Here is a 57,671-nt window from a genome sequence, read left to right as displayed (position 1 = left end):
TTTTTGAAAAAGGCGTTATTAACATTCGAAAATTCACCTCTTACGAAGTAACCGTAGGCTAAGTGCCAGTTGGTTGAGTGCTCGCAGATAAGTCGTTTAACCGATAAAAATCAAACCATTGCCGCTGCGTTAACGGGCGGCAATAGTAATATCCCTGTATAACATTACATCCTAAGTTAATAAGGTAGTTTTTTTGAGCTGGCTGCTCAACTCCCTCTGCCACTACCATTAAGTTTAAATTGCTTGCCAGTGCAATAAGCGCTGCAACTATTTGGCTATTGCCGTATTCATCAGGGATTTTAGCAATAAAGCTCGCGTCTATTTTTAATGTATCAAAAGGCAGTTTAGTTAAATAACTCAATGCCGAGTACCCGGTACCAAAGTCGTCTAATGCTATATGCACGCCCAGCTTTTTTAGTTGCTGCAACTGCGTTTTAGCCTGTGTAAATGAGCTAATAAAGCTGCTTTCTGTCAGTTCTATTTCAAGTAAACTACCGGGTAAATTATAATGTTTAAGCATAGTGCTAATATTGTTTGCCAGCTTGCCTTGGCTTAAATGACATGCCGATATATTAATTGCTAAGCGCCCAGCCACCAGTCCTTCTTTTTGCCATAGCGTTAGTACTTTACCCGCCTGATTAAGAACCCATAAATCTAACCGCACTATCAACCCTAGCTCTTCAGCAAGCGGAATAAATTGCGCGGGCGATATCATTCCCAAATCGGGGTCGTGCCAACGCAATAATGCCTCAACGCCCATAATCTGTTCATTTTTAAGGCATTGCTTTGGCTGAAAATACAATTCAAATTCGTTATTATCTAACGCATGCTGAAAACGGCTCATCATGGCTAGGCGCTCTAGCGAGCGAGCATTCATAGAAGGTTTAAATAATTGAAACGAATTACGCCCCACATCTTTTGAGCGATACATAGCAATATCGGCATGCTTTAGCAGTGTTTCGCTGTCTAGGCCATCATCAGGGTAAACAGCCGCACCAATCGAAGCTGTTACACCTACTTCAACATGGTCTAATTGAAACGGAGTGTTTAAATTATTTAGTATTTTTTCAGCTAAATTAGCTACTGCATCAATCTTATTTATTTCGCACAGCACTACAAATTCATCTCCCCCTAAACGCGCTAAGGTATCGCCTTCGTTTAAAGTAGCCTCGATACGCGCAGCAACCAGGGTTAATAAACAATCCCCTGCGCTATGGCCTAAACTATCGTTTACTTCTTTAAAGCGATCTAGATCGATAAACATCACCGCCAATAAATGCTGGTCGCGGTGAGCTGCAGCCAAAGCCATTTTGAGCCTGTCGTTAAACAAACGTCTATTTGGTAGGCCCGTTAATTCATCAAAATAAGCCAACTGCACAATTTTATCTTCAGCATTTTTTCGCTCGGTAATATCACTAAAAATTGCCGCATAAATAGCATCTGAATTATTAGGCTCTTTAATTTCAATTATAGTTAACCACTCTATATAAATATCGCCATTTTTTTTACGATTACAAATTTCTCCCTGCCATACACCCGTTTTGTTAATTGCATCCCACATTTTTATATAAAAGCTTTTATCATGCCGCCCCGAGCTCAATATACTTGGGCACTTACCTATAACTTCATGTTCTTTATAGCCGGTCAATTGGGTAAATGCTGGGTTTACTTGCATAATAGTGCTGTTGCTATGGGTGATCATTATGCCGTCGAGTGATGAATCTATTATTTTATTGGCTAAATATAGGTTTCGCTGCGAGTGCTGTAGGGCTAAATCTCGTTGCACTAATACTTTTTCTAGCTCAGAACAATACGCACTTTCAATTTCATGTATTAAATGTTCGAGTGACAACACGCCTTTAATTTCATCATTGTCGCTCACCACTAAATGCCGTACTTGGCTATCTAACATTAATTTGTAAGCATCGAACAGGCTATCTTGTGGGGTTATTTTATAAAGCGGTCGACTTGCTAAATCCCAGCACACACTCTGCTCGCTCTGGCGTGTGAGCAGGTGTAATAAATCGCGCTGCGTAATAATGCCATGTTCTTTTTGCTGTTGATTAAAAACTAAAATAACTTTTTCGCCGCGTTCACGCATTAGTTTTACCGCTTCATTTACCGCTAATGAGCTAGGTACAATTGTTATGTTTTTAGTGTACTGGTCGTTAATAGTGCGAAACTGTAAGTAATGATCAAGCCCTTGATTGCGCACAATATCTGTAATGCTAATTACCCCACACGGTACGTTATTGTTATCGGTAACAAGTAAATGCCTTACACCATGCTGATGAAAAGTTAGTGCGGTATCACTTAATAACTGCTGGCTAGGGACACTTAAAACCGGGCTCGTCATCACATCTTTAATGCTAGTGCTTGTAACTGCAGGATTGGTAAAGTCGAGTTTTAAACAGTCAGTTTCTGTCCAAACACCTAATATGCGTTGTTGCTGCGCAATAAATATTGCACTGATATTATGTGCCCGCATTAGTTTAACCGCATCAATTAATGGCGTATGCTTGCTACAGGTTATTACCTTATTAGTAAAAATATCACCTACTTTTTGAAAACGGCTACTGTGTGGCATTATTCTACTCCCTAAATTTGCACTAATAGGCGAGTATAAATCGAGCAAATATTCCCCCTTTGATGTAGGACAATAAATAAGCATGTCGTATCCAAAAATTATTATTTATAACAATGAAATTGAGTTAGCTGAGCAGCCTGATGAAGTAGATGATTTTGTATATGCGATGGATGAGCTGCAAAAAAGCAGAATTATTATTTTAGATAGTAAGTATAGTTATACAACATTAAGTGGCGAGCCAAAAACAGCCATTAGTGCCATTGAATTAGCAGATTTAGTGAAAGATTATTTGCTAAAAGAAGGTCAGTGTTGCCTAAGTAAAATTAAGCAGCTAACACCTGAGCAAGCATTTGCGTTACTCATAATCGACTAACGCTTTAACATGTGCAATTGCACTGCGACCCAATGCAGAAAGCGCATACCCCCCTTCTAAATACGACACTATACCGCGGCAATTATGCTGCTCACTAAAGCGGGCTAATTGCTCGGTTAGCCAGCGGTAATCTTCCTCTACAAACTTTAAACTAGCCATATCATCTTCGAGGTGAGCATCAAATCCTGCGCTAATAAATAACATGTCAGGCTTAAAAGCATTTAGTTTAGGCAGCCATTGCTGCTCAAATACCGCTTTTAAATCGTTACCGTCGCTGGCAATTGGCAAAGGTGAATTAACTAACGTGGTGTTATTTTCAACCACTGTATTGGGATAAAATGGATGCTGAAATAAAGAGCAAAACAGGACGTTTTTATCATCTATAAATATATCTTGAGTGCCATTACCATGATGTACATCAAAATCAACAATAGCAATGCGCTTAACCCCTTTGCTTTGTGCATATTTAACCGCAATAGCAAGGTTGTTAAATACACAAAAACCGGATGAGGTAGTGCGATTTGCATGATGCCCCGGCGGGCGCACCGAGCAAAATGCAGCATCAAGGTTGCCCTCTAGTATTTCATCTACCGCTAAAATACCGGCTCCTACTGCACGCTCAATTGCTTTTAATGAGTCGGGACATAACCAAGTATCACCGTCTAAATCGACAAGCCCTTGGGTAGGTATTTTACTTTCAACAAAGCTAACTAATGATTCGTCATGCGCAAGTAAGTAATGCTCTCGTTGCGCTTTAGGCGCTTGCTTTTGCTCAATAGCAATATCTAACCCGCTTGCTAGTAAGCGATCGTTAATAGCATCTAACCGCTCTGGGCACTCTGGGTGATCATCAATCATTTTATGTTTACGACAATGAGGGTGAGAAATAATTGCGGTACGCATAAAAGCTCCTAACTGTATCATTAAACATAATATAACAAAGCCACCCGTGGGTGGCTTTGCGACTTTGGTGTATACCCTTTACGCTAGATATAGTAAATTAGGGATAGCAAAAACAGTTATTTTGCTGTTAATTTTAAATTTCTAAAGTCAAAACTAAAGTCGGTTACTTGCGTTGATACTGCACGCATTTTAGCGCTACTCACTCTATTTTCTGTATTCATATTAAAATTAATAAACGCATCAGCCTCAAGTAGCTTTTCATCCCACTTAACAATAAAAGTATTGCCAGTGTAATGCTCAAGTGAGCCTTTTAAGCCCTTGGTATGGGTAAAATCAATATGTAATTTGCCATCAAGCTGCTCAATAATTACATCGCCATACCAATTATCGTGCAATGTACCAGTGTAATTAATATTAGGTAGTTGCGGTTGATAATCAGCAGGTGCTGCAGGCTTTGCGTTAGCGTATGCTTTCTCTTTGCTTTCAAAATGCTTTTTAGCTAAGTCTTCAACCCAATCTTTATCTTCAAGCTCAAGCGCATCTTCAAGCACTTCGTGAGTTACTGCCGCTAGCGCACCAAATGCTTGCTGATTACTTAAAATAACAATACCGAGTTTTTTTTCAGGTAGTAATGTAACCTGCGACACCATGCCTAAAATACCGCCACCGTGACCAAGCTTTTTAAAGCCGTGGTAGTCTTCAATACTCCAGCCTAGCCCGTAACCTCTAAACTGCTGATGATACGCCTCAAACGCGCTTTTAGACGCCATAGCCGTTATATGTGGATGCCACATTTGCGCTTGTTGTTTTTCGCTAAATAACTGCTCGCCATTTGGCATTGTGCCACCAGCAAGTTGCGTACGTAGCCATTGGCTCATATCGCTGGCACTTGAGGCTATTGCCCCAGCGCCTCTAAAATCTTCTAGGTAGTTAACAAAAAATGGATGGAGTTGGTTATCCATCGGAATATGCCCCGTTGCCCAGTTTTTATTGCTACTTGGAATGCGCGAAAACCCCGCTCGCGAGTGAGTCATATTTAGTGGCTGTAACATGTTTTTTTCGATGTAATCGTTCCAACTCATCCCAGATACGCGTGCTACCACTTCCCCTGCGGTAACAAACATTAAGTTGTTATACGCATATTGGCTGCGAAAGCTGCTGGCCGGTTTTAAGTATTTTAAGCCTGCTAAAATATCATCAACCGACTTGTCGGTACTTGGCCAAATCATTAAGTCGCCTTGCCCAAGCCCCAACCCACTGCGATGACTCAGCAGATCGCGAATACGCATTTCGCGGGTTACGTATGCGTCATATAGTTGAAATTCTGGCAGGTGATCAATCACTTTATCGTCCCAGCTCAACTTGCCTTCATCAACCAACTTAGCCAGCGCCGCACTGGTAAATGCTTTGGTGTTAGATGCAATGCCAAACAAGGTGTCTTTATTAACCTTATTACCGGTGTTTATATGGGTTACACCAAAACCTTTAGCAAATATCACTTTGTCGTTTTCAACAATAGCAACTGCCATTCCTGGCACATCAAAACGTGCCATGGAGGTTTTAATTACCTGCTCTATTTTATTGGTATCTACCTGTGCCCAGGTACTAAACGTAGCCCCTGCTAATAAAGCAATTGTGGCAAACTTAATTAACTTCATTGTTATCCTTTTTTATTATGATTATTTTTGATGTACTGCAAATTCAATTTCAGCACGCTCTAGGTTACTGTCGCTTTTTTGCGCGCGGTTTAATATTGCATCACTGTATGCTTTTGGAACGCCAGCTTCAAGCGCGCCGCGATGAACGTGTTTAATATACCAGTCGTAGGGTAGCGCTTCACTGTCATGGGTATTGGCAATATAGCAATGAGCGTTAACGTCTTCGCCGCTTAAAAGCTTTACGGTTATATTTACGCAGTCGTAACCTGCACCTTCTATACCATCTAAAATGACTTTTTCGGCATCACTTATTTGATAAACAACCCCATAAACTAACGCATCCTCTGCATCACTTGGGCTAATACTGCACTTACCTGAGCCATCTTTAAAATACATATCAAAGGTTAGCTCATAACCTTGTAATACGGCTGTACCAATGCGCTTAGCATTAGGCAAGCGCGCCAGTAAACGGTGAGACGACATGTTAGAGCCAAACGAAAAATTATAAAGCGACATACCTACTCCTAAAATTAAATAATGTAACTTGGTTTTAAATTACAACACGAATAGCCAAAGCTATTAAAATAAAAAACAAGGTGGCTTTAGGGTTTAATGCATTGGTTAAAAAGCCGCGCCGAAAGGCAAACCAAACGGGCTCTGCTGGCACCGTTTTGTTGGCAATATTATCATTTAGATTTGCCCCCGGTTTGGCTGCTCGCAGTGCTTGCACTCCCAAATAAGCTAAATAGGCACCGGCCAAGTATTTAAGCCCCTTGACATCCTCCCCCACCTCGCTTCGCGCCCGACAAGTCGGGAAAGGAGGGGGATTCCTGTTTCATAGCGTATCGCTTTAAATTCAAAAGAATCTAAAGTCTTACTTACGCTCCACAGGCTAACACTGTCTGCCCGACAGCTTTAATATTCAGTGCCGCATTTATGTCGCGGTCTAGCTCGCTAGAGCATTGAGGACACGACCATTTACGGATATGTAACGGCAAGGAATCGACAACGTAACCGCAGCAATTACAGCGTTTAGAGCTTGGATACCACTTATCAATCTTAACTACAGTTCGACCGTACCACTCAGCTTTGTAGGTAAGTTGGCGCACGAACTCGCCCCAGTTGGCATCGCTAATTGCTTTAGCAAGTTTTCGATTCTTGACCATGTTTTTTACGCTCAGACTTTCACAGCTAATCACTTGATTATCGTTTATCAATTGGGAAGTCAGTTTGTGGGTGAAGTCGTGACGACAATCAGCAATCTTTGCTTGAACGCGAGCGACTTTCTTTCTGGCTTTGTGGAAGTTAGAAGAACCTTTCTTCTTCTTCGATAGCACACGTTGAGTCTTAGCTAGTTTACTAGCGTAACGCTTGGTGTGACGGGGATTTCCAGACTTGAAACCGTTGGAGGCAATAACAAGGTCAGTCAAACCTAAATCAATACCGACTGTATTTTTACTAATCGATAGTGGTTTTGGCTCGAAGCGACACAGACAAGATACAAAGTAGCGACCCGCACTGTCTTTGCTAATTGTAATGGTGGTTGGTTCGCTAGGCAGCTCTCGCGACCAACGAACATTTATAGGTTGCTTAGATTTAGCCATGAACAACTGACCATCAGTATATCTGAATGCTGCTTTGGTTAGTTGTGCGCTTTGTTTCGAGCGCTTCTTTTTGAAAGTTGGGTATTTAGCTCGACCCTCAAAGAAGTTCTTAAAAGCAGTTTGTTGGTTTCTGATTGCTTGCTGCAAAGGAACGCTAGAAACATCATTAAGCCAAGGGAACTCAGGGTTTTTCTTGAGTTCAGTTAGATAGCTTGATGCTTTGCTGTAGTTAATCTTGATTTGCTCATTGTAGTAAGCATCAGTACGCCAACGAAGAATAGAGTTGTAAACAAAACGCGTACAGCCAAACGTCTGTTCAAGTAAGGTTACTTGCTCAGGTGTTGGGTAGAACCGTTGTTTAACCGCTATCTCTTTCATGCCTTACAAGATACACAGTGTTTTTGTAAGATTCAAGCTCTATTGTTAGCGCGTTGCGCTAAAACCTTACATCCCCGACCTAAAGGACGGAGTTTTTCGGCTCAAATGATAAAATAGCCGCACCAACACCTGCACTAGTCCAAAGAGCATTGCGCCTACCTTGCTGCACACTTTGCTTTAATACCACAGCAAAATCGGGCCCTGGGCTTGCTACTGCAAAAAAGTGCGCTACGGCAATCAGTAAAAATTCGTCTAAGTAATTCACACAATATCTCTGCTTAGTTTGGCATATACGCTAATAACAGCGGGTTAGCTGAGTTATTGACTAATGCTTTAATTTCTTTTTGCGCTTTTTTAAATTGGCCGCGCAAATGCGGTTTTAAATGCTGCTTAGAGCGTTTATCATTTTTAAAGTAACTCACTAACGCATGCATAAATACCGTATGGGTTTCGTTCAACGACGCTTCGCGATTTGCATAAGGGTTATAACACGAGCCACAGCCGCCCTTAAACTGATATACCGTATTGCTCATCATTACCCCAAAGCCTAAAAAGCAAGCCAGTGCATCAGCAGCTTGCGCTAAGTAGTCTTTTCCGCCCGGTGGTAATACGCCTACATGATGAATTAAAATAGTCGCTAACGTTCCAGCAAAACTGGCAACTAAGTCTTGTGGCTGGTTTACTTGATTTGGATTAAACGAAATATTAATAGCCTGGCTAGGCGGTACAATTAATTTAGCGCCTTCGCCACGTAGTTGTTGGCTAAATTTAAACTGTGGAAAAACCTGTGGAGTGAGCTGCTGCGGTGCAACTAGTTGAATAGGCCACGCTGTCATACCCGCATAACTACTTACGCGGTTAAATACCTTAGTGGCCATTTCTTCAATACTCGATACCGAGTCGGGAAAGAACTCAACCGTGGGCAAAGTGATTTGCGTATGCTGGGTAAAAAACTCAACATCAAAGTTTTCAACTGCCCATATAAAGGTATCAATTAACCATTGCTGCTCTTGCTCAGCCAGTAATGGTTTGGGCTTAAATAACGCTAACATAGCTTACTCTCGCTCTTGCCCAAGCGCCCATTGCCATGCTTGTGTATTGTATAATGGCACAGTAGATAACGCATGATGATGACTCCCCGTAGACTCTTTAGTCGAGTACGACAAATACAATAAGGTATGTGCTTTAGCATCGTAAATACGACGCACTTTTAATGATTTAAACAAAATACTTTTAGATGATTTAAATACCACTTCCCCAGATTTACTCCGATCAATCTGCTGCAATTGCTCTGCGGTAATAACCCCGGTTTGCCGACACGAAATTGACATATCAGAAGGGTCTGAAAAATCTAAATTAGCTTCTATATGGCTAATATGGCACGTTACCCCAGTGACTAAAGGGTCTTGTTGCGAATTTACAATTACATCCTTGGTGGTAAATAACCCAAGGCTTACAGAGGCAACATCATCTGAGCACGCTGTTAAGGTAAGCATACCTGCGAGTAAAAAGCTGACTTTTAAATACTTCATCGTGTTCTCCAACATACTTAAAGAGGGATACGGTTTATTTTTCTATACTAAACGTATTTACAGCTACAAAACACATGTTGTAAAAAATAAACATTGCGCTATATACATTCACCTTTGCCGCACCATACCACTTCTTAATGGCTAATTGTGCAAAACAAAAAGATGCTAATTCAGCATTGTAGGGGTTAGCGGGTAACCTGGTATTTGGTATAATAAGGTTCACACATGTAGTAACTCATAATAGGAACGCCTAAATGCCGCACATTATTATTGAACACTCAGAAGACCTCCCTGTATTACCACAAGTACTTGTAGAAAAAATTCACAACGCCGCTTTCCAAAGTAATTTATTTGATTTAGAAACCATAAAAACACGCGCTATTTCCTATCAGCAATATCTACTTGGCGCAGGCGGGTCGGGGTTTATACATATTGCGGTACACATTTTGGCGGGACGTTCTATTGAGCAAAAACAAATGTTAAGTGAGCAACTACTTGAGTGTTTAAAAACCTATTGCAGAGCATCAGACAGTTTAAGCGTTAATATTTACGATATTGAACATGAGATCTACCGTAAAAATTAATTTATTTTACCCGTCACATTAAATTAGTGAACAATTCTAGTACCAAAAAAACAGCTTAATCACTAATCAAAGTCATAATGTATAGTGACCTATAGGCTATTTCTAACGCGGTTAATTAGCTACTTAATAAGTCAGAATGATCATGTTATTAATAATATAGGTATTAACTTAAAAGCGTTAATAAGTACTCTGTAAAAAATCCCTAACTAGGGATTTTTTATTGCCGTAAAACAATTCTATTTATTATTTTATAATGAAACAGGCAAAAATATACTTAAAGTGTAATTAACACAACATAGAGCTATTTATTAGTTAATGATTGGAATGATTTTTAGTAGGTATATTTAAAAATGGTGGCCCCTCCCAGACTCGAACTGGGGACCTAACGATTATGAGTCGTGTGCTCTAACCAACTGAGCTAAGGGGCCAACTTTTTGTATAACTGTAAACAGTTAATTTTTTAAGAAGCGTTTAGTCACATAGCGACTAAAGCGGGGTGCAGTATAAAAAGTTTTTAGAGGCTTGTCACTAGCAAAAGTCTTTATTTTAACAATCAATGGTCTAACTGCTTAAATAGTAATCTTTTTATGGGTATAATATTAAAATTTGCAGAATTTAGGGTTAATACTGGCAGCTAAGTAAAAGTGAAATGGAAGGCTGTATATCGCGTAATTTAAAAATTGGGCTTTAAATAAGCAACTTACAGCTTATATTACGCGACAAACAGAAATGAATTATTTTTTTGCGATAATGTATATTGCATGTATTACTCCAGGGAAGTAACCAAACAACGTAAGTAAAATATTTATCCAAAAATGTAAGCCTAAACCCACCTGTAAAAATACTCCCAGTGGTGGCAGTAAGATTGAAAAAATAATACGTATAATATCCATAAATATTCTCCTTATTTATAAATAAAAAATTTATAAGCAAAAACCCAGCAGAGCTGGGTTTTATAAATACTATATTACTTTGCAACTATCGTTAGTTTATCTACTACGTCGCGAACATCTTCAGCATTTTTAGCAATTTTTACTGCAAGCTGTTTTTCAGCATCTGAGTTCACTGTACCGGTAAGAGTAACTACACCGTTGTCAGTATCTACATCAATGTTTGTACCACCAACTTCTGAGTTAAATAAATAACGCGTTGTGATGACTGTGGTAATTTTAGCGTCGGTTAAGCCGCTACCATCATCATCTTTCATGTTGTCATGGCTTTTACTGTTCATGCTTTTCACAACAGTAAGCTGGTTATCAACATCTGTTACGCCATCTAAACTCAGTACAAGTTCTTCTGCTAGCTCTTTGTCGAGTTCGCTATTAACTTTACCTGTTAGTATAACTTTGCCATTTTTTACATCAGTGTTGATGTCAAAGTTATTGAGGTTAGTGTTCATAAGAAGCACTGTTTCAGCCTTACCATCAATCCAAGCATCTTTACTTTCATTTTCCCAGCTGCTCGCTTGAGCACCCATAGCCGTAGTACCTAAAACTAACGCCGCAATGATAGATTTGTTAAATGTTTTCATAATCTTTCTCCTTTTGATTAAAGACACTTTAACTAATGCCAGCTTTAGGCCAACTTTAATAAATAAGTAAAATCAGATAGTTAAGGCGGGATATAAAATAACTTTACTTTGTATACACCACTTTTTTACCGACTTATCGGTAAAAAGTTCTCAGTAGTGAAAATAACTAGATAATTACCATTTTGGTTAATGGATCGTTAATATAACAAAGTCACAAATAGGCTAAAAACATAACAAGCTGATTAATAACAATAATATTTTTGGTATATGCTTTGCTTATATAGTGACAATAGTAAAATAAAAGGAATACCCTAATGAGCGTAAAAATAACAGACCGCCCGCAAGAGCAAGTGCGCGAAGAAGTGATTGATCAACTAATTTATAATTACAGCCACGGAGTTATTTCTGTAGAAGCATTTGAAAGGCGTTTAGATGAGGCAATGGCTACAAATAATAATGAAGTCCTTGTTAGCTTAGTTGAGGATTTAACCCTTAATACTGATCAGCAATATAATGCCCAAAAACATTCGCAATTTTCACCCAATTACAGCGCTCAGCAATTTAGCCAGAGTGACTTTACATTACGCAGTATTTTAGGCTCCAATGAAAGAAGTGGCCAGTGGATTGTGCCTAAAAATATTTACCTGACTAACTTTATGGGCTCGGTAGTACTTGATTTTACCGATGCTATTTTTACCCACCAAGAGATAACGATTCATGTTAACTGTATTTTTGGCAGTGATGAAATATACGTACCAGAACACGTTAATGTAGTATCAAAAATGTTTAGCATTATTAGTAGTGTTGAAAATAAAACAGTGGCACTTAACAAGCATCAAGGCCCGACCATCCATATTGAGGGAAAGGCTATTATGGGCTCGGTAGAAATAAAGATTAAGCGCACCATTAAAGAAAAATTTATTAGCTTTGCTAACCAATTAAAAACCCAACTTGGTGGTAAAAGTGGTACTCCAATGTGATGAACTACCTATAAAAGCATGTTCATAGCTTTTAACTTGGGCCCAGGTTAAAGAGTAAAAAACATGCTAAATTTTTAAAGCACTAGAACACATTTAAAAAGTGCTTTGCAGATTCATCAATGCTGAATTTGTATAAAATGCCCTGCACATCAAGTAAGTACAAAAAACAAACAAAAGTATTTAGGCTTTGTTGTTTACTTTATGGCAAAAGTCGCTAAAATACGCCAGCTAAAATATATAAACGTTCTTTTACAACCCAAAGGTAATACCATGCATCCAATGTTAAACATTGCGGTTCGCGCTGCGCGTAACGCAGGCAAAATTATACTTCGTGCAAGTGAAGATTTATCAAAAGTTGAAGTTCAACAAAAAGGCACTAACGATTTAGTGACTAACATTGATAAAGAAGCTGAAGCTATAATTCGCGACACCATTTTACGCTCTTACCCTGATCACTGCATTGTTGGTGAAGAATTAGGCGAGCATAAAGGTAAGGATGCAGATTACCAATGGATTGTTGACCCGCTTGATGGCACAACTAACTTCATCAAGGGTATTCCTCATTTTGCGGTTTCTATCGCACTTAAAGTAAAAGGTCGTTTAGACCAAGCCGTTATTTATGATCCAATTCGTGGTGAGCTTTTCACTGCCTCTCGTGGTCAAGGCGCACAACTTAATAGCAAACGTTTACGCGTTTCTAAAACAGTTGATTTAGGCGGTTCAATCTTAGCTACTGGCTTCCCTTTCAAGCAAAAACAACACCTAGATGCATACACAGAAGCGTTTAAAGCTTTATTCATACATACAGCTGATATCCGTCGTGCGGGCTCTGCTGCGCTAGACATGGCTTATGTTGCTGCTGGACGCGTTGATGGCTTTTTCGAAATTGGTTTAAAACCTTGGGATACTGCTGCAGGCGAGCTATTAGTAAAAGAAGCAGGCGGCATGGTTGTAGATTTTGCTGGCGGCGTAAACTATAACAATAGTGGTAACATTATCTGTGGCGCACCTAAGCTAACTCAAGCAATAATTCGCGAAATTCGCCCTGTATTAACTGAGTCATTACTTCGTTAATAAAAACTGCATGGTTTAAAAAAGGAGCTTAGGCTCCTTTTTTGTTGTCTGCAAAAAATTATTTATGACGATTAAACTGCTTGTTTTTCTAACCTAGCAACCACACTACTTGGCTTACTACGCCGACATAAAAACAAATGGCTATGAGCAAAGCGCTTTGCTGATTTTTTAGCATTACTTGCCAATGCTGCAACCTGATGGCTATTCTTATAATGGTGTAAATCGGGAGTAACTAAGCCTATTGCCAGTGTTACTAATGGCACAAATTGTGGCTTCCCTTCTCTATTTGCACTCCAATATCCCTTATTTTTAATATGTTCGGAACTAAAAAACACCTGTGATTCTATTTCAAATTGGCGAATAATATGCTCGCACACTGCGACAGCATTATTATCAAATAGCACCATAAAGTCATCGCCGCCAATATGGCCAACAAAACTGTTTGTATTACTACACGCCTGCATCGTAATATTTGCTAATAGTTTAATTACACTATCGCCGCTAGCATAACCAAACAAATCATTAAACTGTTTAAAATGGTTCAAATCTAAATACGCCAATGAAAACGCCTTTTGTGTAGCTAAACGCCGCTCTATGGCATCGTTAAGAGCTAGATTACCGGGTAACATAGTTAATGGGTTAGCGTGCTGCGCATGACGAATTTTTTCATCTGTTATATGTTTTAATATGTCGCGTACTGGCACAATGCCTAAATACTGCTGCCCTCGGGTGATCACTATATGGCGGCGAATATCAAAGTCGCATTCGGTAATTTGCTGACTAACGTTATCTAGCAGCTGGTTTTCATCTACCACTAGCGGTTGCCTGTCCATTACTACAGTGGCCGCACGCTTGTCATACAAAGCATGGCCATAGGCCGCTGCAAACACTTCACTAAGTTGCTCTTTGTGGAGCAAGCCAATTGGCTGACACTGCGAATTAATTACCACTAGGCTGGCAATTGATTTATCTCGTTCAAATAGCGCATGGGCGTCTTTACAACTGGTTTCGCTATCAATAGTTTGCTGCGCTACTGCAAGCCAACCAATAGCCATAGAGTTATTTAACTGGTTTGTATTTGCGGCAAAGCTCAGTGCTTGAATTTGCCTTGCTGAAAGCACATAACTTGGTTTATTACTTGGTCGTTCAAGTAAAAACCCTTGCACATAGTTGATACCCATTCCTTCTAACACAGTTAGCTCTTCTGCTCGCTCAATTCCCTCTGCAATCACTGTCGTATTGGTTACTTTTGCCAGAGCTGTTATTAACTTTAAAAACTCTTTTTTAACCACACTTTTATCGCAATGATCGATAAAATAACGATCGATTTTGACAAAGTCTGGGCATAACTCCGACCATTGCTTTAACCCAGAATACCCCGTACCTAAGTCATCAATTGCAATAGTGAAGCCTAAAGAGCGGTAATGTGCCATGGTTTTTTGTAGTAAAAACTCATCCTCGACCCTTTCTTGCTCTGTTACCTCTATCACCACCCGATGAGCTGCTAAACCAAACTGCTTAATGAGATGCAGTGTTTCGCCTTTAGGATGACTTGGGTCGAGTAACGTTTTAGGACTAACATTTAAAAATAGTTTGCCCTGCAGCTTCAAATGCACAAAGTTCTCAATAGCTTTAGAGCGACACAGTAGCTCAAGCTCTGAAATCAGACCATATTGATGAGCCACCTGAAACAGTGTATTAGGCATTTCTAAACAGCTATTTTTAGGCCCTCTGCTGAGTGCTTCATAACCGAGAATGGTCTGCCTGCTAATATCAAAAAGCGGCTGAAACAAGGTGGTAATTGTGCCATTTTCTAAAATTTCATTTAATAATTTACGCTGCTTCATTATTGCTAAGCTCTATTACGATTTACTCAAGGTAAAGTAGCAAGCGAATATGACATTTTTATGGCAATCTGCAGGCAATAAAAAACCGCCCAGATGGGCGGTTAATATCGGCTTACAAATCTATTACGGCATAGCGTCTAGATCAGCACCTTCTTTTTCAATCACTTCTGGTATTAAATCTTCTTTACTTACGCCAAGTGCAATAGCAACTGAGCTGGCAACGTAAATAGATGAATAAGTACCAATAAACACACCAAATAACAATGCTGTAGCAAAGCCATGAATGGTTTGACCGCCCCAAATAAACAAGGCAATTAATACTAAAATAGTGGTAATTGACGTTACTAAGGTACGATTAAGCGTTTGTGTTAAAGAAATATCGATAATTTCTATCGTGTCATCAATACGTACTTTGCGGAAGTTTTCACGAATACGGTCAGATACTACAATGGTATCGTTTAGCGAGTAACCTATTACCGCTAATATAGCCGCTAATATGGTTAAATCGAACTCTAAACCTAATACCGAAAATAAGCCAACGGTAATAATAACATCGTGAATTAAGCCGCTTACTGCGCCTACTGCAAAACGCCATTCAAAGCGAAACGCTACATAAATCAAGATACAAATAAGCGCAGTTAACATGGCCAGGCCACCCTGCTCTTTTAGGTCTTCACCTACGCTTGGGCCAACAAACTCAATACGGCGCATTACTACGCTTTCGTCTGCTAGCTTTAATGCAGCAATAACTTGGTTACCAATAACTTCAGCTTTTACGTCATCGCCGCGCGGCGCTAAACGAACTAAAATTTCTTGGCTTGAACCAAACAGTTGTACCGATGCATCTGCAAAACCATTTTCGGCAAGTACATTACGCACCTTTTTAAGATCTGCAGGTTGCGAAAAGCCAACTTCTACGGCAGTACCACCGGTAAAGTCTAAACCAAAGTTTAAGCCTTTAGTGAAAACCGATATAAATGCCGCTAAAATTAATAACGTTGAAAAACCCATTGCCACTTTACGAAGAGACATGAAACGTAGGGTTTTGCTACCCAATTTTAAAATTTGCATGGCTACTCCTTAAATTGAAAGTTTATCAACACGTTTACCGCCGATAAATAAGTTGATAATCGCACGTGTACCAACAATAGCTGTAAACATTGACGTTAAAATACCAATTGCTAACGTAACCGCAAAGCCTGCAATTGGGCCAGTGCCCACAGCAAACAAAATAACGGCAGCAATTAAGGTGGTAATATTGGCATCGAAAATAGTGCTAAATGCACTGTCATAACCAAAATGAACGGCTTGTTGAGGGCTACGGCCATCGGCCAGCTCTTCACGAATACGTTCAAAAATAAGTACGTTGGCATCAACCGCCATACCTACAGTTAGTACAATACCGGCAATACCAGGCAAAGTAAGCGTTGCGCCTGGAATTAACGACATAACACCAATAATAAGTACTAAGTTAGCAGCAAGCGCAAGGTTAGCAACCATGCCAAAGCCTTTGTAGTAAATAAGCATAAATGCAAGTACGAATGCAAAACCAAGTGCTACCGCGGTCATACCTGCTTCAATGTTTTCTTGCCCTAAGCTTGGCCCTACGGTGCGCTCTTCAACTATTTGAATTGGCGCTACAAGTGCACCAGCACGTAGTAATAAGCTTAAGTTATGTGCTTCTGCTGGGTTATCAATACCGGTAATACGGAACGAGCGATCAAGGCGTGCTTGAATAGTTGCTACGTTAATAACTTCTTCAACCTTAATAGGCGGAAGCGCTTTACCGTCGGCATCTTTTTTACCTGATGGTTTGTATTCAATAAATACCGTGGCCATGCGCTTACCAATAGCTCGCTTGGTAAAGGCATTCATTTTTGCCCCACCTTTGCTATCTAGCGTAATACTTACTTGCGGGCGTTGGTATTCATCGCTACCTGATTGCGCGCCAGTAATATGGCTACCTTCAAGAATAATACGTTTTTTAAGTACCACAGGGTAACCGTCACGGCTCATGATCATTTCAGTACCCGGTGGGATACGACCTTGAGCAGCAGCGCTAATATCGGCGTTTTCTTCTACTTCGCGAAACTCAAGTGTGGCCGTTGCGCCTAAAATCTCTTTAGCACGAGCAGTATCTTGAATGCCGGGTAGTTGCACAATAATTCGCTCAGCACCTTGGCGCTGTACGTTTGGCTCAGCAACACCAATTTGGTTAATACGGTTACGAATAATCGTTTCGTTTTGCTTGATAGCGTAATCACGAATTTCTTTGAGTTTTTGCTCACTCATAGTCGCATAAAATGCGTTATCGTTACTGCTATCATCTATGTATACATTTAATGGATACTGCGTTTTTAAGAAGCGCTCTGCAGCGTCTTTATCTTCTTCGCTGCGCATTTCTACACGCATACGATCAGAGCCCGCTACACGGCGAACACTGCGATAACGAAGTTTTTCTTCACGTAGGTCGCTACGAAAGTCTTCTTCCATTTGCTCAAGCTGGTTATCAACGGCTGTCGCCATGTCAATTTCCATGGTGAAATGCACACCACCACTTAAGTCTAGGCCTAGCTTCATTGGGTTGCCGCCAACCGCTTTTAACCAAGCTGGTTGCGCTGGAGCCATGTTTATAGCAGAAATGTAATCATCGCTAAGAGAGTTACGCAATAAATCTTGCGCTTTTAGCTGCTCTTCAACGTTTCTAAAGCGAACGAGTATTTGCCCATCTTCGAGTTTCGTTGATTTAACACTAACGTTATGTTTTTTGAGGGTTGCGTTTACTTTGTCTATTACACTGAGATCAACATCAGCACCTTTAGCGCCAGAAACTTGTATAGCCGGATCGCGACCATACAAGTTTGGAGAGGCGTATAAAAGGCCAACGGCTACCACAGCTAAAACAAGTAAATACTTCCAAAGTGGAAACTTGTTTAACACGGGGTCGTCCTTATTATTTTTATAGCGACTTCATTGTGCCTTTTGGCAATACCGCAGTTACGGCTGATTTTTGTACTGTTACTTCTGCTTGCTCGTTTAATGAGATAACAACAAAATCTTTATCATCTGCAATTTTTACTATTTTACCCACTAAACCGCCTTGGGTAAGTACTTCATCACCTTTAGCCATCGCGCTCATTAAGCTTTTATGCTCTTTAACACGCTTAGCTTGCGGGCGATAAATCAAAAAGTAAAAAACCAAACCGAAAATAGCTAACATTATTAGCATTTCCATTCCGCCACCGGCAGATGCAGAACCAGTACTTGCGTGGGCATTCGAAATAAATAAACTCATGATACTTCCTCTTTAATTTTTAAAATTTAATTTGTTATATCTGCAAGCTCTGGCACGTCTTGGCCACGGCGAGCATAAAAATCCTGAACGAACTCATCTAACTTACCTGCGCTAATTGCGTTACGTAAGCCTTCCATAACACGTTGATAATAACGTAAGTTATGAATAGTGTTTAATCGTGCGCCTAAAATTTCGTTACATTTATCAAGGTGATGTAAATAGGCACGTGAGTAGTTTCCACAGGTATGGCAATCACACTCAGGGTCAAGCGGGCCAGTATCTGTTTTATGTACTGCGTTACGTATTTTAACCACACCTGTGGTTATAAATAAATGACCATTACGAGCGTTACGGGTTGGCATAACACAGTCAAACATATCAATACCACGGCGTACCGACTCAACTAAGTCTTCTGGCTTACCTACACCCATTAAATAACGTGGTTTGTCTGCTGGCATTTTGTACGCGCAATGATCAAGAATATTGATCATTTCGTTTTTCGGCTCACCTACCGATAAACCACCTAATGCATAGCCATCAAAGCCTATTTCTTCAAGTCCGGCTTGCGATTGTGCACGTAACTCTGGGTACATACCACCTTGAATAATACCAAACAGTGCAGATGGGTTGTCGCCATGGCCTTCTTTTGAGCGTTTAGCCCAGCGAAGTGACAATTCCATTGAATCTTTAGCTTCTTTTTCGGTAGCAGGGTATGGTGTACATTCGTCAAAAATCATCACGATATCTGAACCCAAGTCGCGCTGTACTTGCATTGATGATTCTGGCGTCATCATAATTTTCTCGCCATTTACTGGGGAGCTAAATAATACGCCTTCTTCGGTAATTTTACGCATAGCACCTAGGCTGAACACCTGGAAGCCACCTGAGTCAGTTAGAATCGGGAAATCCCAATTCATAAACTTATGTAAACCACCGTGTTGCTTAATGATTTCAGTGCCTGGGCGCAGCATTAGGTGAAACGTATTACCTAAACAAACTTGCGCGCCTGTTGCTTTTACTTCATCCGGTGTCATGCCTTTAACAGTACCGTAAGTACCTACAGGCATAAATGCTGGAGTTTCTATTACACCACGGTCAAAAATCAAGCGGCCGCGGCGCGCTTTACCGTCTGTAGTGTCTAATTCAAATTTCATATTGTCCTCAATGTCGGAAAAACAGTCCAACAAGCTATAATTTAACCGCTCGATTCTACCCTTTTTACTGCGTTAATACTATTAACTGCGGTAAATTCAATGCTGATTTAAAAGCAAATAGCCAGCTTAAACAAGTAAATTTTGTGGTGTTTATTTACGGGTTAAAAACATCGCATCGCCATAACTAAAAAAACGATACTGCTGCTCTATGGCGGTGTTATATGCGCCCATAATATTGTTTTGTCCGGCAAAGGCACTTACCAGCATGATAAGCGTTGACTCTGGTAAGTGAAAGTTCGTTATCATGGCATCAACCACATTAAATTGATAACCCGGATAAATAAATATATCGGTATCACCAAAGTAAGTATCTAACTTACCACCGTGTACTTTTGCTGCCGATTCTAGAGAGCGTACAGACGTTGTACCTATGGCAATAACACGCCCACCATTGGCTTTAGTGTTTGCTACAGCAGCAACCACATCATCTGGCACTTCTATGTATTCTGAGTGCATAATGTGCTCATCTACCGTGGCAACACGCACCGGTTGAAACGTCCCTGCTCCCACATGCAGTGTAACAAAAGCCATTTGTACGCCTTTATTTTTTAGCGCGGTCATTAACTTATCGTCAAAATGCAAACCGGCGGTAGGAGCCGCAACCGCTCCAGGCTTTTCGCCGTACACGGTTTGATAACGCTCACGATCAGCCTCGTTATCAGGGCGATCTATATACGGCGGTAATGGCATATGGCCAATATCATTTAATATATCGAGTACGTTTTGGCTATGCTCAAACTCCAGCTCAAATAAGGTATCGTGACGCGCAACCATGGTTGCTTTTGCCTTGCCTTCAAGAATTACTTCGTTGCCAGGCTTTAGCGATTTACTCGCGCGCACATGTGCCAGCACTCTATGCTCATCAAGCACACGCTCTACTAATACTTCAACTTTTCCGCCTGACGCTTTTTGACCAAACATACGGGCAGGTATTACTCGCGTGTTATTAAACACCAACAAGTCATTTTCGTTAACTAATTCAAGCAAATCACTAAATACTTTGTGCTCAACTACACCACTTGGGCCATCTAGGCTCAATAAGCGGCTACTTGTTCTGTCTTGCTTAGGAAAACGAGCAATTAATTCGTCGGGAAGGTCAAAGCTAAAATCAGCCACGCGCATAGTTGGTAATCCACATCATTTAAAGTCGCGCCAAGTGTATATCTATCGCTTATGAAGCTCAAGAAATCAGGTAAATTCTCATTAAATTACACTTGTTTTACTGCATTTATTATCATGCCGTAAATACGCTTGTCCTAAGCGGTAAATATCATTACTCTTACTCTTTTGAATAATCGTGATTTTTTAGGGGTACTCTAAACGTGGTAAATCAGCTTAAATTGCTAATATTAAACGCCAGCAGTGCTGAGCGTGGCACTATTCGAGCCACTTTAGAGAAATTAAATGTTTTTGAATTTATAGAAGTATCTGATAGCCAACAAGCTTTAAAAATATTAAAAAAACAAGCCGTTAATATAATTATTACTGGCCTTGATGTAGGTAAAATTGATGGCTGGCGCTTCTCAAGAATGATTCGCTCGGGCTTATTAAATACCCCTAAAAATACCCCAATCTTACTTATTCCCCCTATTTATTGTGAACGAATAGCTGAAACTACTGCCCGCAGCTACGGTATTGATGCAGTATTACCTTTTGAGCGCCAAGACATGCTGCCGCAAGTGCTGGCAAGTGTGCTCGCTAACCATTTAGAAAAAAGCAGTCGTTTAAACCTCTTACTGTTAGAGCCGACTAACACTAAAGCCAATGAAATCAGCAAGCCGTTACTGCTAAACTTTTCGATTACCCATGTTACCTCGAGCCAAGCCGCGCTTAATGCTTATAACCAGCAACAATTTGCAATTGTTTTACTTGATGCAACCGCTGCAAGAGCAGAAGAGTCGAGCGTGCTAGTATCTGAAATTTTACAACATAATCCTATGCAAGCAATTGTAACTATTATAGATAGTGATGATGCAGATTATGCGGAGCAGCTTTTACTTTCGGGTGTCACCGACTTTATACGTGCCCCATACGATCCGCCATTTTTAAATAAAGTATGCGACCATGCAGCGCGTCGCGAAGACTTTATGGTGAGCTACGCTGAATTTGCTAACAAAGTAGAGCAACTGAGCATAAGCGAAGTGCGATACCGAGATTTATTTTCTGCGCATCAACGTATTTTATTGCATTTAAATACTGTAGTTCTAGAACTTGATCAGCAAGGGCTTATTCGCTTTATCAACCCAGCGTGGGAAGCATTAAGTGGCTTTGGCGTTAAATCGACACTACAACAGCAATTAACTAATTTTTGTATTGCTGAATGCCAAGTAAAACTACAAGCAACAATAGACGACATTCTTTGTGGTGGTGAGTACAAACAACAAGTTGAAATAAGGCTACAACATAAAAATGGCAGCCAAATTTGGGTTGAATGTCGGCTACAGCTCATACAAAACAGCCATAATAACGCCACTATTACCGCCACAATCGACAATATTCATGAACGAAAACAAGCGGAACTGCAGCTGCGCCATTTAGCACTTCACGATACGCTTACTGGCCTGCATAATCGCTATTACTTTGACCAACAGCTGAATCGTATTTGCCAACCTCAGCACACCCATTCAGATATTGAGCACGCGCTTATTTATATCGATTTAGATCACTTTAAAATAATTAACGACAGTAAAGGCCATCAACAAGGCGATATTGTTTTAAAAGAAGTAGCGCAATTATTTATAACAAACATAAGTACCGAGCATTTAGTGTGTAGAGTTGGCGGCGACGAATTTGCTGTGATCCTCAAACATACCAACTTGCTTGACGCGCATTTAATTGCCGAAGGTATATGTAACGCAATTGAACAAAATCAATTTAAGTCTGAGGAGCAAATATACTCAATCAGTTGCTCAATTGGTTTAACTCAAATTACCGAAAAGAATTGCGACCCGAGCGAATGTTTAAAACAAGCTGATATTGCCCTGTATATCGCTAAAAATTTAGGTCGTAATTTAGTACATTGCTATGCAAAACAAGATGCCCATAACAATACGCTACAAACGGGTTTAGAGTGGGGTCATGGTATTCGCCAAGCGCTACAACAAGACAGCATTGAACTGCATTACCAACCAATTTGGGATTTTAGGCGCAATGAAGTTGCTTACTTTGAGGTGCTGCTGCGCTTAAAAATAAATGATGAACTAGTTTTTCCTAATCAATTTATTCCTTCATTAGAAATGCTAAACGATACTTTTTTAATGGATCAATGCGTTATTCGTAACACAATTGCTAATGTTGCCCTCTACCCAGAACTTAACCAAGTAGCTATAAATCTCTCTGCGCAGTCATTTTTAGATGAGCGTTTAGTGCCATTAATAGAGTCAAATTTAGCAAAGTATCAGGTTTTACCAACACAAATAATTTTTGAAATTACCGAATCTGCCAGCATTAACAACTTAGCAGCTACGCGTAAAATGATTGAAAAACTCAATATTTTAGGCTGCCACTTTTCGATTGACGATTTTGGCACCGGCTTCAGTACTTTTAACTACTTGAAACAACTGCCAGCACAGCATGTAAAAATTGATGGCTCGTTTGTTTGCGATATGCTCAACGACCCTATTGATTTAGCACTAGTAAAGGCCATTAACGACATTAGTCATTCACTCGATAAGCGCTCTGTGGCTGAATATGTAGAAACCGAAGAAGTATTTTTTGCATTAAAAGAAATTGGCGTTGACTACGGCCAAGGCTATTTTATAGCTCGCCCTATGCCTATTAAAGGTGTTAAAAGTGAACTTGAAAAGATTTTAAAAAATAAAACGTTTTACCAACAACTACCTAGCAAAAAATAAACAGCTGTAAACAAAATTAAGCTCTTTACTACTATCATAATTATCTTTCTCGGCTATACTTTACTTACAAATCAGCAAATGTCGCGCAATTAATAGGATAAGCGCAAAAAAACATGACATTATAAATCAGCCCAAATAAGACGACAATTTGTTGGATGTTGGATGTTGGATGTTGGATGTTGGATGTTATTAGAGTTTAAGGAGGTAAATATGACACAGCTAGTTGTTTTATTACTACTTATGCATTTTGCAATTGCGTTTCAGTGTTACCGATATGCACACATTAAAGGTTATCCGGTTCGGGTATTTACTGTATTAGGGCTAGTGCCTTACTTTAATCTGGTTGTTTGGGTTTATTTACTTTTTTTACCTAAACTAGAACCATATGAAAGCCATAACCATGAAAACAAGCAGCTATCTTAGCTGCTTGTTGCTGTCTCTTTAGCAAAGTCTAAACTACATTGGTGTTTTAAAAACACCTCTAATTGCTGGCTGAACAATTTAAAGTCGCGAATTCGTCCGGTTGTTTTACGCCACAAAATACCAATTTCACGGTATGCCTCATTCGCCGATGGAGTTGCTAGCATATTTTTATTATCTAAAATGCCGGCATTAATCGCCATTTGCGGTAAAAAGGTCACCCCCAACTGATACTCCACCATGCTCAATAAAGTATGTAAGCTGGCTGCTTCAAACGGGTTTATGCAGCTGACACGGTTTAAATGACATGCACTAAGCGCGTGTCCGGTCATACAGTGCTCACGTTCTAGTAAGAACACGCTGGCGTCGGGTAATAAGTTAAAGTCTTGCACGTTCTTTGCTGGCGTGTAGTCTTTGTGATGTACCAAACTAAAATGATCTCTAGCTAACACCTGAGTATGAAACTTATCGGTTTGATACGGCAGTGCTAATAAGGCTAAATCTATCTGACCATGCTCTAATTTATCGAGTAACTTATCGCTAGTATCTTCTACTAATACCAGTTCTAAATCGCAAAATTCTTGCTTACAAAAGTGATACAAAGGCGCGGCAATAAAGCTCGCAATAGTAGGAATAACCCCTACGGTTAACTTACCACTCAGCGGCGTTAAAAAGCTTTTAGTGAGCTCTTTTAAACTAATTGTGTCGTGAATAATTTTGCGCGAACGTTCAACTACTTCCTCACCAATGGTGGTAAACATTAAACTGCGGTTTTCACGTTCAATAAGTTGGCAGCCTAGTGTTTCTTCTAAGTTTTGAATGGCTGTACTTAATGTTGATTGGCCAATAAAGCACGCACTAGCAGCGCGGCCAAAATGTTGATATTGATGTACTGCAAGTAAATACTGCAGCTGTTTTATACTCGGAAGATTAGTCATTTTGTCTTTCCACAAATAAAAAGACCCCAACACCTAGGGCATTGAGATCTTTTCAAGCTAAAAGTCTTTAAGTACTTTTTTATTAAACCCCAAATGCGGTTCTTAGTACGTAGAAAATAACAATAGCAAGGCCTGCGCCCACTGGCAATGTAATTACCCAAGAAACTACAATGTTTCTAATAACACCCATGTTCAGTGCGGCAATACCGCGTGCCATACCTACACCTAACACCGCACCCACTAAGGTTTGCGTAGTTGAAATTGGTAAGCCTGTACCAGATGCAATTACAACAGTTGAAGCAGCAGCTAATTCAGCAGCAAAACCACGGCTAGGGGTTAAATGTGTGATCCCTTCGCCAATCGTTTTAATTACTTTTTTACCTAAAATAGCTAAACCGGCCACAATACCAAAACCACCTAGTGGTAATATCCACCAAGCAATAGCCGCTTGTTTTGCAATTTCACCGTTGTTTTCAACAATACTTACCACAGCCGCAAGAGGACCAATAGCATTAGCAACGTCGTTAGAACCATGAGCAAATGCCATACAACAAGCCGTTAAGACCATAAGTACTGCAAAAACTTTTTCAACGTTATTAAATTGCATTTTTTTATCGGCCTGAGGGTCGATTTTTAAACGTGAAATTGCAATTTTACCAATAAAGCCTACTACTACTGCAATCGCAATAGATAGACTAATACCTTCCACTGTGCCTAAGTTAATACCAATATGTTTTAAGCCTTTTTTAATTGTCACAAGTGACATAATAAAGCCAGCTAAGCCCATATAAATTGGCACGAAACGTTTAGCATTTTTAAGCGGAGTAGCCGTATCAAAAATAAGCTTTTGTGCGCTCATAAATATTAAGTAGGCAATAAAACCCGATATAGCAGGCGTTACTATCCAACTACCAACAATTCCTGCAACCTTGTTCCAATGAATCGCTTCACTGCCTACTGCAACTAAAGCAAAACCTATAATAGCGCCAATAATAGAGTGAGTAGTTGATACTGGCCATCCTAAGAATGATGCCATTAATAGCCAGGCGCCTGCTGCAAAAAGCGCAGAAATCATACCTAATATCATTAATTCAGGAATATCCATAAATGGCGTTGAATCAATAATGCCATTACGAATTGTCGATGTAACTTCGCCGCCGGCCAAGTAAGCACCTGCAAACTCAAAGATCATCGCGATAAAAATCGCTTGTTTAATCGTTAGCGCTTTAGAGCCTACTGATGTGCCCATTGCATTGGCAACATCATTTGCGCCAATACCATAAGCCATAAAAAAGCCAACTGCTGCGGCAATTAAAATTAATACCGTGCCGTAAGATGCAATGATATCCATTGTGTAACCTTAATCTATCGTTTTTGAACTGATTTTAAATTAACGAGCTAACATCAGCTCAAGACGTGATCCTACGCGCTCTGCAATATCTGCAAGCTCGCCAACCCATTCAATGATCTTATATAAAAACATCACATCAACCGGGTTTAACTCACCTTCTACTGCGCGTAGTTGGCGGCGTATTTTAATTTGCATTTCATCCGTGTCTTGTTCTATGGCATCCAATTCAACGAGCATTTTTTCAACCAAGGCCACTTCGCGACCTTTAAAACCTGTTTCTAATAGCTCTTCTAACTCATTTATCGCATTAGATGCTTGTTTAGTAGCATCAACACAACGTGTTAAATAAGCTAAAAAGTCGATTTGAATTACTTTTGGTATGATCATCTCACGACCAATTACACGCCCTGCAATGTCTTTTGCTTTATTGGCAATTTTATCTTGCTGGGTTACTAATTCGAGCAGATCTGTACGCTCTACCGGCATAAATAATCCACGCGGTAGTTGTAAACGTATATTTCTTTTCATTTCATCGGCTTCACGTTCTAAATTACGAATGGTTAAACGTAGCTCTTCAGCTTGTTGCCATTCTTCTTTAAATACGTGATTAAAAAAAGGAATCAAAGCTTTACTAGCTTGATGAACCTTTCGAATATGTTCTTCCATTGGTTTGATAGGAGATTTTGCAAATACTCCTAGAAACGCGTTAGTTTGCATAACTGACCCTTAAATCAATTTAGTATGCTGTGCGGCATGAATTTTACAGTATTAAGCTCGATTGTGAACGCTTTTTATTGCTCAACCGCCAGCAAACTAAAAAAAAATTATAATTCGTCGTTGTAATAAAAAGGACTAATTAAAAAAATTATAAAGACTTTTCTATATCTTCTTGAGATGTATGACGAATATCTTTTCCATTAACAAAATAAATAATATATTCAGCAATATTTTGACACCGATCACCAATGCGTTCTAATGAACGAACTGACCACACTAAATCCATAATTTTCGGGATTGAGCGCGGGTCTTCCATCATATAGGTCATAATTTGACGAATAATGGCTTCGTACTCTCTATCAACTTTAGCATCCTCTTTGTGTACTTCAAATGCACGTTGTACGTCCATACGTGCAAATGCATCAAGTACATCGTGCAACATTTTTGATACTTGGCGTCCCATATTTTCAATATTTACTAATAAAGCCTGTTGGTCTTTAGTAAATGAATCTAATGCAACTTTAGCAATTCGCTTTGCTTCATCGCCTATACGCTCTAAATCAGCAATGGTTTTTGCAATAGCCACCACTAAACGCAAATCGCTTGCAGCAGGCTGACGCCTGGCAATAATTCGCGTACATTCTTCGTCAATACTTACTTCCATTGCATTAACTTTATAATCATTCTCTCGCACTTTTTGCGCAAGCATAGCATCATTTTGGCTCACTGCATCTAACGCACTGTTAAGCTGTTGCTCAACCAGCCCGCCCATACTAAGCACAAGGTTGCGTACGTTTTCTAATTCTTGATTAAAACGGCCAGAAATATGCTTATTAATGTTATGTTCCATCGTTATTATCCTATCAATATTGTACACATAATATCGGCTGAATTAGCCGTAACGACCGGTTATATAGTCTTCTGTTTTTTTCTTATTAGGCGTTGTAAATAAAGTATTGGTGTCTGAGTATTCAATTAGCTCCCCCATATACATAAACGCCGTTTGGTCAGAAACCCTGGCGGCCTGTTGCATATTATGGGTAACAATTACCACTGTAAACTTGCTCTTTAAATCGTTAATTAGCTCCTCTATTACTAAAGTAGAAATAGGGTCTAGTGCCGAGGTAGGTTCATCAAGCAGTAATACTTCTGGCGAAATAGCAATTGAGCGCGCAATAACTAAACGTTGCTGCTGTCCCCCCGACAACCCAAAAGCGCTGTCGTGTAGCCTGTCTTTTACTTCATCCCACAGCGCTGCACCACGCAATGATTGCTCAACTACTTCATCTAATTTACGTTTGTCTTTAATACCTTGTAAGCGCAAACCATAAACCACATTTTCATAAATTGATTTAGGAAAAGGGTTAGGTCGCTGAAATACCATGCCTACGTTACGACGCAGCGCCGCTACATCAACGCTTTTATCGTAAATGTTTTGTCCATGTAGCAGTATTTCACCTTCTATGCGGCAAATATCAACTAAGTCGTTCATGCGGTTAATACACCGTAATAAGGTTGATTTACCACACCCCGACGGGCCAATAAAGGCTGTTACCTGGCCCTTTGGAATATTCATATTTACTTTACTCAGCGCTTGTTTATCGCCGTAGTAAAGATCGAGATCTTTAATCTCTAACGCTGTTTGCTCTGTGGTTAAATTGTCTAAGTCTAACTTCAAGCTGGTATTGGCTTGATTTACTTTTGGAGCGACTGAAATCATGTTTGTTACCTATTAAATCTTATTAAAGCTCAAGCGATCTGAATTTTTCACGTAAATGATTACGTATACCAATAGCGGTTATGTTGAGGGTAATAATTACCGACACTAATAAAAATGCCGTTGCATATACCAGCGGTCGCGCCGCTTCAACATTCGGGCTTTGAAAGCCAACATCGTAAATATGAAAACCTAAGTGCATAAACTTTCTGTCTAAGTGAAAGTATGGAAAGTTACCATCAAGCGGTAACGTAGGTGCCATTTTTACTACACCCACCAGCATTAATGGCGCTACTTCACCTGCTGCACGCGCAACAGCCAGTATTAAACCGGTCATAATTGCTGGGCTTGCCATAGGTATAACAATACGCCATAAGGTTTCTGCTTGTGTGGCACCAAGCGCTAATGATCCGTGGCGTACCGTACTTGGAATACGCGATAGTCCCTCTTCAGTGGAAACAATAACCACAGGCAAGGTAAGTATTGCCAGTGTTAAAGCCGACCACATAACACCTGGTGTACCAAATACCGGAGTAGGTGATGACTCAGGATAAAATAATTGGTCAAGGCTGCCACCTAGCATATAAACAAAAAAGCCTAAGCCAAATACACCATATACAATAGAAGGTACACCGGCTAGGTTAATTACCGCAATACGGATCATCTTAGTTACCGCATTTTTAGCCGCGTATTCATGCAAGTAAATTGCAGCAACCACCCCAAATGGCGTCACAATAACAGCCATTAGCATAACCATAAACACGGTACCAAATATGGCCGGAAATACGCCACCTTCGGTATTTGCTTCGCGAGGGTCATCTGATACAAACTTACCTAATTGGATAAAGTAATGGCCCAGTTTGGTTAAAAAGCTCATGTCGTTTGGAAACCACACATCTAATACTTGATACAATGGAATGGTGACTATTTCGCCGCGCATATCTTTAACCATAACTTGGTCGCGCTGTGCTTGTTTACGCAGTGCAAACAGTTGCTTTTCGAGCACCGCATACTCGGCACGTAGTTCTGCACGCGCCTCTGCAAGCTCAGCAACACGTTCGTCTGTAAGTTCATTATCAAGTAAGTAGGATTTTTCTTTTAGCCTTAAACGTTCCAGTTCATAGTTAATATGACCAATATCACCGTTTTGTAAATCAAGTGCTTCGTCGTTTAAATCAACTGCCCGTTCAACCAGCTTATGTAAATAGGCTACCTTATCGCCGGTAACAGGTTGTCCGTCTTCAATTACGCCTTCTACGTAGCCATAAAAATTACCATTTTTGCTACGCTCAAACACGGCAAGGGTGGTAGGCGTTGATTGGTTTTTTATGTCGGTGTTTAATATCCAACGAAAATCTAAATCTACATATTCACGGTTACCTGTTTTAATTAATAACCGCTCAAATTCTTCCCTATCATATGCCGAAACATCAACACCGGTTGCCGCTAAACGCGCTTTGGGTACCAATTCTCGATCGTAAATTTCACCAATAATAGTTTGTTTTGCAATTGAGCCTTCCAGCTCAAATTGCACTACCTCAGAAGGCCAGAAAAAGCTTAACCCTTTCCACGCTATCATAGCTAATAAACCAATTACTGAAATTAAGCTGATGCTCACCGCACCACCGGTCATCCAAATCCAAGGAGAACCAGACCTAAACCACTGCTTTACCATGTCGTGTTCTCCACTTACATTGAGCTGTATTTTTCACGCAGTTGCTGACGAACAAACTCAGCAATGGTGTTAAAAACAAAGGTAAATATAAATAATACAAATGCTGCTAAAAACAATATTCTGTAATGCGAACTACCCACTTCCGACTCTGGCATTTCAACCGCAATATTTGCCGCAAGCGTACGCATTCCCTGAAACACACTCCAATCCATAATCGGGGTATTACCGGTTGCCATAAGCACTATCATGGTTTCGCCTACTGCGCGGCCAAGGCCCATCATTACCGCAGAAAATATTCCAGGGCTGGCGGTAAGTAATACCACGCGTATCAGTGTTTGCCACTGTGTTGCACCCAGTGCCAGTGAGCCATTAGACAAATGCTTAGGCACGCTAAATACCGCGTCTTCCGCAATCGAAAATATAGTAGGAATTACAGCAAAGCCCATCGCAATACCCACTACCAAGGCATTACGCTGATCGAAGGTCATGCCAAGCTCGTTAGTTAAATATTGGCGCACGTTACCATCAAACATCCACAGCTCAACAGTTTCGCTCATCGCAAACGAAAACCAACCAATAAATAACACTACCGGTATAAGTATAATGGCATGCGATCCTTCAGGAATTTTATGGCGAATACTGGCTGGTAATTTAGTCCAACCAAGCGCAGTGGCCAAAATACCTAAAGGTAATAACACCAGTAAGCCAACTATGGCTGGTAAGTGCTGCTCTATTAAAGGCGCTAACCATAGGCCCGCTAAAAACCCCAAAATAACGGTAGGAAGTGCTTCCATTATTTCTACCGTTGGCTTAACCACTTTACGCAGTTCACTCGACATAAAGTAAGCGGTATAAATGGCAGCAGAAATCGCGATAGGTACGGCAAATAGCATGGCGTAAAATGCCGCCTTTAAAGTACCAAACGAAATAGGCACTAACGAAAACTTAGACTCAAAGTCGTCACTGGCTGAGGTTGATTGCCAAATATAACCTGGCTCTGGGTAACCTTCGTACCACACTTCTTGCCAAAGTGCTGACCAAGTAACTTCAGGATGTTCGTTATGAATTTCTAATACGGTTAGTTTGTTGTCGGCAACAATTAGCGCTGCATTTGCACGCGGTGCTATAGCAAAGTTTTTAATTGCTCCTTCGCTTACTTTGCCTTGCCACAATTTTGCTTGGCTTGTGGTGTAATAAACACCTAACTCACCATTACTACTGGTAGTAAAAAAGGTACGGCGGTAAAACTCAGTAAATACGTTTAACTTACTTTGCTTTGTTGTTTCAAATGAACGAATTTTTTGATATTCACGGCCGCTGTCGGTATTTATTTCAAACCACTGCGATACCTTTCCATTATCGTTTGCCAACATAAGAGAGTTAGCGCCCGCAAGTAATTGCGCCGCAACAATATTAGCGTTTTCTTCATTGGCAGACAGTAATTGAATTTGCTCTACTTCGCTTGGGTCGCGCGTATCGTAAACATAAATTTGATTAGCTGAGCGCACAAATACTCGGGTAGTATCTGGCGACATAAGTAACTCATCTACTCGCCCAGCAACATCTAGCTCGGTGCGTTCCACAAGCCATTCTACTTCGCCGCTAAACATGTTTTCTTCAGCAACAAAGCTACTAAATAAAACGCGCTTGTCGGCTGTTAGCGCAACAACGGCTGTTTTGTCTTCAAAGTGGCTAAATGCAAAACGCTTTATAGCAGCACCTTGCTCGTCTACCTCTAAAGCAAGTTCGCCTAGCGGATAATCTAAACGCGGAGTTAATTTACGTTCGTTATTTGGAAACGTCACCATAAATTTAGGAATAACAATTTTTACACTGCCATTTTCTAAACCATATGCATATTGCCCCTGAAACGGTGCACTGGTAGCAAAGCTACTCACATCGCTAGGCAGGGTTACCTCTAGCGTTTTTAGCTTTTTACCAAAGTTAGCTTTTTCAACACTATAAAAGTCAACACTCCCTTGCTGGCTTAATAAATAAGCAACTTCAGTTTGTTCCTCAACGCCTACTCCCACTATTTGCTCTGCGTTTGTAAGATTAAAACTGTCGCGCTTTTCAACTTTAGCTGATTCAAAAATTGGCTGTACTATATAAAGAAGGTAGAAAAAAATTAATAGCAGCGCTATTAATACCATTACTCCACCTACGGTTATGCCAAACTGGGCAAGTCGGTCTTTAAATAGACGGCTTCGATCCGTATTAAAAGTCGGCTTATTCGGATTGGAAGTCATCAAAACATCCTTTAATCTTAACGTTGCAGTGATTATATTTCATCAAAGTGACAGTAATGTTACAGCGGTAATAATTATTTACCGTGTAATTTAAATATCTTTAAGATCGAATAGCAGCCGTGTTTATGCAGTATTGATGAACTAAATATTATATTTATTGGACAAAGTATTTATCGAGGTCAATACTCAGGAAGCATTTAGTTAATAATTATGGTTTGTTGCAAGGGCTGCACTGTAGGATTAAAGGTCTAACTTTAGCAACTAAATCATAATATTTAACCTGAACTCTGAATAGAGTTAAACAACACTTAATGCCTATGCATTACCTTATTTGGGCTTTAAAGAAGAGAACTATTTATGAAGCAGTTGGTTATAACCATTTTAGGACAAGATCGTCCTGGTTTAGTAGAGAGCATTTCATCCGTTATTTTAGAAAATCATGGCAACTGGCTAAGCAGCAACTTGAGCCATTTGCTCGGTCACTTTGCAGGTATTATTCAGATTGAAGTTAGCGAAGAGCATTTTCAGGCACTGCAAAATGCGCTCAATGCTCTGCCTAAACTTGATGTACGTATTGAAACAGGCAATACAGAAATAGAACCCGCCACACGTGAGCAACTTAACTTTGTTATTACCGGTAACGATCGCCCGGGTATTGTGCAAGAGCTTGCAAGTGTAATTCGTCATAAAGGAGCCAATATTACTCACTTAAACTCAAGGCAACAAAGCGCACCTAATTGGGGCGTGCCTATTTTTAGTGCTGTTGCTACAGTAACACTACCTAATGGGTTGAATAAAGAAGAAGTAATTAATGCATTAGAGTCGATAACAAGCGACTTAATTGTTGATGTAGAAAAGGTTTAACAAAATAACGGCGCTACACACCATAGTGTAGCGCCGTTATTTTTATTAGTTTTAACTGTATATAAATTTACATAACCTGAACTCTGGTTAAGAGATTTACTAACGTATTGAATCATAGTTATATTTAATTTTATTTTCTCTAGCTAGAAATTTTCAGTGAAAATAAGGCGAATTTACGCGTCAATAGCTGGCCTATTGCAAGAAAATTCAACGCCGTTAACGCTGAAAATAGCTGCTTGAGATAAGTTTGTTATCCGGAGAGCAGGTTACATATCTATATGTCGGTTTATGCTTTGTACCATTTGTTTTAATCCTTGGTACTCAAGCTGCAGTATTTGTCCGAGTTTTTCTTTGCCGTCTGCAGTTTGTGTTTTTCCCTCTAAGTACTCATAAGCATTTATTACTTTTTGATGCTGATCAGACAAATAGCCCTGGATAGCTTGCTCATCTAATTGGGTACTTCGATCTAAATCAGTAAAATTCAGTAGCTCTGGATTTTCTGCAAAATACTCATAGCAGTAGGTATCTAACGTATTTATGGTGGTGATTGCTTTAAAGCCAATTAAATCTTCAGCGAGTTTTTTTTCGTATTTAGTACAGTAATCAACTAATTGAGTATTATGCTCACCTAATAGTTCCCGCACACTAAAAAAGTTGGCCGCCATTTGTGTATGAAACAAGATAGTCCAGTCATACATTTGTTGAATTGTTTTAACTTGCATCTGCATTCCTTACTTGAGCTGAGTAAACATAGTAATGCGTAAATCGTGCCATATAAAAAAGTGAGCAATATCAATAGTAAAGTTGCAGGCTATGTAACTTAATACTGTTTTTCAGTATAAGTTACATAACCAATGTAAATATTATAGGTCGCGTTTGCGCCACAATAAATACGTTGCCGGTATTACTAATAAGGTTAAAACAACCGCACTAAACATACCCCCTACCATAGGCGCTGCTATGCGGCTCATTATTTCACTGCCCGTGCCAGTGCCATAAAGTACCGGTAATAAACCTATCACTATAGTAGCTACTGTCATCATTACGGGGCGTACTCTTAGCCCTGCGCCCTCTGTTATTGCTTGCTTAAGCTGCTCATAATTAAGCGGCACACCAGTTTGTTGTGCTTGGGTAATTTTTTCTTGGTAGGCCTGATTTAAATACACCAGCATGATCACCCCAATTTCTACGGCCACCCCTGCAAGTGCAATAAAGCCCACCCCAACAGCCACCGAAAAGTTAAAGCCTTCTAGGTACATTAGCCATATTCCGCCAATCATCGCCAACGGTAAAGTAACGATAATAATCAATACCTCCGCAAAGCTTCTAAAGTTCAGATACAGCAGCACTACAATAATGGCTAACGTTAGTGGTAATACGTAAGCAAGCTTATCTTTAGCACGCTGCATATATTCATATTGCCCAGCCCAGGTAATTGAATATCCTGCTGGTAGTATCAATTGCTCATGCAAAATTTGCTGGGCGTTTTCTACATATGTACCAATATCAATATTTTCTATATCAATAAAGCTCCAACCATTTAAGCGGGCATTTTCACTTTTTATTCCGGCTGGGCCATCTTCAATAAATACTTTAGCAACATCGGCTAAAGCTATACGCTGCCCGGCTGGAGTTACAATAGGAAGTAACATTAGCTCCTCAGGTGAATCGCGGTAACCTTGCGGGTATCGTAAATTTACCGGATAGCGCTCTTGCCCTTCTACGGTTTGGGTGACATTTGTGCCGCCAATAGCAGTAGCTACAACTTGCTGTATATCGGCAATATTTAAACTATAGCGCGCCGCTTTTTCACGGTTTATATCTACCTTAATATAACGCCCACCAGCAACTCGCTCAGAATAAACGGATGCCGTACCCGGTACATCTTTTAAAATGCTTTCAATTTGTTGACCTATTTTTTGAATTTCACTCAATTTAGGGCCAGCAACTTTAATCCCCACCGGGGTTTTAATGCCGGTTGCTAACATATCAATACGGGTTTTTATTGGCATAACCCATGCGTTAGTTACCCCAGGAAACTTCACTAAACTATCTAGCTCTTTTTTGAGTTTATCTAGGGTCATACCTTCGCGCCATTGATCTTTAGGCTTGAGCTGAATAAAGGTTTCTATCATGGTAAGCGGCGCTGGATCTGTGGCGGTTTCTGCTCGCCCTACTTTACCAAATACAGTTAGTACCTCTGGCACAGTGGCAATTAATTTATCGGTTTGCTGTAACAACTCCCGTGCTTTACCAATCGAAATACCTGGATAAGTAGTTGGCATATACATTAAATCGCCCTCATCAAGGGGGGGAATAAACTCGCTCCCCATTTTATTTACAGGATAAAAGCCAATCACTGCAATCAACGTAGCTAAGGCCAAAGTTGCTTTAGGAAACTTAAGTACTGCGTTAAGTAATGGTTTATAAGCATTTACCAGCATGCGGTTAACCGGATTTTTTTGCTCTGAAATTACTTTGCCGCGAATAAAGTATCCCATAAGTACCGGTACTAAAGTAATTGCAAGCCCAGCAGAGGCAGCCATAGCATAGGTTTTAGTGTACGCCAGCGGGGCAAACATACGCCCTTCTTGCGCCTCTAAAATAAATACCGGCATAAAACTTACCGTAATTATCATTAAGCTAAAAAATAATGCGGGGCCGACTTCACTGGCCGAATCGATCACCACTTGCCAGCGGTTCTCATCGGTTAGTGGGGTTTTTTCCATATGTTTGTGCATATTTTCAATCATCACTATAGCGCCATCGGTCATAGCGCCAATTGCAATGGCAATACCGCCAAGCGACATAATATTGGCATTAATACCTTGCCAGTACATAATTAAAAATGCTGTTAAAATACCCAGTGGTAGAGTAATAATCGCTACTAAAGATGAGCGCACATGAAACAAAAATACAATGCAAACCAAAGCAACCACAACCAACTCTTCGAGTAATTTACTGCTTAAGTTATCAACTGCATCTTTAATCAAGTTGGAGCGGTCATACACGGGTACAATTTCAACTCCCGCTGGTAACCCTTTTTTTAATGACTCGAGCTTTGCTTTTACCAGCTCAATGGTTTTTTGCGCGTTTTCACCGTATCGCATTACCACTACGCCACCAGCCACTTCGCCTTCGCCATTAAGTTCGGCAATACCACGGCGCATTTGCGGCCCTAGACGAATATCGGCCACATCACGCAATTGCAGTGGTGTGGCATTAGTATTTACACCTAAAGGAATCGCTTCTAAATCGGCGACACTTTTAATATAGCCGGTGCTAGTAACCATGTATTCAGCCTCGGCCATTTCGACTACCGATGCGCCCATTTCTTGATTGCCTTGGGCAATGGCAGTTTGAATTAAGCTCAGTGGAATGCCATAAGCTCGTAACTTATCGGGGTCAACCGTAACTTGGTACTGTTTTACCATGCCCCCTACTGAGGCAACCTCAGATACGCCAGGTACGGTTTGTAATTCAAATTTTAAAAACCAATCTTGTAAGCTGCGTAATTGGCTAATATCGTGCTGATTAGTTTTATCTACCAGTGCATATAAGTAAATCCAACCAACACCGGTGGCATCGGGGCCAAGCTCTGCGCTGGCTGTAGCTGGCAAGCGGCTCGCTACTTGGCTTAAATATTCTTGTACTCGGCTACGTGCCCAGTACAAATCGGTTTTTTCATCAAATATTACATATACGTAAGAGTCTCCAAAAAATGAAAAGCCCCTTACTGTTTGCGCTCCTGGCACCGATAACATTGCGGTGGTAAGTGGAAAAGTAACCTGATCTTGCACTACTTGCGGTGCTTGCCCCGGATACGAGGTTTTAATAATTACTTGCACATCTGATAAGTCGGGCAAGGCATCAACTGGGGTATTTTTAACAGCAAATAAGCCCCCGCCAATTAAAATAACGGTCAGTAACAACACAAAAAAGCGATTAAGAACGGACCAACGTATAATTGCAGCTATCATATTGCCTCCTAATGCGCGTTATGCAATTGCATAGTGTGATTACCTGATGCGCTTGTAGAGTGCTCACCATTTATGTGGCTAATCACAAACTCCCCTTGCTGCAAACTAAAGGTAAAGTTTATTTGTTGCTGCGCTGCAAGTGCGGTTAAATCTATATCATCTGCAAAGGTAAAATCGAGCCTTGCAGGTTCGCGTCCCCATTTTTCTATTGCACCACGGCTAATATTTGCTATGCGCTGTGCTTTATCAATACTGTTAATTGTGCCCAAAACAGTTGCTGTATTTTTTTCGCTATTTGTTACTGTGCTTTTCATTATATGAATAGCCGTTAATACATAACTGCCATCAGCTTGCTTAGTCAGCTCAAAATGTAATGTTTGGCCATTTTCAAAAGCAGTAAAGTCAACATCATCAGCAACCGTAAAGTCCATTGTCATACTAGGCCAATCAAGTTCAGCTATCGGCTCATGGCTAATATTAACCATACGATGTTCCGCCATAATGCTATTAACAATGCCCTCGCTCCATACAGAGCTAACAGCTTGAGGGGCTTGCATGCGTTTAAAGTCTGAGCTTTTACTTGATTCTGAATCTAATAAAAATTGCGCCGAAACCACCACGTCATCATCTGTCATTATTCCTGATAATATTGCGGTGTTTTTACTATCACTTCTGCCCATTTCTACAGCCACAGATTTAAAGCGCCCCTCGCCCAAGGCAACCACTACACGGTTTTGGTTACCGGTGCGGATCACCGCTTCTTTAGGGACTACTAATTGCGCTTTATTGGCTTGAGTATGAATATTTACTTGGGCAAACATATTAGGCTTAAGTTTATGGCCTTCGTTATTAAAGCGCAGGCGCACTCGCAAGGTCCGGTTTTTAGCATCGAGTGTTGGGTAAATATAATCCACTTTACCCTGCCAGCTTTGGCCACTTAAATAATCAAGCGTCATGCTTACTGGCTGGCCAATCTTAATTAGCTCAGCTTGGCGCTCAAACACTTGCGCTTCAACCCATACCTCATCAAGCTTACCAATACTCATCATAGTGGTGCCGGGGTTAACATAAAAACCTTCGCGCACATTTAGCTCTTCAACTACGCCACTTTGAATGGCATAAAAGGTAATGTTTTGCATTACTTGCTTACTTTTTTGCAGCCGCTCTACAAAATCATCCGATATATTAAGTGACTTTAAGCGTGCTTTAGCTGCGCGAATAAGCACCTGATTGTTACGATTGAGCGCTAATAGAAACTCTTCTTGGGCATTCACTAATTGCGGTGAGTACAAGGTATAAAGTGGCTCACCTTGCTCAACACTGTCACCGGCTGCTTTGATATAAAGCGTTTCTAACCAACCCTCTACACGAGGGTGAATATGAATAAGTTGATCTTGATTATATTGCACATAGCCAACCGTTTTAACTTCATTTTGTAACGCTTTGTACTGTACTTTGGCGATTCTTACCCCGAAATTATTAACCACCGCTGGCGAAATAGTCACCGCGCCTGGGCCATCTAAATTGCTACTACTGCCTGGTGCTTCATCGTAAACAGGCACTAAGTCCATGCCCATTGGCGAAAGCCCGGGTTCATCACGTCGATAATTACTATCCATGGGTGCTACCCAGTACAGTGGTTGTTTTTCTGTGCTTGCTTTAATATCAGTATTGCTCGCGGGCATAAGCGATAATACTAATGCCGTTACTCCACCACCCACTACAGCTGCTATTAATAGTTTTAAATTAGTATTCACGATTTTGCTCTCCTAATTGCTCAAGCATCACAGCAGCGTCTTGGCTACTGGCATAATAATTTAGACGAGCAATAATAATTTGTTGGTCTATTTGAATATTTAAGCCGTCAATTTTGGCATTAAGCTCACTAATACGAGCACGCATAACTTCTGAAAAATCACCGTCGTCCCGCGTGTATGCATTGAGTGTGGCTTGGGCTTGCTCTGCCATTTGCGGTAATAACTTAGTTTGATAAAGCGTATCGCGTTTTTGTAGCTGCATTAATTGGCTAAACTCTTTGAAATACATCCCTTTTAACTTTTGTAGCGCTATTAACTTTTGAGTTTTAACTGCTTCAGCTGTCGCTATTGCAGCGTTAACTTGCTGATCTTGGCGGTTACTAGTAAATAACGGCAAATCAATACTTACCCCAACAGAGAGTAAATCGGCTCGTGAGTCTCCCATAGGCGTATCACCTCGATGGCTATAGCCCATATTTACTCCAAACTGCGGCTTATAACTTTGCTTTGCGAGTGCTATTTCTGTTTGCTTAGCTGTTACTGTTTGATCAATAGCAACAATCGCGGGATGCGCCATAAGTAACGACATTAGCGCCTCAAATTCCAGCGTGGTAAAACTAATTAACGGCTCAATAGCTGTGTTTTTAGTACTTACTGGTTGAGTTAGCATGCTCATTGGCAACCATTGCGACAGCCGTTTTTTAGCACTTTCAAGTTGCTGCGCTAGCATTACTAATTTATCTTCTAGGCGAGTGAGCTCTAACTGAGCGCGAATAATATCTTGCTGACGAGTTTTGCCTAGCGAGCTGGCATAACTTGATTCGGTTATATCAATCAGTTGCGAAAATAAGGCTTTATCTTGTTCGATAAGCGCAATGCTGCGCTGAGCTCTGTACGCATTAAGCCATGATTCAATAACAATTGTTTTTACTTGTGCAAGGCGATCGGCTCGCAACCAAGGATGTTGCTGCGCAGATTGTGCTAAGGCTTGCTGTTTTAATGCTAGGCTGTCGCCACGACTAAACATTTGGCTTACACCAATACTTAGCTGCGTCATACCTTCTTGATCTAAAGCAAAACCATCGGTTGGCACGCCCATTAAACCCAAAGTTAATACCGGATCAGGCAAACTACCTGCGGCTATACTTTGTGCTTGCTCTGAGGCTTGTTGGTACTGGCTTGCCTTTAGCCAAGGCTCATGGTTTAGCGCATACGAAAGCGCCTCATCTAGGCTAAGTTCATTGCTGTGTGCTGAGATTGCAGTTCCTAGCATTAGCGCTAAAAAACTGACTTTAAATACTGCAAAGTGATTCATCACTTACTCCACTAAAATTAAAAGATTAATTTAGAGGCAGAAAAGGTGAATTAAACGACTTGACCTAATTTTAGGTACACCTATCCTGCAATTAAGCAGACATAGGGGGGCGGTATAGCGAGCTGACTAAATGGTGTTGGTTTTGTGAGGGATAGAGCTGTATTTTTTCAGAAATAATCAGTGGGGTGCTAAATAAACCATCAACACTTAACATTGAGTACGCTGAACAAGCATTAATTGGGCAATTACATTCTTGCTCGGTTGCTGCATCATCGCAACAGTCCATATTCATCATACTGACTGACATTTGCTGATGTACTTTTTCAGTTGCAACATTAGTTGCAGCATGCTGTGTTTGGCTCATGTGCGGCATTTCACATAGCATAGCAACAGATGCAACAGCCTGACCCACAAGCGTGAGTAACATAGCGATGATCAGTAAACTAGAGTAAATGCGTTGCAAAAAGTTGCCTTATTGAGGTTCTAGGTTCTAGGTTCTAGGTTCTAGGTTCTAGGTTCTAGGTTCTAGGTTCTAGGTTCTAGGTTCTAGGTTCTAGCGAAGTTTATGATAACTGAATAGTTAATACAAACCTTTATATATTTTTTGCATCGGTTTTAATAAAACTACTCGCGGCAATGGCAAATAAGCAATAACCGGTAAAATACCAAAAGCCATTCCCCAGTTCGGCGTGCATTTTAATTAGCCCACCGGTTTCACCCTCGGCATTGCCTGCAAGGTAAGTAACAATAAGTGCAATAACAAACACATCTACCATACTCCACTTACTCAAAGCGCAAATAGTTACTCCCAGATTTTGCTTAAACTTACTCGCTGGCAATAAGCAAAAGACTAATTGCATTAGTAACTTAATAGTCGGTATTACAATTGAAAAAAAAGCCACCAACACCGCCACTAAATAATTTTTATTATGAGCCAGTTCGTTAACCGTTCCCCAAATGCTGCGTGTTTTTTGATAAGCACTTATCTCACCTTCAAGCTTATCTAACCCAAACATGCTTGATGCCATCATCAGCATGTTTCGAGTGTTGCGGTCGCCTTCATCGGCAATCATCTCAATGCCTGTTTGCGCTAATTTAGACTTATCTATTTTCCCCTCTAGGGATAATACAGGCTGGGTAACACCGGGAACCAATAAAACTAAAGCAATTAAAATACTAACTATAGGGAGAAGTAAGCGCATAACATATCAAAAAAATAAACCATCATGCGCTTATCATACGCAAACTTAAACGCTGCGTCTTGCTCAACACTAAACCTAACTTGCTGTATTTAATTATTGTAATTTGCAGTTACAAACAAGATATAACCATACTTTTTATATGGATATGCGCTAATCCTTAGTGCAAATGTACACAAAGAGCCCAGATGGAGGTATAATAACCACATAATATTTTTGTAAAAACAGCATAAGAGCCTCCTATATGAGCATTGAACAAGCCTTAGTAGAACGTAGTAATAACCAATGTGAATTATGTGCAGCAACAGATACTTTATCTGTGTACGAAGTTCCGCCAGTTAAAGAAGCCCACTCAGATAAATGCATTTACACTTGCCAAGTATGTAAAGATCAAATTGAAGACACCGCTGAGCTAACCCCTACCCATTGGCATTGTTTAAACGACAGCATGTGGAGCCAAACTCCTGCAGTTCAGGTAGTGGCTTATCGTATGTTGAGCCGCTTAGCTGCCGACAATGGCTGGGCACAAGACGCCCTAGACATGATTTATCTAGAAGAAGATGCCCTAACATGGGCTCAACAAGTACTTGCTGAAGATGACGACTTAAAACATCTTGATAGCAATGGCGTAGTACTTAAAGCCGGTGATACCGTAACGCTAATTAAAGATTTAGATGTAAAAGGCAGCAGCCTAACCGCTAAGCGCGGTACTGCGGTACGTAATATTGGCTTAACCAGCAATCCTGAACATATAGAAGGGCGTGTTGATGGTCAACGTATTGTAATTCTGACCAAGTTTGTTAAAAAGTAAAAATATTTATTTAGGGCGCATAAGCGCCCTTTTTTACGCGTTGTAACAATCACTAAGCCAAACTTTTACTCCTCAATTAAGCCTTGATTAAGTAACTAAGCACTATCATCATTTAAAATCATCTAATTTAGTATTAAAGGAACAACGATGTTTAAACGTAAGCCAAGTTCAATTTTAAAATCGGTAGCAGGGATCAGCTTCTTAGCCAGTGGCGCATTGGTATTATCTGGATGTGATGATGCAAAGAACACTGCACAGGCAACACAGGCAGAGTCAACAGCAACGCTAACAACTGAAGTTAGTTACCTTGATCGCAGCATGTTGGCGCCTAATTCACAGCTAACAGTAACACTTGCCGATGTATCTAAAATGGATATTAAAGCAACCGTTATTAGCCAGCAGGTTATTGATTTAAATGGTGGTCCTCCTTATACAGTAGAGCTTGCCTACGACACTAACAAAATTAATAAAGCACTTAGCTACAGCGTTAGTGCACGTATTGAAAATAATGGTGAGCTACTCTACACCAGCACAAGCAATAACAACCCATTCGCAGCAGATGCACAAACCAGCCCGTACAAAATTGTGGTTACAAAAGTAGATCAAAAACCAGATGTTGATTTAGCAAATACATATTGGAAAGCAATCACTTTAGCTGGCGATAATGTTACGGTTACAACAAAAGAACCTTTCATTCAATTTAGTAATGATGGCAAAGTGCATGGATTTTTAGGCTGCAATAACTTTAACGGTGGTTATGAAGTTAATGAGCAAACGGTGACTTTTGATCACATAGCGGCAACGCAAAAAATGTGTCATGAAAACATGGATCAAGAAGCTGCAATGTCTAGCATGCTAAGTAAAGCTGCGCAGTGGCAAGTTAATGGCGAATCGTTGAGCTTAAAAGATGAAAAAGGTGAGCAACTAGCTACCTTTAAAGCCGTTTACTTTAACTAAAATAACTGCAGTAATAATTAAAATGCCCAGTTTAACTGGGCATTTTGCTATGTGGGTTACTCTGCGACTAACTGCTCGCTGCGATAAAAACCACTTGATTCACTCAATATACTCACCAGCTCTGGCAACACCTCATCCATAACCTGTTTTAATTTCCACGGTGGATTAATTACTATCATCCCCGAGGCAGTCATGCCATGCACGTCGGTATCGGCTTTGGTAGCTAGCTCAAATAATTGAATATTACGCATGCCAGAGTCAATTAGGTCTTGCTCCATGTTTTCAATGCGGCTACGGTCAACAACAGGATACCAAATCATGTATGTGCCGGTAGCAAAGCGCTGGTACGCTTGCATCAACGTAGTAATAACAGTGTCGTAATCGTCTTTGACTTCATAAGGTGGGTCTATTAACACGCAGGCTCTACGCGATGCAGGGGGTAATAAGCCAACCAAACCAGCAAAACCATTTTCGCCACGTACTCGAATCGAACGCTTCCCTTGCATGTTCTCCTCTAGTAATAACAAATCACGTGGGTGCAGCTCAAAAAACCAGCCTTTATCTTGGCGGCGTAAAAAGTGTTCCGCAATTTTTGGCGAACCCGGATAAAACTCTAAATTGGCTGTTTGGTTAAACGATTTGATCAGTGCAATGTAGTCGTTTAAAGCTGAGTGTTTACTAGTGTGTTGCCACAGTTTTTCAATGCCGTCTTGATACTCTTGTGTTTTTTGTGCATCGGCCGCTGCTAATTCGAAAAAGCCCGCACCCGAATGAGTGTCTATATAATCCAGTGGCTTATCTTTTAAAGTTTGGTAACCTAACACTTGTGCTAACACTAAATGTTTAAGTACATCGGCAGGGTTTCCGGCATGAAATGAGTGTCTGTAACTAAGCATTATTTATTTTCGCCATACGCTATTTAATAAAAACAGTGAACCATAAGCACTGTACTTTGACAACCTATCCCCTGATAAGCGGCCATTAAAATGAACCATTTCTGAATGAAAAAGCCAATACACTGAATTATCCCTTAACAGAGAATAAAAATCAGCTAAAACCAGCGTAAATGCTGGTAAATAAACAAACTTTGCTTTACATTTGCATTACCTTAATTACAGTTATATGAGCGCCTTTATGAATAACAACACTCTTCAACAACTCGAACAACTGATCGACCAATTAATTCAGCGTAATAATCAATTACAAGCTGATGTTTCTAATTTAAAAGAACAAAATAGTAAACTCGCTGACGACAACGAGCTTTTGCAATTAGAAGCCCTTGAAAACGAAGAAAAGCAAAAAGATGCCAGCACTACTTTATCTGGCCTGCTTGATAAGTTACAAAGCGCACAACAGGCTAGCTAATGTCTGAGCTGCAAAACCAGCGAGTCACTGTTGAATTGCTTGGTAAAGAGCAGCAATTTGCTTGCCCACCTGGGCAAGAAGAGGCACTTAAAGCGGCAGCTAAAAATCTCAATGATTTAGTTGAGCAAATGAAACAACGCTCTACTGTTAAAAATGAGCAAAATGCCCTACTTATGGCAGCCTTAAATTTAAGCCACGAATTGCTAGAAGCAAAGACTATAAAAGCCGTTGATCTGCAACACCAAGATCAACTCATTGATAAGTTGAGTCAGCACTTATCAAATGACTCTAAACATAATAAATAAAAGCGCCTAGAGCGCTTTTATTTATTACGCAGCTTTTAAACCATAATAGAGAGCGTTATATGAAGTCAGCCCTGCGTTTATTTAAATTAAGTAAGTACCTACTACTGCTTAACTCTTTTTATTTTGCAGCCAATGCTAACGCCGATGTTACGTGGGAGAAAATAAGTCCCAATATTCAATTTTTAAAACAACAGCATAAACTACGTTTTTACGACTCAAACCAAGTATTAATTGAAGGTAGTAAATGCGCACTGTTAGTAGATACCAGCGGCAACTTTGCTGCAGTAGAACAACTTGCTAGCGATTTAAAAAAGCACTTAACAACACCTTTGTGTTACTTAGTGGCCACTCATTTTCATGACGATCATTTGCTAGGGATGGCTGTAATGCAGCACTTTTACCCCGATGCGCAATTAATTACCCATCAGCAAGTAAAAACTGACTTTGCCCTTTATCAGCAAGCATTTAACGATAAGCTAGAAGGATTCGAAAAAAGCATTGAGCTTAGCTACCAACGCTTAGCAACACTCCCCGAAAATGAGCAAGCGCAGTGGCGTACAAAGTTAGAACGCGCTAAACAGCGCCTATTCCGCTGGCAAAAATATCAACTCAATGCACCTGAAATAAGCATAAACACCAATAAAACATTAGACTTAGGCAATTTTGAAATTACTTTAAACGCCCATCAAGCACATACCAATGGCGATTTAACCATTACAACTAACAGTGGCAGCACTTTGATTGGTGGAGATATTGTTGACTGGCTTCCCTACCCTGGCCACGGCGAGCTAAGCAGCTGGCGCGCACTGCTACAACAATATATTAATGACTCAGTGCTAAAAACTATAATTCCTGGTCATGGTGAACTAACTAATAAGTCGCAACTGCAGCAGTCGCACGCATTTTTAACCGCCATTACAGAGCATGTAGCTAATAATAGTGGGCAAACAATAGAGCAATTAATGCTGTCATTTCCTGATGTCGCGATTAAACCCTACATGCAAGAGTCGCTTAATGCCAAGTCGAGTAATTTATTTTTACAAGCAGGATTAATTCGCGCGATAAACGCAAAATAACTCAACACAACGGACTGTGTTAAAATAGTAAAAGGATTTTAATAGAAGTGAATGTTATGCGCAGTTTGGCTTTAGCTTGTTTAGGTGTTTTTTTATTTGGCTGTGAAACCACCAAGCCAGAGCCTATAGAAGCACCGCAAATATTTACTCACTTTAAGCCAAGTTACAGCGCCCCTAGTGAATTAAAAACACCGCAAAGCACAAAAACTAACTTACGCATAACGCCGCCTAAAAATACAAAAAATAAAATAATAAAGCCACCGGCCAAAACAACTGACTTATGGCAGCATATCGCTAATAATCTGCATTTTCCTATTGAGCAAAATAAAGCGCTGAAAAAGCGTATTAATTGGTATTTGCAGCAACCCGATTACCTGCAAGTTATGAGCAAACGAGCCGCTCCGTATTTATACCATATTGTAAAAAAGGTAGAACAACAGCAACTACCAATAGAGTTAGCACTGCTGCCTTTTGTAGAGAGCGGATTTAGACCCACTGCACACTCATCGCAGCAAGCCGTTGGCGTATGGCAACTGGTAGGAGCAACTGCACATCATTTTGGGGTTAAGTCTGATCAATGGTATGACGGCCGCCAAGATGTACTTGCCGCCACCGACGCAGCACTGGCGTATTTAAGTTACTTATATAAACGCTTTGATGGCAATTGGCTGCACGCTCTCGCCGCTTATAATAGCGGTGAAGGGCGAGTTAAACGCGCGATTAAACAAAATAAAAAGCACGGTAAAAGCACTGATTACTGGTCGCTAAAATTACCTCAAGAAACCGCCGATTATGTACCCAAGTTACTGGCACTAAGCTACTTAGTTAAACACCCGCAACAAGGTTTTAAACGCCCAAAGCTCGCTTACAAAGCATTGACCACCCATATGAATGTAGGCCAACAATTTGATTTTTCAATCATTGCCAAGCTCTCTGGAGTAGGCTCTAAGCAGCTACATGCACTTAATCAAGGGTATTTAAAAAATCAAAGTTCACCCAATGGTCCGCATACGTTATTACTGCCAATTGAGCAACAGGCACTATTAAACAGCTCGTTTTTTAAAACTAACTTTGCTGGAGAGTACATAGTTAAACAAAACGATACGCTTTACAGTATTGCTAGGCGCTTTGGCATGCCTTTAAGTACCTTAAAGCAACTTAATAATAAACAAAACAACTTAATTGGCATTGGTGAAAAATTACTTGTTGGCCAGCCCAAAACACTTCCGGAATCATTGACTATTGATTATAAAATTAGCCCCTACCTTGAGCATCAAGAAGTGGTAATTGCAACACTCGAAATAGACTATGAAGTGCAACCAGGCGATACCTTGTGGAGCATTAGTCAGCTTTACAATGTGCCGCATAGTGACCTAGCTAAATGGAATAAACTGTCGGCGTCGAGTATGCTCAAACCAGGTATTCAATTAGTGTTATTTATTCCTCAAGCCGAAAAGCCTCAAGTAACAACAATTAAAAAAGATTTATTGTTAGATCTACAAAAAACATTAAATCAGCCACGTTAAGTTTCTAAAAAAACATATTTCGCGTAAAATTACGCTCTAACTAATACAGTCAAAATTTAAAGAGATAAGCATGCAAATTAGTAAAAATTCAGCCGTTGAATTTCATTACACCCTTAGCGAAGCCGGTGAGCAAATAGAAACCAGCACTAACGAAGCGCCTCTTACTTATATTCATGGCAGCGAAGGCATGCTTCCTGGTTTAGAAAATGCGCTGGAAGGCAAAGCCGCTGGCGAAAAGTTTAGCGTTACATTAGCGCCAAGCGAGTCATACGGCGAACGTGTTGATAACTTAGTACAACGCATTCCGTTAAAGCATTTACAAACACAAAGCAAAGTTAAAGTATGGAAACCAGGCATGACCGCAATGGTAAGCTCGGATCAAGGTCGTCATCAGGTAACTATTATTAAAGTAGGCCGCTTTAATGCCGATTGTGATTTAAATCATCCATTTGCAGGTAAAACACTGACTTTTGATGTTGAAGTAGTGTCGGTACGTGAAGCCACCAGCGAAGAAGTATCGCACGGCCATGTGCATGCAGCAGGCGGATGTGGTCACTCTCACTAATTAAAAGTAATAACAAATAAAGGAGCAAGTATGTCAAAAGTGGCTATTGTTACCGGCGGCACCAAAGGTGTTGGTTTAGCGGTAGTACAACGCTTACTAGCAAGCGGCTATGAAGTACATAACCTTGATATAACACCAAGTAACTTTGGTGAGTTTCATCATTGTGATGTAAGCGATGTCACTGTTGTACGTCGTTGTATTAATGCCATAGTTGAGCAAACGCAGCGCATTGATGTACTTGTTTCTAATGCAGGAAAACATTTAAGCGCCAACATAGAAAGTACCGATGAGCAAACTCTCGATGCACTATTTGCGCTTAATGTAAAAGGCGCGTATGCGGCAGTGCAAAGTGTATTACCAATAATGAAAACCCAAAACAACGGCGCTATTGTGCTTATAGCCTCAGATCAGGCAATTATAGGTAAACAAAATTCATTTGCTTATAACCTGACTAAACACGCCCTTGCTTCTATGGCAAAAACCACCGCGCTTGATTACGCGAGTTTTAATATTAGGGCTAATGCCGTGTGCCCTGGCACTATAGAAACACCGTTATTTCATAACGCCATAGACGCTTACTGTAAAAACAGTGGTGCCAATAAAGCACAAACAGTAGCCGAAGAGGCGGCATTGCAGCCACTTAACCGTTTAGGCCAAGCTGATGAAGTAGCCGCTTTAGTGAATTTTTTAGTCAGCGATGATGCAAGCTTTATCACCGGTAGCTTGCAAAGTATTGACGGTGGTTATACAGCGCAATGAGTAGTGCTATTATTGACCCCCATGTGCATTTTTTTAATCTACTTGAGGGGCAATATACTTGGTTACAAGGCGCTAACCCGCCGCCATGGCCTAACTTAGACAAAATAAAGCAGCCGATCAGTGCTGCGCAATTAATGCAAGATTGCGACTTTAAACTTGCAGGCTTAGTGCATATTGAAGCGGGGTTTGATAACAGCGCACCTATAAACGAGCTTAACTGGCTCACCAAGCACTTGGCTGGCATTACTTACAAAGCCGTTAGTTTTGCCCAGATTGATCAAAGCAATCAGCTATTTAGCCATGCGCTCAGTAACCTTTCCCATCCAAGCTTAGCGGGCATTAGAGATATTACCCAAGGTGATGACGCCAAACGTTTGCTCAGCAGTAATTGCTACAATAACTTTGAAACGTTACAGCAGTTAAAATTACATTTTGAAGCCCAGTTTGAGCTTGAAAACCATATTATAGTTAAGCAAATTGCTCAATACGCCAAACAGTTTCCACAGTTACAAATTATACTTAATCACGCAGGTTTACCCCACAATATGCCAGCGTGGCAGCAAGGCATTAAATTACTCGCCAAGTACCATAACATTGCAATTAAGTTTTCGGGATTTGAGTTACTTAAGCTCAATAGCGGGCAGCAAGCACAGTGCTTTAATATTATTTTGCAACACTTTGGCGAGCAAAGAATAATGTTTGCGAGTAACTTCCCCGTTTGCCAAATCAATACCCAATATAACGACTTATGGCAGGCACACTTTAACTTATGTAGTAACCAAGCACTTTGGCAGCAATTAAGCTATAAAAACGCTAAACACTGCTATCAACTCTAAATAAAAGCCGCTATATTTAAATTAATCGTTTAAAAATAGAGCTTCTTATATGCACTCTAAAATTCGTGACAAAAAAACAACAACACTCGCTTCCTTAGCACTGCTTAGCGTTTTATCTGGGTGTGGCGGCGGTAGCGATAGCGAGGGCCTTACTCCTAATAGCAATACCAATAGCTGGAGCGCAGGGGTATTTGCCAGTGCCAGCCAATTTAAAGGACAATGCCAAGCAAGTAATGAAAAAAACTGGCTGCGTTCGTGGAGTAACGAAACCTACCTTTGGTACGATGAGATAATAGATACCGATCCAGCGCTTACAAGCGGCGTAGTTGCTTATTTTAACACCTTAAAAACCAATGAACTGACCGATTCAGGCGCTAAAAAAGATAACTACCACTTTAACTTACCTACCGATGAGTGGCAGCGCCAAAGTCAATCAGGGGTAACCTATGGCTATGGCTTTAATATAAAAATACTTGCTAGCAGCGCGCCACGCCAAGCCGTTATTAGCTATACCGAGCCAAATACACCTGCGAGTAATCAAAACCTTGCTCGTGGCTTTGAACTTGTTGCAGTAGATGGCATTGATTTTGTAAATACGACTTCCAGCAGTGAAGTTGCTCTTATTAGTGCAAGTTTGTTTCCTGAGCAAACAGGTAAAACGACCGAGTTTGTATTTAAAGACATAAATACTAACCAAAACCGTACCGTAACACTCACCTCGCAAAATATTACCTCGCAACCGGTAGTCAATGTGCGTACCGACTTAGCCGATGGCGATGTGGGTTATTTTCAGTTTAATAGCCATAATGCGATTGCTGAAGATCAGCTCTACAATGCATTTAACCAATTTGCAGCAAGTAATATTAAAGACTTAGTGATTGACGTACGCTATAACGGCGGCGGCTTTTTACAAATGGCCAGCCAAGTAGCCTATATGATTGCGGGCCGCGCGAACACCCAAGGAAAAGTGTTTGAGCGTACTGTTTTTAACGATAAAAATCCAAATACCAACCCGGTAACTGGGCAAACACTTAGCCCAATGCCGTTTACTAATCAGTTTGTGGGATTTGCTGATAACCCTGCAACTGTGCCCGGTAGCGCACTGCCAACATTAAACCTAAACCGCGTATTTGTTCTCACGACTAGCAGCACCTGTTCAGCAAGCGAAGCCATTATTAATGGTCTGCGCGGCGCCGACATTGAAGTGATCCAGATAGGCTCTGGTACCTGTGGCAAGCCTTATGGCTTTTATCCTACCGATAACTGCGCAACCACCTATTTTACCATTCAGTTTAGCGGTATAAATAATAAAGGTTTTGGCGAGTATGCTGATGGCTTTGCGCCAAAAAACACTATTGATAACGCTTTTCAACCCGTATTATTAAATGGTTGTGCGCTTGCCGATGACTTTTCTCAGCCATTAGGTAATGCCAATGAAGCACTGCTTAAAACAGCGCTTAACTATCGAAATACCGGTAGCTGCCCTGCGCCAAGCTCCATAAACAGTAAACAAGGTTTTGCACCTGCTATTACAACTGATTCGCCTGAAGTAAAAGATACGCGAATTCAAACCTTGCTTGAGCAAAATACTATTCTTAGCGATAACATGAGATAAACCATGAAAGTACGCCGACTTACAGTAATCGCATTTATAACAACCGCACTCAGCGGCTGCTTAGCACAAAGCGCTGAGCCAACTCCTAAGCTGCAGCATGCGCTATTAGTAACACCTAATAGCATAGCAGTAGCTAATGCTATTGCCAGCTTGCTGCATAGCTCACAAGTGCAATTAGCCGATGATGTATTTACTACTAACAGTACTGTGACGCTCGATAAACTCAACCATAAAGACTCTATGGGTAATCCTATTATGGGTAAGCAGCTTAATATGCCCGACCAGTTTGAGTTAATGATTAAAGGCAAGCAATGCTTTGTTCGCCATCTTGATAGCAAAGCAACGCAGCAGTTAAAAGGCGTGCAGTGTAAAATTAATCAGCTATAACAATAACGCCAAATAGCAAAAGCCGCGTAGTGAGCTATCACTACGCGGCTTTTTAATCTATATGATAAAACTATTTAATTTCTACACGCTGCGAGCGCATTACAATCTCATCGTTTAATTCAATACCAATACCAGGCTCTTCCGACACTTGAAAAAAGCCATTTTTAGGTTGAGGATCTTGCAGACATAACTCACGGTTCCATTTTTTAATCGCATAAGTATGATGCTCATGAATTAAAAAGTTAGGAATGGCTGTTTCTAAATGCAGTGAAGCTGCAGTCGCTACTGGCCCGCCGCATACATGCGCTTGAATGCGCACATCAAAAATATCGGCGTAGTCACACACTTTTTTCGTTTCGGTAAAACCACCACATAAACCAATATCGGGTTGCAATACATTAATACTTTGATCTTCTAAGTATGGGCGTACACCCCAGCGGTTATACAAGCGTTCACCACCAGCAATTGGCACGGCCACTTTATCAGCCACTTTGGCATGCAATGAATGGTTTAAATAGTTAACGGGTTCTTCAAAAAACATGCAATCGAATTCTTTCGCTATTTCGCCCAATTGAATTGCCGAAGTCACCCCTGGTAAGCTATGGCATTCAAAAATAATATCAACTTCGTCGCCTACCGCTTCACGAATCGCTTGCATACGCGCACGGTACAACTTCATTTCAGCGCGGGAAATAATATTAGTGCGATCGTAGTAAGTATTGCCGTCTTTATCGTACTGAATTGGGTCTACTTTTACTGCATCGTAACCCTCGGCAACCGCTTTTAAAGCCGCTTCGGCGTATTCTTGTGGCTGCACTAATGCTTTAAACTCGCTATCCCAGTCAAACTGTAGTTGCGATGCATAAGTGCGTAATTTATCGTTAACCTTACCACCAAGTAGTTGATACACAGGTACACCCAGTGCTTTACCTTTAATATCCCACAGAGCAGTATCAATCGCACTCATTGCAGCATATACAACAGGCCCACCACCTAAACCCCAAAAGCTTTCACGTAACATACGCGACCAAAGCTTTTCGGTTTGAAATGGGTCGTGGCCAATTAAAAATGCATCGGCCATTTCTTTGATCATAGCGGCAGCAGCGCTGTGGCCTAAATCGTATGCAAGGCCCGCTTCACCCACACCACTAATGCCTTCATCAGTATGAATACGTACAAATACTGGAGTCCAAGCAGGACGATCTGGGCAATGAATATCAAACACTTCAACGCGATTTACTTTCATGAATATTCCTTATTAACCTTTAAATGGTTATTTTGCAAAACTAGGATCAAGTCGGTACGCTTTGCGCAGCATAGCTGGCCACGCTAACTGCCCGCCAGTACTACCACTGTGCACTACATTTGCTTGATTATAAATATTGTCGATTATAGGCTGCGGGACGCTAATAGCCTGCTGCGAACTGGCTTGAATAGCGAGCTGTATTTCACAGGCCCGCTGTAAATCATAAAAGCGCATAAAAGCATCGCCCACCGTTGGCCCCACCGTTAAGCCACCGTGGTTAACTAACAACATATGGTTAGTATTGCCTAAATCATCTTGTAAGCGTTTTCGTTCATCATCGTTAACCGCTAACCCTTCGTAACCATGATACGAAAGCGACGGCAAAGAGAACATGGAATACTGACTTAGTGGCAATAAGCCATTTTTTTGTGTAGCAACAGCTATGGTTTCTTTCGTGTGCAAATGAATCACACAATGCGCATCGTCGCGTACTTCGTGAATTGCGCTATGAATAGTAAAGCCAGCTGGATTAATATTAAATGGCGTGTCGTCAATAATATTGCCGCTTAAATCTACTTTAACTAAGTTAGAAGCGCTGATTTCATCAAAGGTTAAACCAAAGGCGTTCACTAAGTAATGATCACTGCCCGGTATCCGCGCCGATAAATGCGTGTAAATTAAATCGCCCCAACGAAAATGATCCACCAACCTATAACAGGCGGCTAGATCAACTCGTAGCTGCCATTCTTGTGCTGATACTTTATTTTTTAAATCGAGCTGGGGTAAATCAAACATAATAAGCCTTTAAATACACATAAGATCAATTGCGCAATAGCAATAGATGTTTAGAAGTCTAAATTAGTATTTAGGTTATAGCAATCAGGAAATAAAACAGCCACACTAGGTGTGGCTGTTTTTTAATAAAAATAATTAACTGCGTTTATTATTTTACGTTTGCAAGGTAATCAGCAATTGCAGCAAACTCTTCATCTGTTACGGTTGCTACCATAGCTTTCATAGCCATAGACATACCATTACTGCGCGCACCTGATTTAATGTCTTTCATTTGTGCAACTAAATAGTCTTTATTTTGACCATTTAATTTAGGGTACATGCCCATAATAGGTGCCTTACCTTCTGCGCCGTGACACGTTTGGCAGTTTTTAGCAGTGTAAAGTGCAGCACCATCTGCAGCAGCTGCATTAAATGACAAGCTTGCGGCTAAACTAATACCCGCGCCTAATAAAAGTGTTTTAATTTTGCTCATTGTATTTACTCTTCTTTTTTGACGGTTAAAAAACTGTTCTGGTGATTGTAGTCAACAACACTATAAAAAGCATACGTAACTAATAGCATTTGACGATCAATCAGAACAAATACATGTACAGCTCATTTAAGTTAACTTTAGCAAAAATTAAATGAGTCTACACTTAACTAAAATTTACCACGTTAAATCATCTGGTATTTCAAAATCGGCGTATGGATCGTCTTCATCTTTTACTTTGCTTTCTGGCTCAACATGAAAAACAATATAATGTTCATCTACTTCAGCTACTTTACGTGCTGGTTCGTCTTCTAATACGTAAAATCGGCCTTCGAGCACACAAATAGCTAAGCGACCACCCGATAACGCTTTTTGCGTTCTTTCGTTTACTTCAATGCTCTTTACTTTGTTTTCGTAAGTAAAGTTAAAAGTACGCTCACCACGTATTGCTTCTTGGTTATGGTGTTCTAAAATTTGTTTAACACGGGCACTTTGCTCGCGCTGCTTTAAACTACCTTGGCGTGCCTGGTTAAGCTCTTCTGCTTTTTGTTGCTGCTCAAGTTTTGTTTGTTGAATATGCTTTTGTAAATCGCTAGGGTTACTGGTTGCACCCTTTTTTTGCTTTTTTTGCTGCTTACGCTTTTCTGATTTAGCAACTTTAGCTTTATGCGATGTTGTTAATCCTGCTTGGAGCAATTGCTCTTGAAGTGACCCCATGGCTCTATTCCACTAAAAACTAATATTAAGACTATTTTAATCACCAATGCCGGCAAATAACAGCGCTATCATCATTAATCTAACAAACGACGATAAAAACACCATGATTTAGCGCAAAGATAGCGACTCTTTTAGTAAACAATTACTTATTACTGTTTATGGGCATACCAAATAGTCGCTTAAAGTATTCGTTTTTAGATTATCAAACACAAGGGATTTTTAATATACTGCCACTTAACTATTAGTTACTCGCCAAGCTATATAATGCGCCTACCTCATTTGTTGCTTTGCTCTGTATTTATTTTTTTTGTACTTTACGCTCCACAACCACTGCTTGGCCTATTTGCAGTTGAGTTTGGTGTTGCCCCCGCCGTTGCTGGCAGCTTAATGACTGCGGCTATGCTACCACTGGCTATTGCGCCTTTAGTGTATGGGTTGTTTTTAACTAAACGTAATCCTTTATTTATATTACGCATTGCTATGTTGTTATTGGGAGGATGCTGTTTATTATTTGTTTACGCCCCCACCTTTGAGCTGCTGTTATTGGTACGCTTTTTACAAGGCCTAATATTACCAGCGGCATTAACAGCCATGACCAGTTATATTGGCATGAGTTTTAGTGCCGATACACTGCAAAAAAATATGACAATCTACATTGGCAGCACCATAGTAGGCGGCTATTTTGGGCGTGTTCTGGCAGCTATTTTTAGCGATATATGGCACTGGCAAAGTTTTTATTATTTTATTGCCACCATGCTCATTTTGCTTGCGTGGAGTATTCCCCATACCCGCTTTAAAAGTAATAACGTTAAATCAATACTTTCACCACTAGACTATATTAAACAACTGCGTGAAGGGCCGCTGCTAAAAGTGTATGGTGCGGTATTTTGTATGTTTTTTTGCTTTGCCGCTTTACTTAATTATTTACCTTTTATTTTGCAAAATACTTTTTTAATCACTAATACTCGCGACATTGGCTTGGTTTACAGTGGTTATTTAATCGGCGCTTTAGCGTCTATTACAACACCTTGGTTACTTAAAAAAGTGCCCTCTGCATGGCATTTATTAACGGCTATATTTTTGTTTTACAGTATTAGCATTGTCATGTTAATGAGCCACCAGCTAATAGTGTTTTTAGCCGCATTTACATTATTTTGCGGGTCTATGTTTGTGATTCACTCAACTGCCGCTCCCTTAGTTAATAAAATAAGTAAAGCACCACCAAGTGTTACTAATGGCGGGTATGTATCGTTTTATTACAGCGGCGGTGCACTTGGGTCGTTATTACCAGGGTTGATATACCAGCATCATGGGCAAACCGCATTTATGGCAGCTTTATTGGCTGTTTGCCTATGCGGCTTGATGCTGGTTATATGGGCTTACCTTGAAGGTAAAAATACTACGCGAGGCTGATGCTCAGTAAAGTTAAAAAACTGCTCTAAGTCTGCTTTATTAAGTAACCAGGTTTGGGTGTTTTCAAACGGATGACAATGAAATAGCTCACCTTGCCAAATATCTTGATCTAGCCAAACGCTTACTTCGTTTTGCTTGTCGTTCATTAGGCTAAGCATAGATACACACCCAGGTGCTACTTTTAAATAGCGCGCTAAACGCTCGCTTGAGGCAAATCCTAACCGCGATAACCCTTGTTGTTTTGACAATACTTTTAAATCAAGTTGCTTGTCATGGGCGGTTATAACTAAAAAGTGCCGCTTACCTTCATTATCACGTAAAAATAAATTTTTAAGTCGTGTACCTGGGCGCTCCACCATAAAGGCATCGGCATCTAAACTGCCATGTAATGGTGGGTGCTCTATCACCTCATAATTAATATTTAACTGCGCTAATAGCGCTGCTAACTTTGTTTTATCAGCTAACATACTACAAACAACGTCCTCTTAATTGCACACTTAAATCACGCCACAGTACCTCATTAATTTCATGCTTAGCGGGGCAATAGTTGCGTGTTTCAAGCTCTTTATTTAACAATTCAACAGCTTGATCTTCTAACTGCAATTTTAAAACACTCGACTCTTCAAAATGCTCTTGCGCTGCAAAACGCTCAAAGTCACTGCGGGTAAACTTTTTATCTAAATTAATGTTCTGGCGGCTTTTAGCCTTTACCGATACTACGTAGGCAAATAGCTTATTTCCTTGTTCATCTTGTTTTTCATGAAACTGTTTATTATTTATTTCATAAGGTTGCTCGTCACTTGAGTTAGCACAGCCAACAAGCAAAACCATCAGTACTAAGGCATACTTTTTCATTTTTAATTGTCTTTTTACTGAATATTGTTGTTGAGTCTACCAAAATTTCATCTAAACGGTAAAATTAGTGAAAAAATACTTGACCTATTTTATAAAAAATCTTAAAGTTCGTCCCGCTTGAGAATCAGCAATCAAGCTTTTACGTAATATGTAAAATTTAGGAATGTGGGGCTATAGCTCAGCTGGGAGAGCGCCTGCCTTGCACGCAGGAGGTCAGCAGTTCGATCCTGCTTAGCTCCACCACTTTCCTACTCCCTCTTTAGTATTGTCTCAAAGCCATCAATTTATTCGCTATTTTATCGAAATTTTCCGAGAAAACCCATTGATCGACGCGAAGCGGCGTCGATGGGATGAATCGGAATAGTTAGCCCTGCTCTT

The 57,671-nt window shown here is 40.4% G+C and carries 54 protein-coding genes, 2 tRNA genes and 3 pseudogenes (1 of these 59 running past the window's edge); 21 read left to right on the top strand and 38 right to left on the bottom strand.

Translation table 11 applies throughout. From position 1 onward, the window contains the following. A pseudogene (locus I6F41_RS14895) lies at positions 1–62 on the top strand (DUF2797 domain-containing protein) (its annotated part extends 529 nt beyond the left edge of the window); the annotation flags it as partial. Here the strand turns inward: I6F41_RS14895 and I6F41_RS14890 are convergent. Continuing rightward, a complete protein-coding gene (locus I6F41_RS14890; protein ID WP_197108692.1) occupies positions 59–2,587 on the bottom strand; it encodes an EAL domain-containing protein in 2,529 nt (842 codons plus the stop codon). The pseudogene I6F41_RS14895 and the gene I6F41_RS14890 overlap by 4 nt on opposite strands. 82 nt (positions 2,588–2,669) lie before the next feature. Between I6F41_RS14890 and I6F41_RS14885 the strand changes: the two genes are divergently transcribed. After that, positions 2,670–2,960, top strand: coding sequence for a DUF4144 family protein (locus I6F41_RS14885; RefSeq protein WP_011327050.1), 291 nt, complete (start codon positions 2,670–2,672; stop codon positions 2,958–2,960). Here I6F41_RS14885 and I6F41_RS14880 read toward each other — a convergent pair. The 8 genes and pseudogenes from I6F41_RS14880 to I6F41_RS14845 form a co-directional block, all read right to left on the bottom strand. Then, positions 2,943–3,863: a histone deacetylase family protein gene (locus tag I6F41_RS14880; RefSeq protein ID WP_011327049.1), complete on the bottom strand. Its 921-nt coding sequence runs from the start codon at positions 3,861–3,863 to the stop codon at positions 2,943–2,945. The two genes, I6F41_RS14885 and I6F41_RS14880, sit on opposite strands and share 18 nt — an antisense overlap. A gap of 116 nt (positions 3,864–3,979) precedes the next feature. Continuing rightward, positions 3,980–5,521, bottom strand: coding sequence for a serine hydrolase (locus I6F41_RS14875; RefSeq protein ID WP_086995902.1), 1,542 nt, complete (start codon positions 5,519–5,521; stop codon positions 3,980–3,982). A gap of 21 nt (positions 5,522–5,542) precedes the next feature. After that, the gene (locus tag I6F41_RS14870; RefSeq protein WP_011327047.1) at positions 5,543–6,037 is read right to left on the bottom strand and encodes a gamma-glutamylcyclotransferase family protein; all 495 of its coding nucleotides are present in this window, start codon (positions 6,035–6,037) and stop codon (positions 5,543–5,545) included. A 67-nt stretch (positions 6,038–6,104) separates the two neighbouring features. Continuing rightward, positions 6,105–6,290 (bottom strand): annotated as a pseudogene (locus tag I6F41_RS14865) (LysE family transporter); the annotation flags it as partial. A gap of 109 nt (positions 6,291–6,399) precedes the next feature. Next, positions 6,400–7,503, bottom strand: a complete 1,104-nt coding sequence (locus I6F41_RS14860; protein WP_197108691.1) for an RNA-guided endonuclease InsQ/TnpB family protein — start codon at positions 7,501–7,503, stop codon at positions 6,400–6,402. A gap of 109 nt (positions 7,504–7,612) precedes the next feature. Continuing rightward, a pseudogene (locus tag I6F41_RS14855) lies at positions 7,613–7,768 on the bottom strand (LysE family transporter); the annotation flags it as partial. Positions 7,769–7,781: 13 nt separating this feature from the next. Next, the gene (locus I6F41_RS14850) at positions 7,782–8,555 is read right to left on the bottom strand and encodes a hypothetical protein (protein ID WP_179808261.1); all 774 of its coding nucleotides are present in this window, start codon (positions 8,553–8,555) and stop codon (positions 7,782–7,784) included. A gap of 3 nt (positions 8,556–8,558) precedes the next feature. Then, positions 8,559–9,035, bottom strand: a complete 477-nt coding sequence (locus I6F41_RS14845) for a CreA family protein (protein ID WP_083497484.1) — start codon at positions 9,033–9,035, stop codon at positions 8,559–8,561. 254 nt (positions 9,036–9,289) lie between these two features. Between I6F41_RS14845 and I6F41_RS14840 the strand changes: the two genes are divergently transcribed. Further along, on the top strand, positions 9,290–9,619 hold the full coding sequence (locus I6F41_RS14840) for a 5-carboxymethyl-2-hydroxymuconate Delta-isomerase (RefSeq protein ID WP_011327042.1): 330 nt from the start codon (positions 9,290–9,292) through the stop codon (positions 9,617–9,619). A 351-nt stretch (positions 9,620–9,970) separates the two neighbouring features. Here the strand turns inward: I6F41_RS14840 and I6F41_RS14835 are convergent. The 3 genes from I6F41_RS14835 to I6F41_RS14825 form a co-directional block, all read right to left on the bottom strand. Then, positions 9,971–10,047 (bottom strand) — tRNA-Ile (locus I6F41_RS14835). A 306-nt stretch (positions 10,048–10,353) separates the two neighbouring features. After that, entirely contained in the window at positions 10,354–10,512 is a 159-nt protein-coding gene (locus tag I6F41_RS14830; RefSeq protein ID WP_011327039.1) for a YqaE/Pmp3 family membrane protein, read from the bottom strand. A 74-nt stretch (positions 10,513–10,586) separates the two neighbouring features. Beyond that, positions 10,587–11,150: a BON domain-containing protein gene (locus I6F41_RS14825; RefSeq protein WP_192532779.1), complete on the bottom strand. Its 564-nt coding sequence runs from the start codon at positions 11,148–11,150 to the stop codon at positions 10,587–10,589. 314 nt (positions 11,151–11,464) lie between these two features. Between I6F41_RS14825 and I6F41_RS14820 the strand changes: the two genes are divergently transcribed. Both I6F41_RS14820 and suhB read left to right on the top strand, forming a co-directional pair. Further along, positions 11,465–12,130, top strand: coding sequence for a LiaF domain-containing protein (locus I6F41_RS14820; RefSeq protein ID WP_011327037.1), 666 nt, complete (start codon positions 11,465–11,467; stop codon positions 12,128–12,130). A gap of 270 nt (positions 12,131–12,400) precedes the next feature. Then, on the top strand, positions 12,401–13,204 hold the full coding sequence (suhB, locus tag I6F41_RS14815; RefSeq protein ID WP_011327036.1) for an inositol-1-monophosphatase: 804 nt from the start codon (positions 12,401–12,403) through the stop codon (positions 13,202–13,204). 71 nt (positions 13,205–13,275) lie between these two features. Here suhB and I6F41_RS14810 read toward each other — a convergent pair whose 3' ends face one another. The 6 genes from I6F41_RS14810 to queA form a co-directional block, all read right to left on the bottom strand. Beyond that, complete coding sequence (locus I6F41_RS14810) at positions 13,276–15,051, bottom strand: GGDEF domain-containing protein (protein WP_231613569.1); 1,776 nt, start codon at positions 15,049–15,051, stop codon at positions 13,276–13,278. A gap of 123 nt (positions 15,052–15,174) precedes the next feature. Continuing rightward, entirely contained in the window at positions 15,175–16,122 is a 948-nt protein-coding gene (gene secF / locus I6F41_RS14805) for a protein translocase subunit SecF (protein WP_011327035.1), read from the bottom strand. A 9-nt stretch (positions 16,123–16,131) separates the two neighbouring features. Continuing rightward, positions 16,132–17,991 carry a protein translocase subunit SecD gene (secD, locus tag I6F41_RS14800; protein ID WP_011327034.1) on the bottom strand — a complete coding sequence of 620 codons (1,860 nt, stop codon included), beginning with the start codon at positions 17,989–17,991 and terminating at the stop codon, positions 16,132–16,134. Between the two features lie 19 nt (positions 17,992–18,010). After that, positions 18,011–18,346 (bottom strand): preprotein translocase subunit YajC, encoded by a 336-nt coding sequence (yajC, locus tag I6F41_RS14795; RefSeq protein WP_011327033.1) that lies wholly within the window; start codon positions 18,344–18,346, stop codon positions 18,011–18,013. A 26-nt stretch (positions 18,347–18,372) separates the two neighbouring features. Then, on the bottom strand, positions 18,373–19,500 hold the full coding sequence (gene tgt / locus I6F41_RS14790) for a tRNA guanosine(34) transglycosylase Tgt (RefSeq protein WP_011327032.1): 1,128 nt from the start codon (positions 19,498–19,500) through the stop codon (positions 18,373–18,375). A gap of 150 nt (positions 19,501–19,650) precedes the next feature. Next, positions 19,651–20,682: a tRNA preQ1(34) S-adenosylmethionine ribosyltransferase-isomerase QueA gene (queA, locus tag I6F41_RS14785; RefSeq protein WP_011327031.1), complete on the bottom strand. Its 1,032-nt coding sequence runs from the start codon at positions 20,680–20,682 to the stop codon at positions 19,651–19,653. Between the two features lie 200 nt (positions 20,683–20,882). Between queA and I6F41_RS14780 the strand changes: the two genes are divergently transcribed. Together I6F41_RS14780 and I6F41_RS14775 are read left to right on the top strand one after the other, a co-directional pair. Further along, positions 20,883–23,414: a GGDEF/EAL domain-containing response regulator gene (locus I6F41_RS14780; protein WP_182677001.1), complete on the top strand. Its 2,532-nt coding sequence runs from the start codon at positions 20,883–20,885 to the stop codon at positions 23,412–23,414. A gap of 210 nt (positions 23,415–23,624) precedes the next feature. After that, the gene (locus I6F41_RS14775) at positions 23,625–23,837 is read left to right on the top strand and encodes a hypothetical protein (protein WP_011327029.1); all 213 of its coding nucleotides are present in this window, start codon (positions 23,625–23,627) and stop codon (positions 23,835–23,837) included. Here I6F41_RS14775 and I6F41_RS14770 read toward each other — a convergent pair. The 7 genes from I6F41_RS14770 to I6F41_RS14740 all read right to left on the bottom strand — a co-directional run bounded on the left by I6F41_RS14770 (position 23,834) and on the right by I6F41_RS14740 (position 32,481). Then, on the bottom strand, positions 23,834–24,772 hold the full coding sequence (locus I6F41_RS14770; protein WP_086994795.1) for a hydrogen peroxide-inducible genes activator: 939 nt from the start codon (positions 24,770–24,772) through the stop codon (positions 23,834–23,836). The genes I6F41_RS14775 and I6F41_RS14770 overlap by 4 nt on opposite strands. A gap of 82 nt (positions 24,773–24,854) precedes the next feature. Beyond that, the gene (locus I6F41_RS14765) at positions 24,855–26,123 is read right to left on the bottom strand and encodes an inorganic phosphate transporter (protein WP_041454322.1); all 1,269 of its coding nucleotides are present in this window, start codon (positions 26,121–26,123) and stop codon (positions 24,855–24,857) included. Positions 26,124–26,162: 39 nt separating this feature from the next. Then, positions 26,163–26,840: a TIGR00153 family protein gene (locus I6F41_RS14760; protein ID WP_011327026.1), complete on the bottom strand. Its 678-nt coding sequence runs from the start codon at positions 26,838–26,840 to the stop codon at positions 26,163–26,165. A gap of 148 nt (positions 26,841–26,988) precedes the next feature. Then, complete coding sequence (gene phoU, locus I6F41_RS14755; RefSeq protein WP_011327025.1) at positions 26,989–27,690, bottom strand: phosphate signaling complex protein PhoU; 702 nt, start codon at positions 27,688–27,690, stop codon at positions 26,989–26,991. Positions 27,691–27,732: 42 nt separating this feature from the next. Beyond that, positions 27,733–28,560, bottom strand: a complete 828-nt coding sequence (pstB, locus tag I6F41_RS14750; protein WP_011327024.1) for a phosphate ABC transporter ATP-binding protein PstB — start codon at positions 28,558–28,560, stop codon at positions 27,733–27,735. Positions 28,561–28,582: 22 nt separating this feature from the next. Beyond that, positions 28,583–30,232 carry a phosphate ABC transporter permease PstA gene (gene pstA / locus I6F41_RS14745; RefSeq protein WP_011327023.1) on the bottom strand — a complete coding sequence of 550 codons (1,650 nt, stop codon included), beginning with the start codon at positions 30,230–30,232 and terminating at the stop codon, positions 28,583–28,585. A 14-nt stretch (positions 30,233–30,246) separates the two neighbouring features. Continuing rightward, positions 30,247–32,481: an ABC transporter permease subunit gene (locus tag I6F41_RS14740; protein WP_182684415.1), complete on the bottom strand. Its 2,235-nt coding sequence runs from the start codon at positions 32,479–32,481 to the stop codon at positions 30,247–30,249. 357 nt (positions 32,482–32,838) lie between these two features. Between I6F41_RS14740 and I6F41_RS14735 the strand changes: the two genes are divergently transcribed. Next, positions 32,839–33,345: a glycine cleavage system protein R gene (locus I6F41_RS14735; protein WP_011327021.1), complete on the top strand. Its 507-nt coding sequence runs from the start codon at positions 32,839–32,841 to the stop codon at positions 33,343–33,345. Between the two features lie 266 nt (positions 33,346–33,611). Here the strand turns inward: I6F41_RS14735 and I6F41_RS14730 are convergent, their stop codons facing one another. From I6F41_RS14730 to I6F41_RS14705, 6 genes are all read right to left on the bottom strand, one after another. Beyond that, the gene (locus I6F41_RS14730; protein ID WP_011327019.1) at positions 33,612–34,067 is read right to left on the bottom strand and encodes a hypothetical protein; all 456 of its coding nucleotides are present in this window, start codon (positions 34,065–34,067) and stop codon (positions 33,612–33,614) included. A gap of 141 nt (positions 34,068–34,208) precedes the next feature. After that, positions 34,209–37,325: an efflux RND transporter permease subunit gene (locus I6F41_RS14725; protein ID WP_182684417.1), complete on the bottom strand. Its 3,117-nt coding sequence runs from the start codon at positions 37,323–37,325 to the stop codon at positions 34,209–34,211. A gap of 8 nt (positions 37,326–37,333) precedes the next feature. Next, positions 37,334–39,082 carry an efflux RND transporter periplasmic adaptor subunit gene (locus tag I6F41_RS14720; RefSeq protein ID WP_197108690.1) on the bottom strand — a complete coding sequence of 583 codons (1,749 nt, stop codon included), beginning with the start codon at positions 39,080–39,082 and terminating at the stop codon, positions 37,334–37,336. Beyond that, positions 39,072–40,397: a TolC family protein gene (locus tag I6F41_RS14715; protein ID WP_011327016.1), complete on the bottom strand. Its 1,326-nt coding sequence runs from the start codon at positions 40,395–40,397 to the stop codon at positions 39,072–39,074. Before I6F41_RS14715 ends, I6F41_RS14720 begins: the two co-directional genes overlap by 11 nt. A 91-nt stretch (positions 40,398–40,488) precedes the next feature. Next, positions 40,489–40,860: a hypothetical protein gene (locus tag I6F41_RS14710; RefSeq protein WP_011327015.1), complete on the bottom strand. Its 372-nt coding sequence runs from the start codon at positions 40,858–40,860 to the stop codon at positions 40,489–40,491. Positions 40,861–40,990: 130 nt separating this feature from the next. After that, positions 40,991–41,599, bottom strand: a complete 609-nt coding sequence (locus tag I6F41_RS14705; RefSeq protein ID WP_011327014.1) for a paraquat-inducible protein A — start codon at positions 41,597–41,599, stop codon at positions 40,991–40,993. Between the two features lie 241 nt (positions 41,600–41,840). On the opposite strand from I6F41_RS14705, the gene I6F41_RS14700 reads away from it, so the two are divergent. Together I6F41_RS14700 and I6F41_RS14695 are read left to right on the top strand one after the other, a co-directional pair. After that, the gene (locus tag I6F41_RS14700; protein ID WP_086994814.1) at positions 41,841–42,407 is read left to right on the top strand and encodes a PhnA domain-containing protein; all 567 of its coding nucleotides are present in this window, start codon (positions 41,841–41,843) and stop codon (positions 42,405–42,407) included. A gap of 147 nt (positions 42,408–42,554) precedes the next feature. Beyond that, positions 42,555–43,364, top strand: coding sequence for an META domain-containing protein (locus I6F41_RS14695; protein ID WP_011327012.1), 810 nt, complete (start codon positions 42,555–42,557; stop codon positions 43,362–43,364). A gap of 56 nt (positions 43,365–43,420) precedes the next feature. On the opposite strand, the gene I6F41_RS14690 is transcribed toward I6F41_RS14695, so the two are convergent. Next, a complete protein-coding gene (locus I6F41_RS14690) occupies positions 43,421–44,260 on the bottom strand; it encodes a 23S rRNA (adenine(2030)-N(6))-methyltransferase RlmJ (protein ID WP_197108689.1) in 840 nt (279 codons plus the stop codon). Positions 44,261–44,498: 238 nt separating this feature from the next. On the opposite strand from I6F41_RS14690, the gene I6F41_RS14685 reads away from it, so the two are divergent. The 9 genes from I6F41_RS14685 to I6F41_RS14645 all read left to right on the top strand — a co-directional run bounded on the left by I6F41_RS14685 (position 44,499) and on the right by I6F41_RS14645 (position 51,798). Continuing rightward, complete coding sequence (locus I6F41_RS14685) at positions 44,499–44,729, top strand: cell division protein ZapB (protein WP_011327009.1); 231 nt, start codon at positions 44,499–44,501, stop codon at positions 44,727–44,729. Next, a complete protein-coding gene (locus tag I6F41_RS14680) occupies positions 44,729–45,034 on the top strand; it encodes a cell division protein ZapA (RefSeq protein WP_011327008.1) in 306 nt (101 codons plus the stop codon). The genes I6F41_RS14685 and I6F41_RS14680 overlap by 1 nt, the downstream gene beginning before the upstream one ends. Before the next feature lie 59 nt (positions 45,035–45,093). Next, positions 45,094–46,110 carry an MBL fold metallo-hydrolase gene (locus tag I6F41_RS14675; protein ID WP_011327007.1) on the top strand — a complete coding sequence of 339 codons (1,017 nt, stop codon included), beginning with the start codon at positions 45,094–45,096 and terminating at the stop codon, positions 46,108–46,110. Positions 46,111–46,166: 56 nt separating this feature from the next. Beyond that, positions 46,167–47,636: a transglycosylase SLT domain-containing protein gene (locus tag I6F41_RS14670; protein WP_197108688.1), complete on the top strand. Its 1,470-nt coding sequence runs from the start codon at positions 46,167–46,169 to the stop codon at positions 47,634–47,636. A 70-nt stretch (positions 47,637–47,706) separates the two neighbouring features. Further along, entirely contained in the window at positions 47,707–48,201 is a 495-nt protein-coding gene (locus I6F41_RS14665) for an FKBP-type peptidyl-prolyl cis-trans isomerase (RefSeq protein WP_011327005.1), read from the top strand. Positions 48,202–48,231: 30 nt separating this feature from the next. After that, complete coding sequence (locus tag I6F41_RS14660) at positions 48,232–48,960, top strand: SDR family NAD(P)-dependent oxidoreductase (RefSeq protein ID WP_197108687.1); 729 nt, start codon at positions 48,232–48,234, stop codon at positions 48,958–48,960. Further along, a complete protein-coding gene (locus I6F41_RS14655) occupies positions 48,957–49,796 on the top strand; it encodes an amidohydrolase family protein (RefSeq protein ID WP_179807607.1) in 840 nt (279 codons plus the stop codon). Before I6F41_RS14660 ends, I6F41_RS14655 begins: the two co-directional genes overlap by 4 nt. Before the next feature lie 49 nt (positions 49,797–49,845). Next, entirely contained in the window at positions 49,846–51,411 is a 1,566-nt protein-coding gene (locus I6F41_RS14650; RefSeq protein ID WP_011327002.1) for a S41 family peptidase, read from the top strand. A 3-nt stretch (positions 51,412–51,414) separates the two neighbouring features. Then, complete coding sequence (locus I6F41_RS14645; protein WP_011327001.1) at positions 51,415–51,798, top strand: hypothetical protein; 384 nt, start codon at positions 51,415–51,417, stop codon at positions 51,796–51,798. Positions 51,799–51,868: 70 nt separating this feature from the next. On the opposite strand, the gene I6F41_RS14640 is transcribed toward I6F41_RS14645, so the two are convergent. From I6F41_RS14640 to I6F41_RS14625, 4 genes are all read right to left on the bottom strand, one after another. Then, complete coding sequence (locus I6F41_RS14640; RefSeq protein ID WP_011327000.1) at positions 51,869–53,044, bottom strand: mandelate racemase/muconate lactonizing enzyme family protein; 1,176 nt, start codon at positions 53,042–53,044, stop codon at positions 51,869–51,871. A gap of 27 nt (positions 53,045–53,071) precedes the next feature. Then, a complete protein-coding gene (locus I6F41_RS14635; protein WP_011326999.1) occupies positions 53,072–53,839 on the bottom strand; it encodes a class II aldolase/adducin family protein in 768 nt (255 codons plus the stop codon). A 148-nt stretch (positions 53,840–53,987) separates the two neighbouring features. After that, a complete protein-coding gene (locus tag I6F41_RS14630; RefSeq protein ID WP_011326998.1) occupies positions 53,988–54,311 on the bottom strand; it encodes a c-type cytochrome in 324 nt (107 codons plus the stop codon). A 174-nt stretch (positions 54,312–54,485) separates the two neighbouring features. Then, positions 54,486–55,025: a DUF2058 domain-containing protein gene (locus I6F41_RS14625; RefSeq protein WP_011326997.1), complete on the bottom strand. Its 540-nt coding sequence runs from the start codon at positions 55,023–55,025 to the stop codon at positions 54,486–54,488. A gap of 264 nt (positions 55,026–55,289) precedes the next feature. Here I6F41_RS14625 and I6F41_RS14620 point away from each other — a divergent pair, with 264 nt between their 5' ends. Beyond that, the gene (locus I6F41_RS14620) at positions 55,290–56,438 is read left to right on the top strand and encodes an MFS transporter (RefSeq protein WP_197108686.1); all 1,149 of its coding nucleotides are present in this window, start codon (positions 55,290–55,292) and stop codon (positions 56,436–56,438) included. Here the strand turns inward: I6F41_RS14620 and I6F41_RS14615 are convergent. Beyond that, positions 56,405–56,905: a prolyl-tRNA synthetase associated domain-containing protein gene (locus I6F41_RS14615; protein ID WP_011326995.1), complete on the bottom strand. Its 501-nt coding sequence runs from the start codon at positions 56,903–56,905 to the stop codon at positions 56,405–56,407. The two genes, I6F41_RS14620 and I6F41_RS14615, sit on opposite strands and share 34 nt — an antisense overlap. Position 56,906: 1 nt before the next feature. Further along, entirely contained in the window at positions 56,907–57,293 is a 387-nt protein-coding gene (locus tag I6F41_RS14610) for a hypothetical protein (RefSeq protein ID WP_197108685.1), read from the bottom strand. Positions 57,294–57,460: 167 nt separating this feature from the next. Between I6F41_RS14610 and I6F41_RS14605 the strand changes: the two genes are divergently transcribed. Next, positions 57,461–57,536: transfer RNA gene (locus tag I6F41_RS14605), tRNA-Ala, on the top strand. Positions 57,537–57,671: the final 135 nt, after the last annotated feature.

The organism is Pseudoalteromonas sp. SCQQ13 (genome assembly GCF_015864415.1).
GTDB lineage: Bacteria > Pseudomonadota > Gammaproteobacteria > Enterobacterales > Alteromonadaceae > Pseudoalteromonas > Pseudoalteromonas nigrifaciens.
This window is presented reverse-complemented; position numbering and strand designations above follow the sequence as displayed.

What these genes read in the sequence shown, in the direction of transcription:
- I6F41_RS14700 (WP_086994814.1), top strand. Translation starts at nt 41,841, where the DNA reads ATGAGCATTGAACAAGCCTTAGTAGAACGTAGTAATAACCAATGTGAA.
- I6F41_RS14615 (WP_011326995.1), bottom strand. Translation starts at nt 56,905, where the DNA reads ATGTTAGCTGATAAAACAAAGTTAGCAGCGCTATTAGCGCAGTTAAAT.
- pstB (WP_011327024.1), bottom strand. Translation starts at nt 28,560, where the DNA reads ATGATTTCAGTCGCTCCAAAAGTAAATCAAGCCAATACCAGCTTGAAG.
- I6F41_RS14685 (WP_011327009.1), top strand. Translation starts at nt 44,499, where the DNA reads ATGAATAACAACACTCTTCAACAACTCGAACAACTGATCGACCAATTA.
- I6F41_RS14670 (WP_197108688.1), top strand. Translation starts at nt 46,167, where the DNA reads ATGCGCAGTTTGGCTTTAGCTTGTTTAGGTGTTTTTTTATTTGGCTGT.
- I6F41_RS14890 (WP_197108692.1), bottom strand. Translation starts at nt 2,587, where the DNA reads ATGCCACACAGTAGCCGTTTTCAAAAAGTAGGTGATATTTTTACTAAT.
- yajC (WP_011327033.1), bottom strand. Translation starts at nt 18,346, where the DNA reads ATGAGTTTATTTATTTCGAATGCCCACGCAAGTACTGGTTCTGCATCT.
- I6F41_RS14810 (WP_231613569.1), bottom strand. Translation starts at nt 15,051, where the DNA reads ATGAAGCAGCGTAAATTATTAAATGAAATTTTAGAAAATGGCACAATT.
- I6F41_RS14875 (WP_086995902.1), bottom strand. Translation starts at nt 5,521, where the DNA reads ATGAAGTTAATTAAGTTTGCCACAATTGCTTTATTAGCAGGGGCTACG.
- I6F41_RS14880 (WP_011327049.1), bottom strand. Translation starts at nt 3,863, where the DNA reads ATGCGTACCGCAATTATTTCTCACCCTCATTGTCGTAAACATAAAATG.
- I6F41_RS14610 (WP_197108685.1), bottom strand. Translation starts at nt 57,293, where the DNA reads ATGAAAAAGTATGCCTTAGTACTGATGGTTTTGCTTGTTGGCTGTGCT.
- I6F41_RS14735 (WP_011327021.1), top strand. Translation starts at nt 32,839, where the DNA reads ATGAAGCAGTTGGTTATAACCATTTTAGGACAAGATCGTCCTGGTTTA.
- I6F41_RS14840 (WP_011327042.1), top strand. Translation starts at nt 9,290, where the DNA reads ATGCCGCACATTATTATTGAACACTCAGAAGACCTCCCTGTATTACCA.
- phoU (WP_011327025.1), bottom strand. Translation starts at nt 27,690, where the DNA reads ATGGAACATAACATTAATAAGCATATTTCTGGCCGTTTTAATCAAGAA.
- tgt (WP_011327032.1), bottom strand. Translation starts at nt 19,500, where the DNA reads ATGAAATTTGAATTAGACACTACAGACGGTAAAGCGCGCCGCGGCCGC.
- I6F41_RS14650 (WP_011327002.1), top strand. Translation starts at nt 49,846, where the DNA reads ATGCACTCTAAAATTCGTGACAAAAAAACAACAACACTCGCTTCCTTA.
- pstA (WP_011327023.1), bottom strand. Translation starts at nt 30,232, where the DNA reads ATGGTAAAGCAGTGGTTTAGGTCTGGTTCTCCTTGGATTTGGATGACC.
- I6F41_RS14820 (WP_011327037.1), top strand. Translation starts at nt 11,465, where the DNA reads ATGAGCGTAAAAATAACAGACCGCCCGCAAGAGCAAGTGCGCGAAGAA.
- suhB (WP_011327036.1), top strand. Translation starts at nt 12,401, where the DNA reads ATGCATCCAATGTTAAACATTGCGGTTCGCGCTGCGCGTAACGCAGGC.
- I6F41_RS14655 (WP_179807607.1), top strand. Translation starts at nt 48,957, where the DNA reads ATGAGTAGTGCTATTATTGACCCCCATGTGCATTTTTTTAATCTACTT.
- I6F41_RS14695 (WP_011327012.1), top strand. Translation starts at nt 42,555, where the DNA reads ATGTTTAAACGTAAGCCAAGTTCAATTTTAAAATCGGTAGCAGGGATC.
- I6F41_RS14770 (WP_086994795.1), bottom strand. Translation starts at nt 24,772, where the DNA reads ATGACTAATCTTCCGAGTATAAAACAGCTGCAGTATTTACTTGCAGTA.
- I6F41_RS14665 (WP_011327005.1), top strand. Translation starts at nt 47,707, where the DNA reads ATGCAAATTAGTAAAAATTCAGCCGTTGAATTTCATTACACCCTTAGC.
- I6F41_RS14830 (WP_011327039.1), bottom strand. Translation starts at nt 10,512, where the DNA reads ATGGATATTATACGTATTATTTTTTCAATCTTACTGCCACCACTGGGA.
- I6F41_RS14845 (WP_083497484.1), bottom strand. Translation starts at nt 9,035, where the DNA reads ATGAAGTATTTAAAAGTCAGCTTTTTACTCGCAGGTATGCTTACCTTA.
- I6F41_RS14775 (WP_011327029.1), top strand. Translation starts at nt 23,625, where the DNA reads ATGACACAGCTAGTTGTTTTATTACTACTTATGCATTTTGCAATTGCG.
- queA (WP_011327031.1), bottom strand. Translation starts at nt 20,682, where the DNA reads ATGCGCGTGGCTGATTTTAGCTTTGACCTTCCCGACGAATTAATTGCT.
- I6F41_RS14860 (WP_197108691.1), bottom strand. Translation starts at nt 7,503, where the DNA reads ATGAAAGAGATAGCGGTTAAACAACGGTTCTACCCAACACCTGAGCAA.
- I6F41_RS14825 (WP_192532779.1), bottom strand. Translation starts at nt 11,150, where the DNA reads ATGAAAACATTTAACAAATCTATCATTGCGGCGTTAGTTTTAGGTACT.
- I6F41_RS14645 (WP_011327001.1), top strand. Translation starts at nt 51,415, where the DNA reads ATGAAAGTACGCCGACTTACAGTAATCGCATTTATAACAACCGCACTC.
- I6F41_RS14640 (WP_011327000.1), bottom strand. Translation starts at nt 53,044, where the DNA reads ATGAAAGTAAATCGCGTTGAAGTGTTTGATATTCATTGCCCAGATCGT.
- I6F41_RS14885 (WP_011327050.1), top strand. Translation starts at nt 2,670, where the DNA reads ATGTCGTATCCAAAAATTATTATTTATAACAATGAAATTGAGTTAGCT.
- I6F41_RS14620 (WP_197108686.1), top strand. Translation starts at nt 55,290, where the DNA reads ATGCGCCTACCTCATTTGTTGCTTTGCTCTGTATTTATTTTTTTTGTA.
- I6F41_RS14765 (WP_041454322.1), bottom strand. Translation starts at nt 26,123, where the DNA reads ATGGATATCATTGCATCTTACGGCACGGTATTAATTTTAATTGCCGCA.
- I6F41_RS14850 (WP_179808261.1), bottom strand. Translation starts at nt 8,555, where the DNA reads ATGTTAGCGTTATTTAAGCCCAAACCATTACTGGCTGAGCAAGAGCAG.
- I6F41_RS14740 (WP_182684415.1), bottom strand. Translation starts at nt 32,481, where the DNA reads ATGACTTCCAATCCGAATAAGCCGACTTTTAATACGGATCGAAGCCGT.
- I6F41_RS14725 (WP_182684417.1), bottom strand. Translation starts at nt 37,325, where the DNA reads ATGATAGCTGCAATTATACGTTGGTCCGTTCTTAATCGCTTTTTTGTG.
- secF (WP_011327035.1), bottom strand. Translation starts at nt 16,122, where the DNA reads ATGCAAATTTTAAAATTGGGTAGCAAAACCCTACGTTTCATGTCTCTT.
- I6F41_RS14760 (WP_011327026.1), bottom strand. Translation starts at nt 26,840, where the DNA reads ATGCAAACTAACGCGTTTCTAGGAGTATTTGCAAAATCTCCTATCAAA.
- I6F41_RS14675 (WP_011327007.1), top strand. Translation starts at nt 45,094, where the DNA reads ATGAAGTCAGCCCTGCGTTTATTTAAATTAAGTAAGTACCTACTACTG.
- I6F41_RS14705 (WP_011327014.1), bottom strand. Translation starts at nt 41,599, where the DNA reads ATGCGCTTACTTCTCCCTATAGTTAGTATTTTAATTGCTTTAGTTTTA.
- I6F41_RS14690 (WP_197108689.1), bottom strand. Translation starts at nt 44,260, where the DNA reads ATGCTTAGTTACAGACACTCATTTCATGCCGGAAACCCTGCCGATGTA.
- I6F41_RS14730 (WP_011327019.1), bottom strand. Translation starts at nt 34,067, where the DNA reads ATGCAAGTTAAAACAATTCAACAAATGTATGACTGGACTATCTTGTTT.
- I6F41_RS14625 (WP_011326997.1), bottom strand. Translation starts at nt 55,025, where the DNA reads ATGGGGTCACTTCAAGAGCAATTGCTCCAAGCAGGATTAACAACATCG.
- I6F41_RS14635 (WP_011326999.1), bottom strand. Translation starts at nt 53,839, where the DNA reads ATGTTTGATTTACCCCAGCTCGATTTAAAAAATAAAGTATCAGCACAA.
- I6F41_RS14870 (WP_011327047.1), bottom strand. Translation starts at nt 6,037, where the DNA reads ATGTCGCTTTATAATTTTTCGTTTGGCTCTAACATGTCGTCTCACCGT.
- I6F41_RS14680 (WP_011327008.1), top strand. Translation starts at nt 44,729, where the DNA reads ATGTCTGAGCTGCAAAACCAGCGAGTCACTGTTGAATTGCTTGGTAAA.
- I6F41_RS14715 (WP_011327016.1), bottom strand. Translation starts at nt 40,397, where the DNA reads ATGAATCACTTTGCAGTATTTAAAGTCAGTTTTTTAGCGCTAATGCTA.
- I6F41_RS14660 (WP_197108687.1), top strand. Translation starts at nt 48,232, where the DNA reads ATGTCAAAAGTGGCTATTGTTACCGGCGGCACCAAAGGTGTTGGTTTA.
- I6F41_RS14630 (WP_011326998.1), bottom strand. Translation starts at nt 54,311, where the DNA reads ATGAGCAAAATTAAAACACTTTTATTAGGCGCGGGTATTAGTTTAGCC.